This window comes from Novosphingobium subterraneum (genome assembly GCF_000807925.1).
Taxonomy (GTDB): Bacteria; Pseudomonadota; Alphaproteobacteria; order Sphingomonadales; family Sphingomonadaceae; genus Novosphingobium; species Novosphingobium subterraneum.
This window is the reverse complement of sequence record NZ_JRVC01000007.1, coordinates 111,235-166,496: the sequence shown is the minus strand read 5'-3', so window position 1 is coordinate 166,496 and position 55,262 is coordinate 111,235. Positions and strand designations below refer to the sequence as shown.

Sequence of the window (55,262 nt, the reverse complement as noted above, 5' to 3'; positions counted from 1 at the left end):
CCGGCGTCGGATCGCCGGTGTTGATCAGGACCGCGCCCCCGGTGGTGTTGCGGCCATAGAGGATGCCCTGCGGCCCGCGCGCCACTTCTACCGAACCCAGGTCGAACACGTCGAACACCAGGCCATTGTTGACGCCGATGTATACCCCATCCACGAACACGCCGACGGTCGGGTCGATCGAAGGGATCGAGCTGTTCACGCCAAGCCCGCGGATCGAGAAGTTGGCGGTCCCGCGCGAGGTGCCGACCTGATCGAGCGAGACGTTCGGCGCGCTGTAGGTCAGCGTCTGGATATCGCGCACCTGCAGCGCCTGCAGGCTCTGGGCATTGAATGCGGTGATCGCAACCGGCACGTCCTGGACGTTCTCGACGTCCTTCTTCTTCGTGGCGGTGACGATGATGTCGGCGTTAAGCACGTCAATCGCCGACTGCTCCTGATCCTGCGCCGCGTCCTGACCATAGGCCACGCCCGCACCCGTGACGACGAGCGCAAGGGCGCTGAGCCCACGGCAAATTCCTTGCGAAACCCTGCTCTTTGTAACTGGCATTCACAGCTCCCGTTTATCTTGTGGAGCAAGAATGCCCGCTGCGCAGCGGCGTTCAACCTGTTTTCAAGTGCGCAATTAATTCTTACAAAGCGCGTGGCATATTTACATCAATGTCAGCCGTGTTGATCCAGTTCGTTGCCGGTAAGCGTGACGACGTGCAGCAGGTTGGTGGCCCCGGGCGTGCCGAAGGGAACGCCGGCCAGCGCGACAAGCCTTGAGCCGGCGGTGCCGAAGCCGTGACGCAAGGCCATGCGCTTGCCCTTGGCGATCATCTCCTCGAAGCTGCCGATGTCCTTGGTGCTGACGGCGTGGGCACCCCACAGCAGGCCGACCTTGCGCGCGGTCTTCTGCGATGGCGTCAATACCAGCATCGGCACGCCAGGCCGTTCGCGGGCCACGCGCCGCGCGGTCGACCCCGACCCCGTGAAGACGATCACGCCTGCGATCGGCAGGGTGTTGGCGATGCTCGCCGCAGCCTGTGCCAGCGCGTCGGCCGTGGTCGGATCGGGCAGGGTCTCGATGAAGTGGACGCGCGCGCCATAGCCCGGATCGGCTTCGACCTGCGCAGCGATACGGTGCATGATCGTCACCGCCTCTTCCGGCCAGGCCCCTGCGGCGGTTTCGGCCGAGAGCATGACCGCGTCAGCCCCGTCATAGACCGCGTTGGCGACGTCGGACACTTCGGCGCGGGTCGGCGTCGGCGCCTCGATCATCGATTCGAGCATCTGCGTGGCGACGACCACCGGCTTGCCCTGGCGGCGCGCGCTTTCAACGATGCGCTTCTGCAGCGGCGGCACTTCTTCAGGATTCAACTCCACGCCAAGGTCGCCACGGGCAACCATGATGCCGTCGGAAAGCTCGATGATCTCTTCCAGACGCGAGATCGCGGCAGGCTTCTCGATCTTGGCCATCAGCGAACCGTAGCCGCCCATCAGGCGGCGCGCTTCGGCAACGTCCTCTGGACGCTGCACGAACGACAGGGCGATCCAGTCCGCACCATGCTCGACGGCAAACGAAAGGTCGCGGCGGTCCTTGTCGGTCAACGCCGGGACCGGCACCACGGCATCGGGCACATTGACCCCCTTGCGATCGGAGATGACCCCACCAACCTCGGCGGAACAGAGAATCTCGTTCTGGTCGGCCCGGATCACGCGCAAGCGCAGCTTGCCATCGTCGATCAGCAGGCGCTGGCCCTTCTGCAGGATGCCGAACAGTTCGGGATGCGGCAGTTGGACACGGGTCTCGTCACCCGGCTCGGGATTGCGATCAAGCGTGAAATGGCCCGAGTGGCGGATCACCGCACGGCCTTCCTTGAACTTGCCCACCCGCAGCTTCGGTCCCTGCAGATCGCACAGGATCGTGATGGGGCGGTTCACCTTCTTCTCGAGCGCCCGGATATTGGCGATCGTTTCGGCATGGGTGGCGTGCTCGCCATGGCTCATGTTGACACGGAAGGCGTCAGCGCCTGCGCGAAAGAGCTTCTCGAGCATTTCCGGCTCGCGGCTGGCGGGTCCTACCGTGGCGAGGATCTTCACTTTACGTCCGCGAGGATCGAGCTTGGCCACAGCTTGGGTACTCCTTATGAATCTGCGGGATGCGCTATGGCCCATGCCATTTCAAAACCCAAGGAAGATTACCGTGGATACGAATGCAATCGATACGCTTCCCGATTCCGTAGCGGCCGCCGCCTTCCGCCGCCTGGTAAAGCACCTCCAGCACCGCCACGATGCCCAGAACATCGACCTGATGGGCCTTTCGGGCTTCTGCCGCAATTGCCTGGCGGACTGGATCATCGAAGGCGGCTTTGCGGGCGACAAGGCCGCCGCGCGCGAAGTGATCCACGGACTCCCCGCAGCCGAATGGAAGGCCCGCTACCAGACCGAGGCAACGCCCGAGCAGCTCGCGCGGATGGAAGAAAGCCTCAAGAAGAATGCTGGGCATCGTTGATGTGAAGGAAAGGCCGTCCGGCCTTTCCTTGCGGCACCGGCCCGCTCCCCCGCCCGACCACCCAGAGGGTACCTTTGTCGGGTGGCGGGCGGGGGAGCGGGCCGGTGCCGTCAACAAAAACGCCACTAATCCCCGGACTATCCACAGGCCCGGTTTTGCCCGAATCCTGTGGCGCGTCTATCAGCCGCGCCAATTGATTCACCCGCATACCCGGAGACTTTCCCGATGGTCGAATTCGACGATGCCAAGACAGCAGACGATCGCCTGCGCCTCCTGATCGAGCGCATCGAACGCCTCGAAGAGGAAAAGAAGGGCATCGGCGACGACATCAAGGACGTCTACAACGAAGCCAAGGCCACCGGCTATGACGCCAAGATCATGCGCCAGATCGTCCGCCTGCGGAAGATGAAGCCCGACGACCGCCGTGAGATGGAAGCCGTGCTCGAAACCTACAAGAACGCTCTCGGCATCGACTGATCGCGTTTCCCGGGCAGGAGCGGAACCACCACCCTGCCCGGCCATTGGCATCCTGTAGTTTCAGCAGGATAGCCCCATGACCCAGACCGCCACCGTCCGCCCGCCGATCCACGAAGACGGGCTCCCCGGCAGCGAGGCGAGCCTCGATCCCAAGCCCGAATGGCAGCCGCGCTATCCCGGTTCGGGGCGACTGAAGGGCAAGGTGGCGATCGTGACCGGGGCGGATAGCGGCATCGGCCGCGCCGTCGCCGTCCTCTTCGCACGCGAGGGCGCGAAAGTTGCCATCGCCTATCTCAATGAGAACGAGGACGCCGCCCGCACCCGCGAACTGTGCGAAGCCGAAGGCAGCGAAGCCCTGACCTTCTCAGGCGACCTCGGCGATCCGGAAGTGGCCCATGCCCTCGTCGATCTGGTCATCGGCGACTGGGGCCGCCTCGACGTCCTCGTCAACAACGCAGGCGAACAGCACCCCGACAAGGACATCCGCGAAATCACCGCGGACCAGCTGCAACGCACCTTCCAGACCAACATCTTCTCGATGTTCTACCTCGTCCAGGCCGCGCGCGAGCACCTCAGGCCGGGCGCGGCCATCGTCAACTGCACTTCGATCACCAGCTACAAGGGTGAACCCGAACTGCTCGACTACTCAAGCACCAAAGGCGCCATCACCGCCTTCACCCGCGCCCTGTCCGAACAGCTTGTGGGCGAAGGCATCCGCGTCAATGCGGTCGCCCCCGGCCCGATCTGGACCCCGCTCAACCCTTGCGGCGGCGCGTCGAAGGAGAAGCTCGAACACTTCGGCGAGAACACGCCGATGGGCCGCCCGGGCCAGCCCAACGAGGTGGCTCCCAGCTTCCTGTTCCTCGCCTGTGAGGACTCCTCCTACATGTCGGGTCAGGTGCTGCATCCCAATGGCGGCACGGTGGTGAACGGCTAACCCCAGCTCAGCGCTACCGCCAGCACGATGGCGTTCGATGCGATGTGGTTGAGCATCGAGGCCAGCAGGCCAAGCCTCACCCGCATGTGCGCGAACATCAAGCCTGACCAGAACTGCGGCAGCACCATCGGCACGGCAGCGAGCGTGATCGTCGGGTAATTGAAAAGGTGCATTACCGCGAAAAGCGCAGTGGTGCCGTAAAGCAGCAGGGCGAAGTGTCGGGCGAACCACGGTGGAACCCCCGTGTCTCGCCGTTTCCGCCCCCAGGTCACCGCCGCAACAAGGACCGTGGCCAGCAGTATTCCCCCACCCACGAGCGGCTTGCCCCGGCCCAGCGCCACGAAAACGACCAGCCCGGCCAGGACCACGCCGATCAGGGCCAACACGCGCCGCGTCCCGCTCATCCAGCCGCGAAAGAACAGTTCCTCCAGCACCGGCGCCAGAAGCACCGCTCCGCCCCACAGCGCCAGCGGCCCCATTCCTTCGAAGGCATTCGGTGGCGATAGCGCAAAGGCCTTCTGCCACAGCGCGATCAGCGGCATCACCACCAGCCCCAGCACCCCAATCTGGAATGCTGTCAGCACAAACCAGCGGGAAAGCGCTCCATCAGCGTTCAACCCGGAAGCCGCCATCGGCACGGGGCGGCGCAGGAAGGCGATCAGTTCGGCAAGGGTCGTGCGGATCATCGCTGCCTCATGCCTGCAATTGCGCCGATGCGCCACACCGATTGCCGGAACGCGCGGCGTCGGCTAGGGGCGATGCAGATTCCAAAACCTCGCAAGAAGCACGGACCATGGCAGGCCATTCCAAATTCAAGAACATCATGCACCGCAAGGGCGCGCAGGACAAAAAGCGCTCGGCGATGTTTTCCAAGCTCAGCCGCGAAATCACCGTGGCCGCCAAGATGGGCATGCCCGATCCGGACATGAACCCGCGCCTGCGCGCCGCGGTCAACGCGGCCAAGGCCCAGTCCATGCCCAAGGACAACATCGCCCGCGCGATCGACAAGGCGTCGAAGGGCGAAGGTGATAACTACGAGGAAGTGCGCTACGAAGGCTACGGCCCGGGCGGCGTCGCGATCATCGTCGAGGCGCTGACCGACAACCGCAACCGCACCGCCACCAACATCCGCACCGCTTTCTCGAAGAACGGCGGCAACCTTGGCGCATCGGGCGCGGTGAGCCACGGCTTCGAACGCCTCGGCCTGATCGAATACCCCGGCAAGGTCGGTGACGAGGAGAAGGTCCTCGAAGCCGCGATCGAAGCCGGTGCCGAAGACGTCGAATCCGACATGGGCGATGGTGACGAGAACCCCGGCAGCCACCAGATCTGGGTCGCGGTCGAATCGCTGCACGAAGTTGCGCGCGAACTCGAAAAGACCCTGGGCGAGGCCGAAGGCGTCAAGCTGGCATGGAAGCCGAGCATGAAGACCTCGGTCGATGCCGACAACGCCGCCACCCTGCTCAAGCTGATCGACGTCCTTGAGGACGACGACGACGTCCAGACCGTCTGGGGCAACTACGACATCCCCGACGACGTCATGGAAACGCTGGGCTGATGCCACGGGCAACGGCAGCGCTTCCAGTTGCCGTTGCACTCGCGGCGCTGCTCTCCACCGGCGGGTCGGTGGCGAAACCTGCCCGCCTCGGCGCGGCTCGTCCTGCAAGCCTGTGCGCAAACGACGAACGCGTGGTCTACACCTGCCGCTTCGGCGTGAAGCTTGGCAGCGTTTGCCTGGCACGCAACTCGCTGCACTATCGCTTCGGACCACACGGCCGTCCCGAATTGCACATTGCCAGCACGCCGGACTGGAGCAACATCCACACCGGCGGCAATCGCAGCCAGGGCGGCCTCAACCAGGACTACATCCGCTTCACCAACGGGATGACGCATTACGTCGTCCACGTCGATGAAACCGGCAGCCTCAACGAGAACCCCGGCAGGCAGTCCTCGGGAATAGAAGTGCTGCAAGGCTCCTCGGGCGAAAATGCGCTCGCCAGCCTCACCTGCAGGTCGCCAGCCTCGTTCGACGGGAGCGCCTATGACGACCTTGCCAAGGCAGCACCCAAGGACTGGGATGGCGCCGAAACGCCTGGCGGACCATTCGAGGTTATCTACTGAACCATGATGCCGCTCGCCATAAAGGCCGTGCTCTCCGGCCTGCTCATCGCGCTGATCTGGGAGATTGGCCGCAAGCTGCCCACTGTCGGCGCACTGGTCGCTTCCTTGCCGCTCGTCTCGGTGCTCGGCATGGTGTTCCTGTGGAACGCCCGGCCCGATGCGGAGAACATGGCGGTCCATGCGCAAGCAACCTTCTGGTACGTCCTGCCCTCGCTGCCGATGTTCCTCGTGATCCCCGCGCTGCTGCGCCACGGCGTACCGTTCTGGGTTGCTCTGGTCGCGGGCTGCGTGCTGACGGTGCTGCTCTATCTGGCCATGATGCAGATCGGCCCCCGCTTCGGACTCAAGCTGTAAGATGATAATCCTCGGGATCGACCCCGGCCTCACCGTCACCGGCTGGGGCGTCGTCGCTAAGTCGGGCAGCCGCCTCAGCCACGTCGCCAACGGCCAGATCCGCACCGACAACAAGGCCACCATGGCTTCACGTCTGGTCGAACTGGATTCCGCGCTTGCCGCCGTGATCGACATTTACAAGCCTGATAGCGGCGCGGTCGAGGAAGTCTTCGTCAACGTCAACCCGCAGTCCACCCTCAAGCTCGGGCAAGCGCGCGGCGTTGCCATGGTCGCGGTCGCACGGGCGGGAATCCCCGTGGCCGAGTATCCCACCAAGGTCATCAAGAAGGCGCTGGTCGGCACCGGCGGTGCGGAAAAGCAGCAGATCCAGCACATGCTCAAGATCCTGCTCCCCGGCGTCCAGCTTGCGGGCGAGGACGCCTCCGACGCCTTGGCCGTGGCGATAACCCACGCCAACATGCTCGGCAGCCATCGATAGGCCGGAACGACTGCCACGATCCGGCGTATGCACCGGATGGACGCACTGAACGACAGATTGAGCGACGAAGACTGGATGGCGCGCGCGCGCGATCTCGCCATCTCCCGCAAGGGCACCGATCCCGCCAACACCCCCATCGCTGCAATCATCGTGCGCGATGGGCAACTGCTCTCGCACGGCGTCAACCGCACCGCCGAACACTGCGACGCCACCGCCCATGCCGAAGTCATGGCGATCCGCGCTGCAGGCAAGTCCTCCCGCGAAATGCGCTTTCCCGGCGCCACGCTCTATTCCACGCTCCAGCCCTGCGGCATGTGCACCATGGCCTCGATCTGGGCAGGGATATCGCGCATCGTCTATGGCGCGGGGCGTGATGACGTCCACGAGATGTACTTCGAGGACCGACACCTCTCGACCCTCGATTTCGTGGCCGATGCCTGGAAGGACGACCTGACACTGACCGGCGGCATCCTCGCCCACGACTGCGCCACGCTCTACTACCGCCCATGGGACGACGTGCCAGAGGACCAGCAAGCCAACGACTAGCGCCCCCTTCGCTAGGGGCTTAGGGCACCCCTTTCTTCTCCCCTCCCGCAGGCGGGAGGGGTTGGAGGTGGGCATTTAGCGCCAACACCCGCCGCCACTCCACGCATTTGGCGCAGGTATCCTCTGGCCACGGCAAAAAGTTCCTGCCATAGGAACAAACCATGATCGCCAAGCTGACCGGCATTCTCGATGACACCGGGCCCGATTGGGCCGTGATCGACGTGAACGGCGTCGGCTATCTCGTGCAATGCTCGGCCAAGACGCTGACCCATCTCGGCATCCGGGGGGACAAGGTCGTCGTCCACACCGAAATGCAGGTGAGCGAAACCGACCAGCGCCTGATCGGCTTCACCAGCGCCGGCGAACGCGCCTGGTTCCGCCTGCTCACCGCGGTGCAGGGCGTCGGCAGCAAGGTGGCGCTCGCCATCCTCTCGGCCCTCTCGATCGAGGAACTCCAGCGCGCCTGCGCCCACGGCGACAGCGCCATGGTCGCCCGCGCCAATGGCGTCGGCCCCAAACTCGCCAGCCGCATCGTCAACGAGCTGAAGGACAAGGCCGGTGGTTTGGCAGGCTACGCTTCGCCAGTTGGCATGGCCAGCGGAGAAGCGTTCACCTTACCGCCCGGCAACGCCAGCGCCGATGCCGTCTCCGCCCTGCAGAACCTCGGCTTCAAGCCCGCCGTGGCAAGCAGCGCCGTCGCCGCTGCGGTCAAGGAACTGGGCGAGGACGCGGGGCTGAACGAACTGGTGCGCGTGGCGCTGAAGAGGGCGGCAGGTTGAAGCGCATTCTGATCATCGGCGCAATCGTGAGCGCGTTGGCGCTGGTATGGCACTTTGGCAGTTCCGAGTTCGCCATCGACTCTTGTCTGGATAGCGGCGGAGCCTGGGATTATGCTTCGCAGAACTGCCGGCACTCATGACACGCCTCCTGGCTTTGCCATTAAACCCCCAACCCGGTATGATCCAGCCATGACCGACCTCAGCTTTTCCATCCCCTCGTCTCTCGAAAGCCGCGTCCAGCAGCGGATAGCCGATGGCGGTTATGCCGATGCCGGAGCCTATCTGCGCGATCTGATCCAGCGCGATCTCGATGAGGCGGCGGACACGGCTTGGGTCCGCCGGATGATCGAAGAGGGAGAAGCTTCGGGGTACATCGAGCGTGATGCGCGCGAAGTGCTGCGGGAAATCGCCGAAGAGCGCCGCGCCCGGCGTGCCTAGGATTGTTCTGAGCAGGGCCGCCCGCCGTGACCTGGTCGAAATCTTCGAGTATGGCGAAGCAGAGTTCGGTGCGGCTGCGGCAGATGCTTATAGCGATGCAATCGAGGAACGCTTCGACCGCCTTGTCGATCATCCGCTGATTGGCGAGGCAAAGGACAGCTGGGGCGAAGGCGTTCGCCAATTGCCATGCAACCGGCATCGCATCATCTACCGTGTCCTTGGCGATACCGTGCGGATCATTCGCATCCTGCATCACTCCCGCGATGTTCAGAAGTACCTGAAAACATGACCGATAACCCCCTCCTTTCCGCCGCCTCGCAGATCGAGGATCAGGACGCCGCGCTGCGGCCCAAGACTCTGGCCGAGTTCGTCGGGCAGGCGGCTGCCAAGGACAACCTGCAGGTCTTCATCGAAAGCGCGAAGATGCGGCGCGAGGCGATGGATCACGTGCTGTTCTTCGGGCCGCCGGGCCTTGGCAAGACGACGCTCGCCCAGATCATCGCGCGCGAACTCGGCGTCAATTTCCGCGCCACCTCCGGCCCGGTCATCGCCAAGGCGGGCGATCTGGCGGCGCTGCTGACCAATCTAGAACACGGCGACGTCCTGTTCATCGACGAGATCCACCGCTTAAACCCCGTGGTCGAGGAAGTGCTCTATCCGGCAATGGAGGACCGCGCGCTTGATCTGATGATCGGCGAAGGCCCTTCGGCCCGCTCGGTGCGGATCGACCTGCCGCCCTTTACCCTGATCGGCGCGACGACGCGGCAGGGCCTGCTGCAGACCCCCTTGCGCGACCGCTTCGGCATCCCGGTGCGCCTGCAGTTCTACTCGGTCGAGGAACTGGAGCGCGTCGTGGCGCGCGGGGCCAGCCTCATGGGCATCGGCATCGACAAGGGCGGCGCCACCGAAATCGCCCGCCGCTCGCGCGGCACCCCCCGCGTCGCCGGCCGCCTGCTGCGCCGTGTCCGCGACTTCGCGCAGGTGGCAGGCGCGGACAAGATCACGCAATCCATTGCCGACAACGCGCTGACCCGGCTCGAGGTCGACAAGATCGGCCTCGACCTGCAGGACCGCCGCTACCTGACGATGATCGCCGACATCTACAAGGGCGGGCCGGTCGGCGTCGAGACGCTCGCCGCCGGCCTGTCCGAGCCGCGCGACACGATCGAGGAAGTGATCGAACCCTATCTGATCCAGCTCGGCATGATCGCGCGCACGGCGCGGGGGCGCTGCCTCAACGACCGGGGATGGCAGCACCTTGGCCTCACTCCGCCGACCGGCTCGACACCCTCGCTTTTCGACCAGGCAGACTAGCGCCCGAGTCTGCCCTCCACGCGCGAAAGTTGCAGGAGAGTTAGGGGTGAGTTGTGGGGGAGTTGCCGTAGAGTTGGATTCAAAGCTTCATCCTCGCAGGCCATTCGGTCCCATTCTGGCACAGAGTTAACCGTCCCCCCGCTCCGGTCCCGTTTTCGGGCAGATTCAAGGCTGACAACACGGTTAACGCCATTGCCCCCGCGCGCCCCATCTGCGTTCTTCGATCGGTAAGGAAGGGTCAGCAGAGCATTAACCCGCGTCTGGTAGCCCCTTCCGCAAAGATACGAAACGGAAGCAACGATCATGTCGGTTCGGATGGCATTGGCAAAACTGGCGGCGGCTGCAGCGGGCGGGGCGATGCTCGGCGGCGGCGCCGTGCACGTTTCGGAAGCGCCCTCGAAGGGCGAGATCCACCACGTCAAGCCCGTGAAGGTCAAGACGACCAAGCCCGCCAAGCGGATCGCGAAGCGCCCGGCCAAGCGCGAAATCCACCGCGCCCGCCGGATCGTGACGACGACCACCACCAAGACTTGCGAGCCCGCGCCGCAGATGGCGATGGTGCCGGTTCCCTACATGCCACCGATGCCGCCGCAGCCGACCGGATCGAGCGGCGGCGGGGTGCCGGTGGTGATCGGCGGGGGCGGCATCGGCGGCTTCGGCGGCGGCTTCTTTGGCGGGTTCTTCGGCGGCAGCAGCGGCGGCGGTGGCAGCGTAGTCGTCTCGTCGACCAGCACCGGTTCCACCTCCACCTCGGGCGGCTCCACTTCATCGTCAACGTCGGGAGGATCGACCTCGACCAGCTCGGGCGGCATCACCAGTTCCACAACAACCGGCGGCGTCTCGACTTCGACCGGCGGCGTTTCCACCTCGACCTCGACGTCGTCCGGCAATGTCAGCACGTCGAGCGGATCGGTCAGCACCAGCTCCGGCAACGTCAGCACCAGCAGCGGCAACGTCTCAACCTCGAGCGGGAACGTCAGCACCTCGTCGGGCAACGTGAGCACCAGTTCGTCAACCTCGACGTCCTCGGGCAACGTCACCTCGAGCTCGTCGACCTCGTCGTCCACGTCCAGTTCGACCTCAAGCTCCACGTCCTCGTCGACGTCTTCCTCGACCTCGTCGTCAACCTCGTCCTCGACGTCCTCGTCCAGTTCGAACGGCGGCACGACGACGACGACCTCGTCGACCAGCAGCGGCACCGAAGTGCCCGAGCCTTCGATGGTGATCCTGTTCGGCGCGGCTGCCGCGGGCCTGGTCGCCCGCCGTCGCTACGGCAAGCCGAAGAAGGCCTGAGGCACACTATTCGGCCCGCGTCAGCGGGTTACGGGAAGGGCGGCGTCCGGGGGGAAGCCGCCCTTTTTGCTTGTCCGCTATTCTCTTGCTCTAATCGCAGCCGCCATCACCGCAATCGCCGCTTCCGGCGTCGGTCGCCCACCACATGCCGCCCGAGCTGTCGCCGGATTTCCGGCGCCGTTCCGGCGTATCTGCCTGCGGCTTGAGCGCAATAAGCGCCAGCCCCAGCACGAGCACCACGATTGCGACAAACCCCCAGAACAGTGCCGGCATAGCTCGATCCTCTCTCCCGATCGGAGAGTGCGCGCTTCGACCGGCGCCGTCAAACGGCGATTGCCTCAAACCTGAAGGATGCCGGCAGCATACCAGCCCATCGCGCCGCCGATCGCCATGATCTGCAGGAAGGCAATCGTCTTGAGCCGGCTGACGAAAGGCTGCTTGCGCGTCTTGTGCCGGAACACCCGCCGGGCCAAGAAGGCACCGGGCGTACCTCCGAGGAACGCGCCCATCAGCAGGTTTGCTTCGGACGTACGCCAGAACCCGCGCAGCGCCGCGCGCTTGTCGAACCAGAAGGCTGTGAAAGTCTGCAGGTTGACGAGCAGGAGCCAGCCAGCGGCGATCTTGAGCAGCGGCAGATCAGCCAGCGCTTCCAGCATCGATTCCATCGTGAGCCTTGGCCATCATGTCCATGAAGTTGCGCGCCGCATCATGGTCCTCAGCGTGCTTGAACGCCACGTCGAGATCGGGCGCGCTGCCAAGCATGTGCAGCAGCGACCACAGCCCGAAGCGGCGCGCGCGGTCCTTCTCCAGCCCGAAATCGACGAGCATCTTCTCGATACCCGCTTCCATCGCGGCAGGGGTAATCGCTGCAAAGTCATCGCTGCCGAAATAGCGGCGGAGCTGGTCGTCGAGTTCCATGGGGGCGCTATGTCAGAGAACGGCCAAGCCGTCACGATCGATGATCGCGGCGAATTCGGCCGATACGGTGCGATAGTCCACGAGGTCGACTTTCCATGGCCGGGCCGACTCATCGAAAGCCTCGCGCAGGAGCGCCATGACCGAGAGCAGCAACGCTTCCTTTGCCTCAAAGGAAAGATCGAGGTCGGACCAGGGCTTGGCCTTTCCGGTGGCGCGACTGCCGAAGGCGCGGACCGCAACGCGATCCGGCAGGCAGTGACGCAGGATCGTGCGCACGGCCTCGATTTCCTCGGGCGTCAACTGTAGCAGGCTGGTCACGCCCGCGCCTGCAAGCGGTCCAACAGGCCACGCGCTTCGGCGAGGAAGGCAGGTATCGCGGCAACGACCTGCACCGCCTTGGCCTCGTCATACGTGTGCGAGGTGATGTTGCGCATCTCGCGGAATGTCCGCCACTCGGGCCATTGCCCCGCGACCAGTCCCTGCTCGACACCGGTGCGGATCAGGTCCGGGAAGGTCAGCCGGTCAATCTCATCAGGATTGGCCGGCCCCGCTTCGAGCGCGCGGCGGAGCATCTTGTGGGAAAGGTCGTAGGTAAACTCGAACCGCTGGATCAGCCCATCGCGGATCTGCGCATCGCTTTCGTCGCTCCGATAGCGCTCGAATCCTTCGTCTAGGCGGGCGATGACGTCCGAGAAGGTGCAAACCGCACGACATCTTGCACTTCGTTGCCCTGCAGTTCGCGTTGCCCTATCAGGAAGCGGGTGTTCCAGCCTGTGTCTGGCGGAGAAATGTCTCTCCACGTCGTCCAGGCGCCATGTTCGGGGTCGGGGATTGAGAGGGCGTATTTGCCTACCGGTATCACTAGCGAACGTGCGAGACGATCGCCAGCGGGCGTGGCTTCCAATAGAATGTCATAAGACGCCTGCCCGCCGTCTGGAGCATCATACATAATCGCTCCTTTTGATTGACCAATCACAAGGTGCCACCTGGGAAGCCAACGTCAACGAGGGACTTTGCCGTTCCATGGGGTGAGCGGAGGTTCGCTGTCAGGCTGCCGCTTTGTGCACTCCCATGCGGTCGCCACGCCCCGCTAGCAGACCCGCAATCGAAATGTCCTCGTCCAGCCCTTCCCAGTGGATGCCGTCCCGGCTGAGAAAGAACGCTGATCTGTCAACTTCGGATGCATGGAGCAGGCGTGGGAACCACGCAATTGGCGCGCCGATTGTGCGGCCGTCGTCGAGTTCGACCCACAGGCAATGGTCGTCGAAACGGACGGACAGGGGCTCAGGCGAAATAGTCATTCCATGCCCTTTCGAGTTCTTCGCGCCGCTCTTCGATAACACGAACCAATTGCGAAAGCACGCGGGGCGGGAAGCCGCGACCATAGGCCAGGCTGACCTCAGGGCTAAGCCAGAATTTCGCCGTGTCGCGGCCCTTGGTGACGTGGATATGCGCAGGCTCGCGCGGATCACCTTCGTTTGAGAAGAAATGGAAGCGGTAACCGTTCCAGTCAAAGACTTTTGGCACCGCTTCTCACCTCTCCAGGACGTCAATCACTCCGCCGCAATCCCCGCAGCGCCGAACATGTCGACGTCCACCTCGACCGGCGCTTCGACATTCGCCGCCGACTTCGCCGTGCGGCGCTTGTCGAAGCTCGACCACACCGTGTTCCAGTCGCCCTTGGTCGCCGCCTTCGAGTATTCCGTGGCGCGGGTTTCGAAGAAGTTGGCGTGTTCGACGCCGTTGAGGAGCGGGGCGAGCCAGGGGAGCGGGTGGTCTTCGATCATGTAGATCGCCGGCAGGCCGAGCTGCGACAGGCGCCAGTCGGCGATGTAGCGGATGTAGCGCTTGATTTCCTTGGCGCTCATGCCCGGTACCGGGCCCTGTTCGAAGGCGAGGTCGATGAAGGCGTCTTCGAGGCGCACCGTCTTCTGGCAGCAGTCGATGATGTCTTCCTTCACCGCCTTGGTCAGGCAGCCGCGCTCTTTCACGAAGGCGTGGAACAGGCGGGTGATGCCTTCGCAGTGGAGCGATTCATCGCGGACCGACCACGAAACGATCTGGCCCATGCCCTTCATCTTGTTGAAGCGCGGGAAGTTCATCAGCATGGCGAAGCTGGCGAAGAGCTGCAGGCCCTCGGTGAAGCCGCCGAACATGGCCAGCGTGCGGGCGATGTCCTCGTCGTTGTCGACGCCGAAGGTCTGCAGGTAATCGTGCTTGGCCTTCAGCTCCTCGTATTCGAGGAACATGCCGTATTCGCTTTCAGGCATGCCGATGGTGTCGAGCAGGTGCGAATAGGCGGCGATGTGCACCGTCTCCATGTTGGAGAAGGCGGCGAGCATCATCTTGATCTCGGTCGGCTTGAACACGCGGCCGTATTGTTCGTGGTAGCAGTTCTGCACTTCCACGTCGGCCTGGGTGAAGAAGCGGAAGATCTGCGTGAGCAGGTTGCGCTCGTGATCCGAGATCTTCTGCGCCCAGTCGCGGCAATCCTCGCCCAGCGGCACCTCTTCGGGCATCCAGTGGATCTGCTGCTGGCGCTTCCAGAATTCGTAGGCCCAGGGATATTCGAAGGGCTTGTAGGTCGGGCGGGCTTCAAGAAGGGGCATGGCGGTGTCCTGTGCTGATTCTTTGAATGTAAGGTCTGATGCGGTCAGGCAAAAGCGCGGGCGCGGCCTTTGCGGGGGATAGTGGCGGGGTTTTCCACGCGATTGAATCGTGCCCTTTGGGGCAGGAACCCTCGACCCGGCGACAGGGGCCATCGGACTGGCGCTGCGCCCGGTTTCGAAGCGGAACGGCGGACCCGGCGCACGGTTGTGAAGGCAAGGGCGCGCGATCGGCAGCGCCCGTGAAACTTCATAGAATTCGCAGGAGAATTGCCATGGGCGAGTACGAGCCGAACGATTCCCGCAACGTCACCGGCGCCAATGCCGGCGAGCGGCAGCAGCAACAGCAGGGCGGAACCGGCCAGGCCGACCGTCAGGAAGGCATCCGCAGCCCCGGAGGTGCCGACCAGCAGACCGGCGGCGACCGCTGGAGCGGCGACTACACCGGTGGCCAGATGGGCCAGCAGTCCGAACGGCAGAACCAGGGCCCCAACAGCTCGCGTTCCGACAATTCCGGCACCGAGGGCCAACAGGTCCAGTTCGACGCGGGCCAGCGCCAGATGGGCGGGGGGCAGTCGGGCGAACAGATGGGCTACGGCAACAGCACCGAACGCACTTCGGGCATCCGAGAGCATATGGAAGTGATCGGCGCCGATGGCGTGCACATCGGCACGGTCGATGGCGTCGATGGCGACCGGATCAAGCTGACCAAGAAGGACTCCGGCGCGGGTTTCGAAGGTGGAACCCATTCCGGCCACCATCATTACCTCTCCACCGGGCTCGTCGCCGAAATCGAAGGCGACAAGGTTCGCCTTTCGGCGAACGGCGATGTGGCCTGGGGCATGCTCGAGGAAGAATAAGTCCGGAAAGGCAGCGAGGCCTTCCCGCTGTCCTGTCCCGGCGGCTCGCTGGGTGCCGGATCGCAAGAACGTCCCGCCCCCTTCGGGACCAGGTCGTGCCACGCGACCGGAGAGCGCTCCGCCGAAAGGCGGGGCGTTTTTCTTTATTTGCGGGGTGCGAAAAGCCCATCCGGGCTTTCCTAGCGGCACCGGCCCGCTCCCCCGCCCGGCTACCCACGAGAGTACCCTGAATGGGTGGCCGGGCGGGGGAGCGGGCCGGTGCCACAAGCCCCTGACGGACGTCAGGGGCGCAACCAGCGAAGACTCGCTTACTTCCAGAACCAGCCGGGCTTGAGGCTGCGGTCCTTGCGGTTCTTCCACATCGAGAAGTACATCCACAGGCCCGAGATGCTGAAGAACAGCAGCGCCAGACCGGTCATCAGCGAGATTGCGGTGCCGACAGGACCGAATTCCTCGCCCGAATGCAGGTGGTGGAACCAGCCGACCAGCGACTTCATCCCGCCCGGAGGCGCCTTGGGGCGGCACATCATGGTTTCGGGACAGACGAAACCCTGCGGAACGGGCGGAGGTCCGGCCTGCTCCCCAGCTGGCCAGAGCGCCGTCACGTGGCTGGCGACGCCGGTGAAGGCCATCCAGATCATGAAGACCCCGAAGAACACCGTGATCCAGCGGTGCCACTTGCGCATGAAACGAACCCCTTTGATAATGCGAATTGATCGCAAGATTAGACAAAGCCGCCTTAGCGGGCCTGACCGGGATCGTGCAAGCACAAGTCTTGTCGCGGATTGTCGCACAGATGCGCCAGCCGCAAAGTGTCGCGGGGTGTAACGGGGATGTTAGCAGTTCGTATTTCACCCGAGCACCGAATTGCCCACAACGAGCAAACCGACGGTCGCGACGAAAATGCCCTGCAATCGGTAGAACAGTTTAGTGCCCGAGCCGATTGGCCCCGCCACGATGCCATATCGCTTCCGCCAAAAGTCGGACTGCCATTGCGCGAACACGGCAGGCCGAAGAGTCATCGCCAAGCCGGCGATGACCCATGGAAGAGCGATGAGCAGTGTGGGCCATTTCGCTACAACGTCAGTCGTCACGGACATGGCCCGCAGGCTCCCTCACGCCATCACTGGCAGGCCAGGCATTCCTCGTAGTCGGTCTGGCCGGCCGACAGTTCGATCTTGGGGGCCTGCGCGGTGTTGTCTGCCTCGACGCCGCCGGCGAAGCCTGCGCGCTGGACCGACTTGGAGCGGAGGTAATAGAGGCTCTTGATGCCCTTCTCCCACGCCTGGAAGTGGAGCATCATGAGGTCCCACTTGTCGACATCGGCCGGGATGTAGAGGTTCAGCGACTGGGCCTGGTCGATGTAGGGCGTGCGGTCTGCCGCGAATTCGAGCAGCCAGCGCTGGTCGATCTCGAAGCTGGTCTTGTAGATCGCCTTTTCCTCAGGGCTGAGGAAATCGAGATGCTGGACCGAGCCACCCTGCTCGAGGATCGAGTTCCACACGTTGGTGGAATCCTTGCTCTTTTCGGCCAGAAGCTTCTGCAGATAGGGGTTCTTGACCACGAACGAGCCCGACAGGGTCTTGTGCGTGTAGATGTTGGCCGGGATCGGCTCGATGCAGGCAGAGGTGCCGCCGCAGATGATCGAGATCGACGCGGTCGGCGCAATCGCCATCTTGCAGGAGAAGCGCTGCATCACGCCCATTTCGGCAGCGTCCGGACATGCACCGCGTTCCTGCGCGAGCAGGATCGAAGCCTCGTCCGCCTTGGCGGCGACGTGCTTGAACATCTTGAGGTTCCACGCCTTGGCCATCGCAGATTCAAAGGCGATGCCCTTGAGCTGGAGGAAGGAGTGGAAGCCCATCACGCCCATGCCGACCGAGCGTTCGCGCATGGCCGAGTACTTGGCACGGGCCATCTCGCTGGGCGCGCGGTCGATGTAGTCCTGCAGCACGTTGTCGAGGAAGCGCAGCACGTCCTCGATGAAGCGCTTGTCGCCGTTCCACTCGTCCCAGGTTTCAAGGTTGAGCGAGGACAGGCAGCACACCGCGGTACGATCGTTGCCGAGGTGATCGCGGCCCGTCGGCAGGGTGATTTCCGAGCAGAGGTTCGAGGTCGAGACCTTCAGCCCCAGGTCGCGGTGATGCTTGGGCATCATGCGGTTCACCGTGTCGTTGAACACAATGTAGGGCTCGCCCGTGGCAAGGCGGGTTTCAACGAGCTTCTGGAACAGCGAACGCGCATCGACCGTGCTGCGAATCGAGCCGTCCTTGGGGCTGCGCAGGTGGAATTCCGTGCCATCGCGCACGGCTTCCATGAATTCGTCGGTCAGCAGCACGCCATGATGGAGGTTCAGCGCCTTGCGGTTGAAGTCACCCGAAGGTTTGCGGATCTCGAGGAACTCCTCGATTTCCGGGTGCGAAACGTCGAGATAGCAGGCCGCCGAACCGCGCCGCAGCGAACCCTGGCTGATCGCCAGCGTCAGCGAATCCATCACGCGCACGAAGGGGATGATGCCGCTGGTCTTGCCGTTGAGGCCGACGCTCTCGCCGATGCCGCGGACCTTGCCCCAATAGGTGCCGATGCCGCCGCCGCGCGAGGCGAGCCAGACGTTCTCGTTCCACGTCGCGACAATGCCTTCGAGGCTGTCATCGACCGAGTTGAGGTAGCACGAGATCGGAAGGCCGCGCCCGGTGCCGCCGTTCGACAGAACCGGCGTGGCTGGCATGAACCACAGCTTCGAGATGTAGTCGTAGAGACGCTGGGCGTGCTCCTGATCGTCGGCATAGGCATCGGCCACGCGCGCGAACAGGTCCTGATACTTCTCGCCGGGGAGCAGGTAGCGGTCGTCCAGCGTGTCCTTGCCGAAATCGGTCAGGCGCGCATCGCGGCTGTCATCCGTCACGATGGTAAAGCGGCGCGGATTGACCTTCTTGGAATCGCTGACCGGCGCGGCCGCAACGGCAGCCGCTGCGACGGTGGCGGCCATGCCTGCGACAAGTGCTTCGCTGCCTGCGTCCTTGGCGTCCATATCCATCGCCTTTGCTTCACCGGCCGCAGCCGGAGCGCCTGCAAGCGCCAGTTCGTCCTGCGCAACCACGGAGCCGTCTCCAGTTCTGAAATCCACGTTCAACCCCCGTTCGCACCCCGCAGCCAAGGCCCGGGCGATCAATCGACACTCGAATCGGGCGAGTGGCCCAATCCTACAAGAGACGGAACGAAAGTGGAACATGTTGTTCCGCAGGCGCTCGGCTCCAGAATTCCCGATCACGGCCCCGTGTGCCATGCGCGCAGGCAATGCGTTGCCATTGCGCGCAAAACACGCCCAAGCGCTCTAAACTAGGTTTAGAGGTCCCCCTGAAGCCCGACCACAACCCATAGTGCCTCAACCGGATTCAGACACAAGAGGGTAAACATCCGCAGGGAGACTCGATTCGTCGCACGTGCGATTCGCTTCGTCGCCAGAAGAGCTATTGTGCAGTGCAGCGACGCGTGGACTTTCCTGCACTTCAAGGGCGAAACGACGCCGGTCGAAATATTTTTCGGGTTGGCCACCAACTTGTGGACAAGAGAGCGTCAACCGGCACCATATGTGGTGTCCACAGGAACGGAGTGCAGGTGTGCTGAATCTGATCTCGATTGTCTTCACCGGTCTGGTGGTCGGCGTGCTGGCGCGGTTCTTCTATCCCGGCGACGTCGACATCGGCATGCTCAAGACCGTGCTGCTGGGGGTAGGCGGCGCGCTTGTCGCAGGCCTGTTCGCCAGTTGGCGCAGCGGCCGGACGTTCGGCGAAGGCGTGAACCGCGCAGGCTGCCTCGCCTCGGTCATCGGGGCGATGCTGCTCATCTTCCTTGGGCGCAATCTTTAAGCCTAAGCCCGAGGCGCAATGCGGCGATAGCTGAGCGCTTCGGCCACATGGATGCGACCCACTGTGCCCGCGCCGGCCAGATCGGCGATCGTCCGCGCCACGCGCAGCATGCGGGTATAGCCGCGCGCGGAGAGGCGCATCGCTTCGGCAGCCTGTGCGAGCAGCTTGCGCCCGGGTTCGTCCGGAGTTGCGTGGATGTCCAGCAGATCGCCGTTAAGCTCGGCGTTGCTGCGGGCGTTGGTGCCCTCGAGCCGGGCAACTTGCAGCGCCCTCGCCCGCGCCACCCGCGCGGCCACCTGGTCGGAACCTTCTGCAGGCGGCGGAAGCGCCAGATCCGCCGCGGAGACCGGATCGACCTCGACATGGAGGTCTATGCGATCAAGCAGCGGGCCTGACACCTTGGACTGATAGTCGCCGGCACAGCGGGGGGCACGGCTGCACCCAAGCGCCGGATCGCCCAGATGGCCGCAGCGGCACGGGTTCATCGCCGCGATCAGTTGCACGCGCGCCGGGAAGGTCACGTGCGCGTTGGCGCGGGCCACGGTCACCTCGCCCGTCTCCAGCGGCTGGCGCAGGGAATCGAGCACGGCGCGCTGAAACTCGGGCAGTTCGTCGAGGAACAGGACGCCGAGGTGCGCAAGGCTCACTTCGCCGGGACGCACTTTCAGCCCGCCCCCGGTCAAGGCGGCCATGGAAGCGGAATGGTGGGGAGCCCGGAACGGCCGGGCGCGGCTGATGCGACCGTCCTCGAGCGTGCCGGCCACCGACGCCACCATCGACACCTCGAGCGCCTCGGACGGGGTCAGCTCAGGCAGGATGCCGGGCAGGCACGAGGCCATCAGCGACTTGCCCGCGCCCGGCGGCCCGATCATCAGCAGGTTATGCCCGCCAGCCGCCGCAATCTCCAGCGCGCGCTTGGCGGTTTCCTGGCCCTTGACCTGCTTGAGATCGGCCAGGCGACGCGGTGGCTCGGCCACGCCCTGAGAAGGCTGGGGGAGGCGGTGCTGACCCTTCAGGTGATTGAGCAGGCCGATGAGGTCCGGTGCGGCGATCACGTCGATCCCGCTGGCCCAGCGTGCCTCGGGCCCTTGCGCGGCAGGGCAGATCAGGCCCTTCTCCTCACCACTGGCATGAAGCGCGGCGAGCAGTACGCCAGGTGACGGCAGCACGCGGCCATCCAATGCCAGCTCTCCCACTGCCACATAGTCAGCGATCTGTTCGAGATCGACCACCCCCATCGCGGCGAGCAAAGCGAGCGCGATCGGGAGATCGTAGTGCGAGCCTTCCTTGGGCAGATCAGCCGGCGACAGGTTCACCGTGATCCGTTTGGGCGGCAGTGCGAGACCGAGTGCGGAAAGCGCCGAGGAAACCCGCTCCCGGCTTTCGCCCACCGCCTTGTCGGGCAGGCCGACGAGCCGGAAGGCGGGCAAACCGGGCGCCACCTGGCACTGCACTTCGACGGCGCGCGCCTCGAGCCCGAGATAGGCGACCGTCGACACCAGCGCGACCATCGATACTGCACTCCATCCGCAATGCTACTTAGCCTAGCAGCGGTGCGGCCAGTACGGTGGCGGGATGCGGCCATTTTCGAGGCATTCGCAGCCAGTCGCGGGTCATGGTGAAGCGATCTTAACCGCGTCCCTTGGCAATTCGGCAATCCGCGCGCGCGGAAAAGGCTGACCATGCTCCGCCGCGCGCTTCTTCCCGCGATCTTCGCCATTCTCGCCTGCCAGCCGGTGCTGGCGCGCGAGGTGACGACGCGCGAGGTAACGACACGGACCTGGGTGGAGAACGGCGTCACATGGACCGAGACGACGGTCGTCGAAGTCGAGGAGCCGGGCTCCGAACGCATCGCCGGGCTGCCCCGCGCCGATGTGAAGGGCGTCGCCAGCTTCGGGCCGTTCGAGGTGCTGGACGGCAGCCGGGCCGCACTCGTCGCCGAAACCGACAGCTATTCGCCTGCCGACTTCCAGAAGATGCTGCGCGCCTTCCCCGGCATTCGCATGCTCGAAATGCCGGACTGCCCCGGCACGGTCGACGATCACGCGAATCTGCGCCTCGGCCGCATGATCCGCGCCCGCGGCATTGCCACGCGCGTGCCGGAACACGGCTCGGTCCGCTCGGGCGCGGTCGAGCTGTTCCTTGCGGGAGCGAGCCGCAGCGCTGCGCCCGATGCCGAGTTCGTGGTCCATTCCTGGATCGACGATGAGGGTCTCGAGCCGGACGATTTCAGTGCGTCCGACCCGGTCAACCGCGCGTACCTCGACTACTACCGCGAAATGGGCCTTGGGCCGGACAAGGCCTCGGCGTTCTACGCGCTGACCAACTCGGTGCCGAACGATCAGATCCTGACGCTCGGCACCGCCGATCTCGCGCAATACGCAGCGCTCGACTGACGATCAGTGCGCCGCGCCCCATGACAGGCCGGTGCCGATCTCCACGCCAAGCGGCACACTGAGCTTCACCGCAGGCTCGGCCGCCGTCGCCATGACCCGCTCGATCACCGGCCTGGCTTTCTCCACATCGCCTTCCGGCAGTTCGAAGACGAGTTCGTCGTGGACCTGCAGGAGCATCTTCACGCGGGGCAAGCCTGCTTCGGCGAGGGCCGGCATCATCCGGGCCATGGCGCGCTTGATGATGTCGGCGCTGGTGCCCTGGATCGGGGCGTTTATCGCGGCACGCTCGCTGCCCTGCCGTTCGGCCTGGTTCTTAGAGCCGATGCGCGGGAACCACGTCTTGCGGCCGAACAGCGTCTGCGAATAGCCACACTCGCGCACGCTCTCCAATGTTTCGTGGATGTAGCGCTGGATGCCGGGGAAGCGTTCGAAGTAGCGGTCGATCATGGCCTGCGCCTCGTCCGCGCTAACGCCCAGACGCCCCCCCAGGCCCCAGCGGCTGATGCCGTAGAGGATGGCGAAGTTGATCGTCTTGGCCCGTCCTCGCGTGTCACGATCGACGGTGCCGAACATTTCCATTGCGGTGCGCGCGTGGATGTCCTCTCCGGCAGCGAAGGCTTCCTTCAGCGCCGGCACATCGGCCATGTGCGCGGCAAGGCGCAGTTCGATCTGGCTGTAGTCCGCGGCCAGCAGCACATTGCCGGGCTCGGCAACGAAGGCATCGCGGATCTGGCGGCCGATCTCGGTTCGGATCGGGATGTTCTGCAGGTTGGGTTCGTTTGACGAGAGACGCCCGGTCTGCGCACCGACGAGACTGTAGCTGGTGTGCACGCGCCCGGTCTCGGGGTTGATCGCGGCCTGCAGCGCATCGGTATAGGTCGACTTGAGCTTGGACAGTTGGCGCCATTCCAGCACCAGCGTCGCCACTTCCGCCCCTTGCCCGGCCAGACCTTCGAGCACCGACTGGTCGGTGGAGTACTGCCCGGTCTTGCCCTTCTTGCCACCCTTGTAGCCGAGCTTGTCGAACAGGATCTCGCCCAGTTGCTTGGGGCTCCCGATGGTGAAGCTCTGTCCGCACTTCTCGAAGATCACGCTTTCGAGGCGCGCGATCTGGGCGGCAAACTCTGTGGAGAGGCCGGACAACCGCTCGCGGTCCACCTTGATGCCGTTACGTTCCATCATCGCGACGACCCGCACGAGCGGACGATCGACCTTCTGGTAGATTCGCATGCCCGCCTCGTCGACCAGCCGCGGCTGGAACAGGCGATGCAGGCGCCACGTGACGTCGGCGTCCTCTGCGGCATAGCGCGTGGCGTCGGCCAGCGGCACTTCGGCGAACGAGATCGCCTTCTTGCCGTTGCCGCACAGGTCCTTGAACTTCATCGTGGTGTGCAGCAGGTGCCGCTCTGCCAGTTCGTCCATGCCGTGGCCGGCAAGGCCGGTCTCGCTGCGTCCGGCATCAAGGCAGAAGCTCATCACCATGGTATCGTCGATCGGCGCGACATGGACGCCGTGGCGCGCAAGGATGTTGATGTCGTATTTGATGTTCTGGCCGACCTTCAACACCGCGTCACTTTCCAGGAGCGGCTTCAGTGCGGCCAGTGCCTCGGCGCGATCGATCTGCACCGGCCTTTCCGCAAACATGTCCGCGCCGCCATGGCCGAGCGGAATGTAGCAGGCATCGTTCGGCCCAAGCGCAAGGCTCACGCCGACCAGGCTGGCGCGCATTGCGTCAAGCGCGCTCGTTTCCGTATCGATCGCCACCACCCGCGCTTCGAACGCCCGCGCGATCCACTGCTGCAGCTCGCCCATCGACTGGATGCAGGCATAGGCGCCAAGATCGACCGCCGGCCATGACGGCAGCGACTGCCGGTTGCCCGCAGGTGCGGCCGGAGCCGCCATGTTTTCGGGCTTGGCGGGATTGAGCTGGGTCTTTGGCCCCGGGCTGCCCTTGCCGTCGTCAAGACGACGCAGCAGGCTGGTGAAACCGTGCTCCTCCAGAAACGCTGCAAGCGGATCGCGGGGGATCTGGCCGAGGGCAAAGTCCTCGATCGGAATCGGCAGCGGGCAATCTTCCTTGAGCTGCACCAGCACGCGGGAAAGGCGGGCCATCTCGGCCTGCTCGATCAGGCTCTCGCGCAGCTTGCTCGCCTTCATCGCAGGGGCCGCAGCCAGCGCGGATTCGAGATCGCCGTATTCCTGGATCAGCTTGGTGGCGGTCTTCGGGCCGATGCCGCGAATGCCGGGCACGTTGTCGACCGAATCGCCCATCAGCGCCAGGACGTCACCGACCTTTTCCGGCGGCACGCCGAACTTCTCGACTACTTCGGGAATGTCGATGCGCTGGTTCTTCATCGTGTCCAGCATGTCGATGCAGCCACCACCGGTGGCGCACTTGCCGACCAGTTGCATCAGATCCTTGTCGGAGGAAACGATCGTCACGTCCCAACCGCGCAATGTCGCTGCCCGCGCGTAGGAAGCAATCAGGTCATCGGCCTCAAGCGCGTCCTCCTCGATGCAGGCGAGGCTGAACGCACGTGTTGCATCGCGGATCAGCGGGAACTGCGGGACGAGATCTTCGGGCGGGGGCGGGCGGTTGGCCTTGTACTGGTCGTAGAGGTCGTTCCGGAACGACGTGCCGGCCTTGTCGAGAATGACAGCAAGGTGCGTCGGCCCATCCGCCTTGTGCAGGTCCTCGGCCAGTTTCCACAGCATCGTCGTATAGCCGTAGACCGCGCCAACCGGCGTTCCTTGCGGATTCGTCAGCGGCGGGAGGCGATGATAGGCGCGGAAAATATAGGCCGACCCGTCGACCAGATAGAGATGCTGCTTTTCGCTCATCGGGGGGTGTTAGCAGGGCGCGATGCCCGCGTCATCGCCTTGCTGCAGGGTGGTCGGAACTCAACCCGGCGCATGCAAGCCTCGGCTCAACGCACGGAAATCGGGCAAAAAAAAGGCGGTTCGGCCCAAACACGGGCTAAACTGTGACACAATGCATACGTCTTGTGCTTGCAACGCGATGAATTGCCGATTAATTGGGTCGCGAAGTCTACCGCTTGAGTAGGCTTTGCGGCGGGCTGCTTGCCCGGCGCTGGTCACTTCAATCCAGGGATTGTAACGCATGCGCAAGCTCATCCTCGCCGCTGTCGCCGGCACCGCCTTCGCTCTCGCTGGCTGCTCGGAAAAGCCGGCTGCTGAAGCCACCGAAACCGCTGCTGCTTCGGAAGCTGCTTCGGAAGTCGCTGCTGACGCTTCGGCTCCTGCTGCCGACGCTTCGGCTGAAGCGAGCGAAGCTGCTTCGATGTAATCCCCGCCCGCAAGGGCAGGTTACATGAGATAGAAGGGGCGTGGTCTTCGGATCGCGCCCCTTTCTCTTTGCGGTATGCCGGGCTGATGGCGCGCAAAAAACGGGGGCGGCAAGATCGCCTTGCCGCCCCTCGTTTTTGCGTTTGGTAGGTGTTTCAGGCTTAGAGCCTAGCGGCGGCGAACAAGGTCCTGCGTGCTCTTGGCCACCGGTGTGCTGTAGCCATCATATATCGTGCGCATCATGCGGGCGATCAGACCGGCGTGAGCAGTGTGACCTTCGGGCCCGGTCACAAAGAATACCACGGCAAGGTGCCTGCCATCAGGCAAACGCACGATACCAACATCGTCCGTCACTCCGAACAGCGTGCCCGTCTTGTGGGCGACGAGCGTACCCGCAGGCAGTCCGGCACGAATCCGGTTCTTGCCCGTGCTGGTCCGGGTCATGGTATCGAGCAGCACGGCTCGGCTTTCCGGACTCAAGGCATTGCCCCGATCGATGGCGGCCAGCAACGCAAGCATGGCGCGCGGCGTGCTCGAGGTGCGCACATCAATCACCCGCGCGGCGTCGACCTTGCCATCGTCGCGAACCAGCGTTGCCATTGTATGGTCGAGCCGCTGGCCGGTAATGCCCTTGGACGTGAGCCAACGATTGACCTTGTCGTAACCGCCAACCGCCTGGATCAATCCGTCGGTAGCCTCGTTGTGGCTGCGCGTGATGGAAAGCTCCATCAGGCTCTGCGCGGTCATGATCTGGCCTGAGCGAAGCGGCGCTTCGGCACTGCGCGCGCCGGTTTCGCGCACCGGCATCATCATGGGAAATTGCTGGTCGAGCCGCGCATTGCCCTTCTCGACAAGATCGAGGAACGTGGCCGCGACCGCAATCTTGGCCGTGCTGGCCATCGGGAACGGCATGTCGGCATTCACGAAAATCTGACCGCCCCCATCGAGGTCCATGGCGGCCACGCCGATGCGCCCCCGCCCCTCTGCGGCAATCGCGGCCACCTGCTGCTGGATCGCCTGATCGCGCTGATCCTGAAGCGAAACCGTAGCGCGGCTCTGCACTGCGGGGACCGTGGCGACCAGCGCAGGGGCCGCCACCATCAATGCGGCGATGATTCGTGCGGTGCGGAACTTCATGCCTTCTTGTACCCCGACCCCGGTTTATCCGTCTTTAACACAAGTATCGCGTTGTGATTCTAAGGCAAAGTGCCTTTCGGACCATCTCGGCGCATCCATCGCGCGGATGGGCGCAAGCTGCGGGAACCATTCGCGAGTGGCGATTCGCGCTGGACTTTAATCGATCGGTTAAGGATAGTGCCCCCGGATCGGCGGCAAAGCCGGACGTGGAGAGGCAATGGAAACGCTGCTCGAGGCAGTCATGGCAAGGGCGGGGCACGGCGGCAGGATTACCGGCCTGCAGCGGCTATCCGGCGGCGCAAACATGGAATCATGGGCGTTTGCCTGTGGAGATGGGCGGTTCGTGTTGCGCCGGGCGCCCTCGGCTGAATGGATCGCGGCGCGTCCGCTCGGGATGGATGGTGAAGCCGAACTGATCCGGCAGGCACACGCGTCCGGCGTGAAAGCGCCGGAAGTCGTCGCCGAACTTGCGAGCGCGGATGGCCTTGGCATCGGCTTCATCATGCGTTGCCTGCCGGGCACGGCCGATCCGGAAGTTGCACTCTCATCCTCTCCGGAGCTTGCATCCGATCTCGCAGCGGCAATGGCAGGCATTCACGCCCTTTCGCCTGAAGGCCTGCCTTTCCTTCCGATGCTGGACCCTGCGGAAGGCGTGGAGGGGCTCGCCCGCCAGTTCGAGGAAGCCGGTGGCGACCGACCGGTAATTGCGCTGGGCCTCGCCTGGCTTCGCACCAACCTGCCCTCGCCGACATCGCCCGTCGTCGTCCATGGCGATTTCCGCATCGGCAACCTCATGGTTGACGCAGGGCGCCTGTCCGGCGTGCTCGATTGGGAACTGGCCCATCTTGGCGACGGGCATGAGGACCTGGCCTATGGCTGCATGACGGTGTGGCGATTCGGAAGGCTCGACAAGCAAGGGTTCGGCCTGACCGATGTGGCTACCCTGGCCCGGGCCTATGAAGACGCCGGCGGTGAACGGTTTGATGCAGTCCGCTTCCGCTTCTGGCTGGTCTATCGAACGGTATGGTGGGCGCTTGGCTGCCTATCGATGGGCCAATCATGGCGATCCGGCACCGATCGGTCACTTGAGCGAGTCGTCGTCGCCCGCCGCTGCGCGGAACAGGAACTCGACCTGCTGCTGCTGCTCGAAAGCGAAGCACCACAGGCGGAGCGCGAGCGCTTCCTGCCTCCCGCGTCCGAGCCCGCACCCGGAAGTCGGGGCGAGCCAACGGCAACAGAAGTCCTGACCGCTGTCTCGGAATGGCTCGCCGCCACGGTCAAGGGCAAGCTCGACGGCCGTGAGCGCTGGGAGCTAGCCGTCGCCCAGAACGCGCTGGGTATCGTGCGCCGCGAACTGGCCGGGCGTGCAGATCCCGCGGACAAGGTCCTTGCCGAGAACATTCTTGCCGGGCGCCAGTCGCTTCAGACGGAAGGGCTCCTTGCCACGCTCCGCTCCCGGACGCTGTCCACGCTTTCCGCCGACATGCCCAAGTATCCCGCGCTGGCGTCCGCCCGCATCCTCTGGAGCCAAGCCTGATGGACTTCGACCTTCCCCCAGACCTCGTCGCCTACATCGCCGAACTCGATGCCTTCATCGAGGCAGAGATCAAACCGCTTGAACAGGCGGACGACAATATCCGCTTCTTCGACCACCGCCGCGAATGGGCGCGCACCGATTTCGACAACGGCGGCCTGCCGCGCCATGAATGGGAAGCGCTATTGGTCGAAGCCACCCGCCGTGCCGATGCGGCGGGGCACTGGCGCTTTTCCGCGCCGAAGAAGTACGGCGGCAAGGACGGCAAGAACCTGTGGATGGCAGTGATCCGCGAACACTTCGCGGCGAAGGGCCTGGGGCTCCACAATGACCTGCAGAACGAGCACTCGATCGTCGGCAACTTCCCGTTCGTGAACATGTTCGAGCATTTCGGCACACCGGAACAGCAAGCGGAGTTTATCGAAGGGGGCTTTGCCCGCACGCGCCGCACCGCCTTCGGCCTTACCGAACCCGATCACGGCTCCGACGCCACCCACATGGAAACCCGCGCAGTGCCGGAAACGCGCGACGGGGTATCTGGCTGGCGCATCGATGGCGAGAAGATGTGGACCACCGGCATGCACGTTGCCACCCACTGCGCCACTTTCGCACGGACGAGTAGCGATGCGGGCGATGCGCGCGGCATCACCTGCTTCCTCGTGCCCAACCCGACCGAGGGGCTGGTCATCGAAGAGTACCTGTGGACCTTCAATATGCCGACCGACCACCCGCGCGTTTCGTTCACCAACGTCTGGGTGCCGGACAGCGCGATTCTCGGCCCCGTTGGCGGAGGCCTGGCCATTGCGCAGAGCTTCGTTCACCAGAACCGCATCCGCCAGGCAGCATCATCGCTGGGCGCGGCTACCTTCTGCGTCGAGGAGTCGGTGCGCTATGCGCGGGAACGCAAGCCTTTCGGCGAGGAGCTTGCCCGCAACCAGGCGATCCAGTTCCCGCTCGTGGAGCTTGCCACGCAGTGCGAGATGCTGCGCCTTCTGATCCGCAAGACGGCCTGGGAGATGGACCGCCTCGAGGCCGAAGAGGGTGGCCACAAGCGCATCGAGCGTGAACTTTCGGACAAGGTCTCGATGTGCAATTACTGGGCGAACCGGCTGGTCTGCGAAGCCGCCGACCGTGCCATGCAGGTCCACGGGGGCATCGGCTATTCGCGCCACAAGCCGTTCGAGCACATATTCCGGCATCACCGCCGCTACCGCATCACCGAAGGCGCGGAAGAGATCCAGATGCGGAAGGTCGGCGCCTTCCTGTTCGGCTATCTCGGGCCGAGGAAGGGCCAGTTCTGACAGGCGGGGGAGCCGTCAGCAGCTCCCCCGGCCGACACTTCAGGCAAGCGCCGCCTTGAGATCGTCGACGAGGTCGGTGCGCTCCCACGGGAAGAAGTCGCCTTCGGCCTTGCGACCGAAATGGCCATAGGCTGCGGTCGGCTGGTAAATCGGCTTGTTGAGCCCCAGGTGCGTGCGGATCGCGCGCGGGGTCAGGCCCCCGAGCTTGGCAATACCCAGGATCGCCTGCTCGATCTTGTCGTCGCCGACGGTGCCCGTCTCGTGCGTGTCGACATAGAGCGACAGCGGCTTCGACACGCCGATGGCATAGGCGATCTGGATGGTGCAGCGCGTGGCAAGGCCGGCGGCAACCACGTTCTTGGCAAGGTAGCGCGTGATGTAGGCAGCCGAACGGTCAACCTTGGTCGGGTCCTTGCCCGAGAATGCGCCGCCGCCGTGGGGAGCCGCACCGCCATAGGTGTCGACGATGATCTTGCGGCCCGTCAAACCGGCATCGCCGTCAGGACCGCCGATCTCGAAGCTGCCGGTCGGGTTGATGAAGTATTCGGTTTCGCGCAGCAGCACCGGCGGGATCACGTCGGCAATCACGCTCTTCACATAGGCTTCGAGTTCGGCCTGCTTGGCCGGGTCGTTCTCGTCGTAGCCTGCCTTGTGTTGCGTCGAGACGACGATGGCGGTGGCTGCAACCGGCAGCGAGCCTTCATAGCGCAGAGTGACCTGACTCTTGGCGTCGGGTTCGAGGAACGGCGCGGCGCCGGAATGGCGATCGGCGGCCATGCGTTCGAGAATCTTGTGGCTGTAGTAGAGCGTCGCCGGCATCAGGCCCGGCGTTTCATCCGTGGCATAGCCGAACATGATGCCTTGGTCGCCCGCGCCCTCGTCCTTGTTCTCGCCAGCATCGACGCCCTGCGCGATGTGGGCCGACTGGCCATGCAGACGGTTGATGAACTCGAACTTCTCCCAGTGGAAGCCGTCCTGCGCATAGCCGATGCGCTTGACCGTCTCGCGCACGGTCCGCTCAATCTCTTCCTGCGCGCCCGGAGCCCATTCACCGTTCTCATACACGCCCTTGCAGCGGATTTCGCCGGCAAGAACGACAAGCTGCGTGGTGGTCAGGGTTTCGCAGGCGATGCGCGCTTCGGGGTCCTTTGACAGGAACAGGTCGACGATCGCGTCGCTGATCTGGTCGGAAACCTTGTCCGGATGGCCTTCGGATACGGATTCGGAAGTGAACAGGTAATCGGTGCGCATCGAGAGTCCTATGCCAAGAGGGCCTGTGCTGAGACAAGCGATATAAAGAAAGCTTTATGTCCCTGCCCGCTTAGCGTTTCCGCGTGGCACTTGCAACCAGTGCAACGAAAAGAAGCGCTACTGCCCACAAAAGGGCGAGCATGTTCCCGGTGCGCGCAAACAGTGTCGCCGCATGGGCGGGAGGGATCGCGCCGTCCAACCGGCCGGCGCGATGTTGCGGCACGAACTGACGGACGACGCCATCGGCATCCACGACCGCACTTATGCCGGTCGTGGTTGCCCGCAAGACCGGCAACCCCTCCTCTATGGCGCGCATCCGCGCCTGCGCCAGATGCTGCGGCGGCCCCCAGGCGCCGAACCAGCCATCATTGGACGGATTGAACAGGTAATCCGGCCGATGCGCGCGATCCACCACCTGTCCCGAGAAGATGATCTCGTAACAGATCTGCACCCCGGCCTTGCCATATCGGCCCAGATCGAGTGTGCGAGGCCCAGGCCCGGCGAAGAAATCAAGGCTGCCCGCAACCAGTCGCGACAGACCGAGCGGTTCGAGGAGTGAGCGCATCGGCAGGTACTCGCCATAAGGAACGAGATGCGCCTTGGCGTACGAACCCTTGATGGCCCCGTCAGAATCAAGCGCCGTCACCACATTCCAGGCGCCCGCCACCTTGCGCCCCTCGATGGCAAGATCGGTCGTTCCGGTCAGCAGCAGGCCACCTTTGCCGGCGACCTTGCCGAGCCGCTCTCGCGCCAGCACCGGGTCGCCGGCATAAGTCGTCTCGTCGTACCAGAACTGGGAATAGCCCTCGCGCAGAAAGTCCGGCACGCCGCTTTCAGGCCAGAGCAAAAGGCGGTTCTCGCCGGGCTTGCGAGTCAGAGAGAGCCTCGCCGTCTTCTGGAACTGATTCTCGAAATTGGCGGGATCGTTGAGCAGGTCCTGGCGCACATCCGGCTGGACCAGCGTAAACGGCAAGGTCCCTTCAAGCCGCTCGCCATGAAGTGGCAGAACCATGAGCACAGCCGGGCCGAGCAAGTATGCACCCGCAGCCCACCTTTGCCCCTTTCGGAAGGACCGGAGCGCAAAGAGCCACCATCCGGCCAGCAGGACGACAAGCCCGGACAGGGCGTAAGTTCCCAACCATTGTGCAGCGAGGGCGAGCCCGGGGCGCTCGAAACCGCCCAGTGTCACCATCGCCAGCGGGTTCCACGCAAACCCGGTGAAAACCCACGAGCGCAGCCATTCAGACACGATCCACGCCGCGGCAAAGGCTGGCAAGAGCATGGCCCTGCGGGTGTTTGCCAGCCACCAGCCACCCCACGTTGCCAAGGCCGGGAATACCGCGAGGTAGAGCGCAAGCAGGAATACCGCGATCCAGCCAAGCCAGGTTGGCATTTCCGCCTGATAGGTGAAAGCCGTGGCGATCCAGCCATTGCCAACGGTGAAATGCCCGACGCCGAACAGCCATCCGATGAGCAATGCCTGCCGCCAGGTCTTTACCACATGGAGGCGGTGGATCAGGAACGCGAGGGCAGCCAGCGTCAGCGGCCACAGGCCCAACGGCTGAAAACCGCAGGCAGCAAGGCCACCAGCGGCAATTGTCAGCAGGCTGTCACGCGATGGAAGGCGAGGCCGAAAGCGGGAGGAAAAGCGGGAAGCTGTCATGCCTTCCTGCTATGGGGTGCGCCGGGAGAGACCGCAAGCGGCCCATCCCGGCGTCACCAATCAACCCTCTGCAGGCTCGGTCGCTTCGGCGACCGGAGTCTTGCGCGGACGGCCGCGCTTCTTGGGTGCAGGAGCAGTGGCTTCTTCGGCAACGGGCTCGGGGGCAATGGGTTCTGGGGCCGGTGCTGCTACCGGAGCAGGCTCGGCCTCGGCCTTGGCGCTGATCGATGGCGGCAGGAACGAGGCATCCAGCGTCGCCGGTGCTTCGTCAGCCGCAGCTTTGACGCCGCGCGGACGCCGCTCGGTGCGCGGGCGAAGCCCACGTGTAGCCCGGGTCACGAACGGATTGTCGTTGGCATCGGCAATCGGCTCACCCTCGATGGCCGGAACACCTTCGCCGGGCAGAGCCTCGGCAGGTGCCACTTCCGATTCGGCATCGCGGCTGCGATTGCGCTCGAACCGGCGGGCGCCCTCACGACGCGTGCCGCGCTCTTCGGAACCGCGATCGTCGCGCTGCCGGTCTTCACGCTGCCGGTCTTCACGGGGGCGCTCTTCACGCTGGCGATCTTCACGGGGCCGATCGTCACGTTGGCGATCGTCACGGGGGCGGTCGTCACGGGGGCGGTCCTCGCGATCGCGGCGACCTTCATAGCGGTCACCACGGTCCTGGCGTTCGCCCCGATCCTGACGTTCACCACGATCTTCGCGGTCTTCACGCTCGCGCCGCGTGGAAACCGGACGGTCGAACGCGGGAAAATCACCTTCGACGCTGAATTCGTCCGCGCCTTCCTCCGCGTCCTGATCCTGCCAGCGCTCGCCGCCGTTCTGGCGGGCGCGCTGCTCTTCCTGACGGAGGCGGGTGTCGGCGATCACGCGGAAATAGTGGTCGGCAAATTGCAGATAGTATTCGGCCTGCACGCGGTCGCCATTCAGGTGGGCGTCCTGCGCGAGCTTGCGATACTTCTCCAGCATCTGGGGCGCATTGCCCCGCGCACGGCTGTCGATCCGGTTGAGCTGCTGACCACCGTTCTGGGGGCGATTGTTGTTGCCCCGGCCGCGACGGCGGTTGTTACCACGATTGTTATTCAACTCAGGCACTTCCTTAAATGGGGCGGCCTCTCGTAAAGCTTGAGCAACCCGTAATGCCGCGCAACCCTCCGCCACCGGTTCGCGTCATGCGAATCGGGGTTCCCAGCATCTGCGCTCGTCTCGGCCCCTTTGGCCGATATTCCCTGCAAATGGTGGATTTGGCCGGGACGGGAAGCCTTCGTCCGTCCCCTGCCTAAGAACACAATTAGTGATCCGCAGGTCCCTTGCCAAGAGAAATATTGGCAGAAACCGCCATTTCGACCGCCCTTTTTCGCCCTGCCAGATCGCAATGGACCCGCGCAGACATCCCGGCCCCGCGCGCGATGTCTGTAACGGCGTCGGCTTGTGTCCAGCCTATCTCGACCAAGGCAATACCCCGCGCGGTGAGGAGGGCAGGAAGCTGCGGCACCAGAATGCGGTAATCGTCCAGCCCGTCGAGGCCGGAAAACAGCGCGGATGCTGGCTCGTACTGGCGGACCGATGCATCGAGATTCGCGTGTTCCTCGACATAAGGCGGGTTCGAGAGGACCAGGTCAAACCTGCCCAGTCCCTGCGCCCAATCCGTCTGTGTCCAGTCGCCTTCGAGGATTCGCGCAGACGGCGCATGGCGTCTGGCGTTCGCTTTCGCCACCGCCGATGCTTCGGGAGAGCGCTCGATCGCGATGCCTTCGGCGTCCGGCCATAGCGACAGCGCCGCCAGCAGCAGAGCGCCCGAGCCTGTTCCGAGATCGAGAATTCGCTCGGGTGGCGCCTCGCCGGCAAACGCCTCACGTGCCGCCTCGATCAGCGTTTCGGTATCGCCGCGCGGGATCAGGACGGCGGGGCTTACGGCAAGCTCGATGCCATAGAACTCGGCAGTGCCGGTAATATAAGCAACCGGCTCATGGCCCGTCCGCCGCTCGACCAGCGCATCGAAGCCATCGGGCACCGCCGCCGCCATGTGCCGCAGCAGCAGATCGGTCCGCGAACAGCCCAGCGCATGCGCCATCAGCACTTCGGCATCGAGGCGGGCCGTGTCCGATGTGGCGGAAAGCCGGTCGGCGGCGGCGCGCAGGGCCTCGGCAACCTTCACTTGGCGCTGTTACCCATCCATCGCCGCCAGCCGCTTGGCCTGGTCCTCGGCGATCAGCGCATCGATCAGTTCGGCAAGGCCAGGGCCTTCGAGGATTTCGGGCAGGCGGTGCAGCGTCAGGTTGATGCGGTGGTCGGTCACTCGGCCTTGCGGGAAGTTGTAGGTGCGGATGCGCTCGGAGCGGTCGCCCGATCCGACCATCGCCTTGCGCGCCTCGGCCTCTTCGCCCTGGGCAGCATCGCGCTGCGCCTCGAACAGGCGGGCGCGCAGGACCTGCATCGCCTTTTCCTTGTTCTTGTGCTGGCTGCGCCCGTCCTGGCAGGTGACGACCGTGCCGGTGGGCAGGTGGGTGATGCGCACGGCGGAATCGGTGGTGTTGACGTGCTGCCCGCCTGCGCCGCTCGCCCGGTAGACGTCGATCTTGAGATCCTTGTCCTCGATGAGAATGTCCACTTCGTCCGGTTCGGGCAACACGGCGACCGTCGCGGCAGACGTGTGGATGCGGCCACCACTCTCCGTCACCGGCACGCGTTGCACCCGGTGCACGCCGCTTTCGAACTTGAGCTTGGCGAAGACCCCGCTGCCCGTGACGTTGGCGACCACTTCCTTGTAGCCGCCGAGATCATTGGCGTTGACCGAGACGACCTCGACCCGCCAGCCCTGCTCGGCGGCATATCGTTCGTACATGCGGTAGAGGTCCGCAGCGAAGAGCGCGGCCTCGTCGCCGCCGGTGCCAGCGCGTATTTCCAGCATGGCCGGGCGGCTGTCCGCCGCATCGCGCGGCAGCATGGCGAGGGCGAGGCGGTGTTCGGCCTCAGGCAATTCGGCGTTGATCCGGCGGAGCTCCTCGTCCGCCAGCTCGCGCATGTCGGGATCGTCAAGCGCGGCAAGGCTCAACAGTTCGGCGCGCATGTCCGCGATCTCGCGGGCGACACGGGCAACCGGCTCCAGTTCGGCATAGTCGCGGCTGGCGGCAATGAACTCCGGGCCTTCCAGCGTGCCCGAAGCCAGCCGCGCCTCGAGCTCGGCAAAGCGGTTGGCGATCTGGGCAAGACGGGCTTCGCTTACCGACATCCACTCCCCCCACACTTCGTCATCCCGGCCCTGGCCCGGGATCCCGCTTCTTGGTGAAGCGCCGCAAGAAGAACAGCGGGACCCCGGGTCAGGCCCGGGGTGACGGAGTAATGCATGGTCACTTGCCGCTGAAGTCGGCGACCAAGGCCGCCAGTCGCTCGTTCAAGGCAGTAAGCGCCTCATTTTCCGCGCGGAACCTCATGCTTGGTGTCCCATCGCGCATCGCGAGCGCGAGTATAGCGTTAGCTCCCATCTTGACCGCCTTGTCGAACCGCTTGCGCGCAGAGCCAGACGCCACGAGTTCTGCGGAGACACCTTCCCGGCGCAATCGCGAAGCCTGCGCAATTCCGCTGGTCAGCAGCGCGTCGTCCTCGACCACGACGATTACGTCGGCCTTGGCCTCGCCCTTCTCGCCCACCAGCATCGCCAGTCGCTCGATCCCCGCAGCCCAGCCGACAGCAGGCGTCGCTGAACCGCCCAGCGCCTCCATCAGGCCATCATAGCGGCCGCCTCCAAGGACGGTGCCCTGCGCGCCCAGGCGGTCGGTCACGAACTCGAACGCGGTGTGGCGGTAGTAGTCAAGGCCGCGCACCAGCGCCGGAGCGCGGGTCCATGCGACGCCCGCGGCATCGAGACCTGAGGTGACCTTCGCGAAGAAGTCCTGCGCCTCGGCACTAAGGAAATCGTCGATCCTCGGCGCGTCGGCGTTGAACGGCTTGTCGCGCGGGTCTTTGCTATCGAGGATGCGCAAGGGGTTGCGTTCGAGGCGGTCCTGCGAGTCCTCGGACAGCTCGCCCTTCACGGCGCGGAAGTAGTCGATCAGCGCCGTGCGCCAAGCCTCGCGGCTGGCGCCATCGCCCAGCGTGTTCAGCTGCAGCGTCACACCGTCCGCAATGCCCAGTTCCTTGAGGAGCTGGTCGGCCATGACGAGAAGTTCGACGTCCGCCTGCGGCTCGCCCGCGCCGATCACCTCGGCGTCGATCTGGTGGAACTGGCGGTAGCGGCCCTTCTGGGGGCGTTCGTAGCGGAACAGTGGCCCGTGGGTGGCGACCTTGAGCGGCGCGTACTGCTGCCAGCCATCGGTGAGGTAGGCGCGGGCGATGCCGGCGGTGAATTCGGGACGCAGCGTCAGCGATTCCCCACCGCGATCCTCGAAGCTGTACATCTCCTTGGAGACGACGTCGGTTGTCTCGCCCAGCGAGCGGCTGAAAACGGCCGTCTTTTCGAACACTGGCATTTCCACGCGGCGGAAACGGTAGAGCTTGCGCACGCGCTCGAACGTCTCGACGACGAAGGCAAAGGCCTCGGCGTCGGGGCCGAAGATGTCCTGGGTGCCACGGATGGCCTGCGGTGTCTGTGTGCTCATGGAGCGCGCGATTAGCCCGAAAGCGCGAAAACGGAAAGCGGTCAGAAAAAGGTGGGCGACAATGGTTGCGAATGTGACGGCTTCGCGCCATTAACCGGTCCATGAAGACGACGCTCGCGGCAGCCCCGCTCCTCCTCGCCCTTTCCGTATCAACTCAGGCGCTTGCGGCAAATTCTGCGCCCATGGCCGTGCCGATCCAGCAGACCGTGCCGGACGCACAGGATGTGGCCTACCCCGGCGTAATGATGCTCGATATCGACGCGAGCGACGTGGCGCGCGGTGCCTACAAGGTCACGCAGACGATCCCCGTTGCCTCGGGCGCGAAGGAAGTGATCCTGCTCTACCCGCAGTGGCTGCCCGGCAACCATGGCCCGCGCGGTCCCTTGGCCGAACTGGTCGGCGTGCAGTTCTTCGTCGATGGCAAGCCGGTAGAATGGAAGCGTGACCGGGTCGAGGTCTATGCCTTCCACGTCATGCTGCCGGCCGGCGCCAAGGAAGTCGTCGCCAAGCTGATCCACACCTCGCCGCTGCAAAGCGCCGAAGGGCGCATCACGATGACGCCCGAGATGCTCAACCTGCAGTGGGAGAAGATGAGCCTTTATCCGGCAGGCCACTACGTGCGCCGCATCCGTGTGAAGCCCACCGTAACCCTGCCGCAAGGCTGGACGCCCGCCACCGCTCTCGACGGAATGAGCATGAGCGGCAACCGCGTGACCTGGGCCGAAACCGACTACGAGACGCTGGTCGATTCGCCGATCTTCGCCGGCAAGTACTTCAAGAAGTGGGACCTCGGGCAGAACGTCACGCTCAACGTCGTGGCCGACAAGCCTGAGCAGCTCGAAGCCAAGCCGGAACACATTGCTGCCCACAGCGCCCTGGTGCAGGAAGCGAAGCTGGCATTCGGCGCCAACCACTTTGACCATTACGAGTTCCTGCTCGCCCTGTCCGACAAGATCGGCGGCATCGGCCTCGAGCATCACCGGTCAAGCGAGAACCAGCTGGAGCCGGAAGCCTTTACGGAGTGGGCCAAGCAGGAATGGGACCGCAACCTGCTGCCGCACGAATATGCACACTCGTGGTCGGGCAAGTTCCGCCGCCCGGCGCGCCTGTGGACGCCCGATTATCGTCAGCCGATGCAGGGTGACCTGCTGTGGACCTACGAAGGCCAGGACCAGTTCTGGGGGGCCGTGCTTGCCGCGCGTTCGGGCATGCAGGGCAAGGATACGGTGCTCGGCATGCTGGCAGCGTGGGCCGGCGGCTTCACACAGCAGCCGGGCCGTGACTGGCGTTCGGTCGAGGATACAGGCTTCGATCCCGTCTTCGCCTCGCGCAAGCCCAAGCCTTACTCCTCGCTCGCCCGCAATGAAGACTACTACACCGAAGGCGCGCTGGTCTGGCTCGAGATCGACCAGATCCTGCGCGAAGGCACCGGCGGCAAGAAGTCGATCGACGATTTCGCCAAGGCGTTCTTCGGCATGAATCCGGGCGACTATGGCCAGATCCCGTTCGAGGTGGACGAGATCGTGACCAAGCTGAACGCGCTCTACCCCTATGACTGGGCCAAGCTGATCGACACCCGCATCAATCAGCCGGGCCAGCCCGCGCCGCTGAACGGAATCGAGAAGGGGGGCTACAAGCTTGTCTGGAAGGAGGAGCCGAACCCCTACATGAAGGCCGCAATGGACTTCGGGAAGGGCCTGAGCCTTGCCAACTCGGTCGGCATCTCGCTTGACAAGGACGGCAAGGTTACCGGCACCCGCTGGGACAGTCCGGCGTTCAACGCCGGCATCGTGACCGGCACGCAGATCATGGCAATCAATGGCACGGCCTACAGCGCTGATGACATGAAAAAGGCGGTCACTGCGGCAAAGGGCGAAAAGGGTCAGCCCCTCGAACTGCTCGTCAAGCGCGGCAACCGGTTCGAAACGGTGAAGATCGATTACAAGGATGGCCTGCGCTACCCTTGGCTCGAACGTGTTGCACCGGGCAAGGCACCCACCGGCCTCGACCTGCTGCTGACGCCGAAGCGTCCGGGCGCGGCTGCGGCGAAGAAGAAGTAAGCCTGTGAGCCGTGGCGGCGTCACGCTGGGCAACCGGCTGGCGCCGCCGCGCTTCGTCCTGTTTCTTGTGCTGCTCCTGGCCGCTTTCTGCGGCTACTTGCAGATCCCCGGCGCAAACCAGATTGCCGACGCGGCAGCATTGAGTTTCGATCTTGCAGCAGGCGTCTTCCTGCTTTCCTTGCTGCCGCTGCTGCGGGACAGCGACGTAACGCAGATGCGCGCCCACGCCACGGCGAACGATGCCAATCGTGTGCTCGTGCTGGCGATCACCACGATCGTGACCATGGTGGTCCTTGCCGCCATTTCCGGCGAGCTGCCACGCGCCTCGGGCGGAGACCGGTTGGCCATGGTCAAGCTCGTCGGCACGCTGCTGCTGACCTGGCTGTTCGCCAACTCGGTCTATGCCCTGCACTATGCGCACCTGTTCTACACCAGCCGCGATGGCAAGGACGCCGGTGGGATCGACTTTCCGGGCACGAAGACGCCCGACTACCTGGACTTCGCCTATTTCAGCTTCACGCTCGGCATGACTTTCCAGACATCGGACACCGAGATCACCAGCAAGACGGTGCGCCGCATTGCCACGCTGCACTCCTTCGCGGCGTTCGTGTTCAACATCGGCGTGATTGCCTTCACCATAAACGCCCTAGGATAGGGGTTTCGCCATAAGTCTTGTTGCGGTGCAAAAGCGGCTTCGCTAGTGGCGGCGCATTCTCTCCACCCAATGAACAGGGCCAAAGATGCGCATCGACATGATTCCCACCGGTGACAATCCGCCGGAAAGCCTCAACGTCATCATCGAGGTTCCCGTCGGCGGCGAGCCGGTCAAGTACGAATTCGACAAGGCATCGGGCGCGTTGTTCGTCGACCGCATCCTGCACACGCCGATGCGCTATCCTGCCAATTACGGCTTCGTGCCGCACACCCTTTCACCCGATGGCGATCCGCTCGACGCACTGGTGATCGCGCGCTCGCCGTTCCTCGCCGGCTCCGTCGTCCGCGCCCGTCCAATCGCCGTACTCAACCTCGAGGACGAACATGGCGGCGACGAAAAGCTGGTTTGCGTTCCGGTCGATTCAACCTTCCCGTACTATTCGGACGTGAAGGAACGCGAAGATCTGCCCGAGATCGTCATGCAGCAGATCGAGCACTTCTTCACCCACTACAAGGACCTGGAAAAGGACAAGTGGGTACGCGTTGGCACCTGGGGTGGTGCCGATGATGCAAGGCGCATCACGATCGAAGCGATCGAACGCGCAAAGTCGGCCAAGGGCTGAGCTTTACAAGCTTGCGCAAGATGGAGGGCGAGGGGTCTGCCGACCTTGCGCCCTCTCTCTTTTCAATCGCCCGCCACGCTCATGCCGTCGATACGCAGGGTTGGCGTATCGATGCCGCGGTAAACGTCGAGGTCGTCAGCTGCAGTCAATGCAGCGAACATATCGATGAGATTCCCCGCCACCGTAAATTCTGCAATTGGCCCCGCCAGTTCGCCATTCACGATGCGGAAGCCCGAAGCCCCACGGCTGTAGTCGCCAGTTACGCCGTTGACGCCCTGCCCGATCAGTTCGGTAACATAAACGCCATCGGCAATGTCGGCCATCAGCTGGGCTGGCGTGACGGTGCCGGCTTCTAGCACGACATTGCTGGACGTCACGTGCGGCGCGCCCGAAGACCCGCGCGAGGCATGGCCGGTCGGCATTGCACCCAGCTGGCGTGCTGCGGCCGAATCCATGAGCCAGCCGGTCAGTCGCCCTGCATCGATCAGCTTGCGCGGTGCGGTGGGCAGTCCTTCGCCATCGAACGGGCGCGAGCGCATACCGCGTAGCGCCAGCGGATTGTCCGAGATGGTGATCGCACTGTCGAACAACTTCTGGCCATCGCGATCGAGCAGGAAGCTGGCGCGACGGGCAATCGAGGCTCCGCTCATTGCTCCCAGCAGATGGCCGACCAACGAATTGGCGACGCGCGGGTCGAACACGACCGGCATCGGGCCGGACTTGACCCGTCCTGGATTCAGGCGGCGTACGGCCCTCTCACCCGCTTCGCGACCGATGTCGGCAGGGCCTTTGAGGTCCGCGGCATAGCGGGTGCTGCGCCAGGAGTAGTCGCGCTGCATGTTGCCGCCTTCGCCAGCGACGACACTTGCCGAGATGCTGTGGCTGGAGGCGGCATAGGCACCGGAGAAGCCGTGGCTGGTGGCCAGTGCGAACAGCCCGCGGCCAGCGCTGGCCCCGCCGCCCTCGCTGTTGGTCACCCCGGGGATGGCGCGGGCGGCTTCTTCGGCTTCTTCAGCGAGGCGGCGAAGGTCTGCGGGGCTGGGTTCGGTCCCGTCATCAAGATCGAGGTCGGGGGCGAGACCCTGCAGCAAGAGTTCTTCGGGGGCGAGACCTGCAAACGGGTCTGCCGGAGCGAGCCTTGCCATGGCAACGGCCCGGCTGGCCAGTTCATCGAGCGCAGCGTCGCCTAGATCGGTTGAGCCGATCGAGGCCGATGCTCCGCCGACAAAGACGCGCAGGCCGATGTTCTCGGACTCGGACCGTTCCACATCCTCGAGCGCGCCAAGACGGACCGAGACCGATTCCGAAGAGTTGCCAAGGTAGACGGCATCGCCCGCATCGGCCCCGGCACGGCGCGCACGCGCGATCAGCGCTTCGCAGCGCTCCTGGGCTTCGGCGGGTGACAGCATGAACAGACCTTTTCGCAAGCGGGAAGGCTGCGGGGTCTAGCGCCCTCAACGGGCGGGGGCAATCTATAGGTCAGGAAGCCGACTTCGGTTCAGAAGAATGCGGCAAGCGCCTTGAAGACGCCAGTAATCAGGAATGGCAACAGCGCCGCAAGCGCCCAGACCCTGATCTGGTCTCGCTTGAATGCCGCGGCGAACGCCATGTCATGCGCCTGGTCGTCGCTCAGATGCTCCCAGCGGCGCTCGAAATGGCGGAACAGCGGGATGATGGCCGCAACCAGCACCACCAGCACGAAGACTGGAAGGATCGAGGCGCTCTGGTCCTGCAGCTCGTGCATGGTGACGAAGATCTGCAACGCGGTGTAGACCAGCAGCCCGTAGGCAACATTGTTGCTCATCTTCTTGCGCCAGTCGATCGCCGCGGACTTTGCCGCATGCGAATGGAGGGCCTTGTTCATGGCTCCGTTCCTTGTGCTACCCTGCTCCGAAAGCAGTAGATCATGCGGCAGGCGAACCTGCAAGATCAATTCCAATCTGGAGTGTTCCGCCGAGGCACGACTTGCGCGTTCACGTCTCGACAAGGCAGACCATGCATAAATCCTGCCAAATGCGCGGCGCGGGGTTTGCCGCATCGCGATGAGGCGTTAATGGAAGGACCAAGCGCCTGAAACTGCAGAGCCGAAGCGATGACCGTGATCGAAAAGACTGCCGCACCCGCGAATGCCGCCCCGCCGATCCCGCAGGGCGGGCTCGAAGTCGTGTCGATCGCCAAATCCTATGACAAGCGCGCGGTTCTCACCGACATCTCCCTTTCCGTTGGCAAGGGCGAGGTGCTGGGCCTGCTGGGCCCCAACGGCGCGGGAAAGACCACCTGCTTCTATTCGATCATGGGTCTCGTGCGCCCTGATTCGGGCCGCATCCTGCTCGATGGTGTCGATATCACCAAGCTGCCGATGTACCGGCGCTCAATCCTCGGCCTCGGGTACCTGCCGCAGGAAACCTCGATTTTCCGCGGCATGACTGTCGAGCAGAACATTTCAACCGTGCTCGAACTGATCGAGCCGGACAAGGCGACCCGCGACTCCGAGCTTGAACGTCTGCTCGACGAATTCGGGCTGACCCGGCTGCGCTCCAGCCCGGCCATGGCGCTTTCAGGCGGGGAGCGCAGGCGCTGCGAGATCGCCCGCGCCTTGGCGGCGCGCCCGTCGATCATCCTGCTGGACGAGCCCTTCGCCGGGATTGACCCGCTTTCGATCAGCGACATCCGCCATCTGGTAAAGGACCTCAAGGGGCGCGGTATCGGCGTCCTGATCACCGACCACAACGTGCGCGAAACACTCGATATCGTGGATCGCGCCTGTATCATCTACGGCGGGCAGGTACTTTTTGCAGGCAGCCCCGAAGCGCTTGTTGCCGACGCCAACGTCCGCAGGCTCTATCTGGGCGAGGGTTTCACCCTGTGAGACAGAGCCGCAACTGATGCGGGACTCGGGGGGAGTCTGAGAGATGGCGCTCGGGCCTCGGCTGGACATCAGGCAGACCCAGTCGCTGGTGATGACGCCGCAACTCCAGCAGGCGATCAAGCTGCTGGCGTTATCGAACCTCGAGGTGGAAACCTTCATCGGCGAGGCGCTCGAAGCCAATCCGCTGTTGGAGATTGGCGAGCCTTCTCCAACAGAACCGGTGGAGACCCTGCCCGAGGAGCTGCGGCGGACGCATCTGGAATCCTCGCCGGTTGACCAGCTGGTCTCTGAAGGTCGGGTCGAGGAAGATCGACCTCTCGACATCGACGTCTCCGCGCTCGACCGCGACCGCGACACTGGCGATGCTGGCGCATTCGAGCTTTCCTCCTCGCGCGACTTATCGGCAGGCGGCGAAGGCCCGGATATCGACGAGCATGGCCGCTTCGAGCAGACGCTGGCCGAGCATCTGCATGCACAGATTGGCGCGATCACTTCGGACCCGCAAATGCTGTTCGTCGCACGCTGGCTGATCGATCAGCTGGACGAGGCAGGCTACATCGGCATTCCACTTGGCGAAATTGCCGAAGCGCTCGGGCTTTCACTCGTCGTCGTCGAACGCGCATTGACGCTGGTGCAGACGCTCGACCCCACTGGCGTCGGCGCGCGCAACCTTGCCGAGTGCATCGCGCTGCAAGCCAAGGAGGCCGATCGCTACGATCCCTGCATGGCCCGGCTGATAGACAACCTGGACCTCGTCGCGCGCGGCGAGATCGCGCGGCTCAAGCGGTTGTGCCAGGTCGATGACGAAGATTTCGCCGACATGCTGGCCGAGTTGCGCAGCTACGATCCCCGTCCCGGCCTGCGCTTCGGTGGTGGCGCTGCAGAAGCCGTCGTGCCGGACATCCTGGTGCGCGCGACAAGGGACGGGTGGAACATCGCGCTCAACCAGGCGACCCTGCCGCGCCTGGTCGTCAACCGCAGCTACTATGTCGAGATGCGAGGGGCCTGCATCAGCAAGGACGCCAAGGCTTGGTTGGGCGACAAGCTGGCGGACGCCAACTGGCTGCTGAAAGCGCTCGACCAGCGTCAGAAGACGATCCTCAAGGTGGCATCGGAACTGGTAAAGCAACAGGACGGCTTCTTCCGGCATGGCGTTGCGCACTTGCGCCCGCTCACGCTCAAGACCGTGGCCGAAGCGATCTCGATGCATGAATCGACTGTCAGCCGCGTCACCTCGAACAAGTACCTGCATTGCGAGCGTGGCACATTCGAGCTGAAGTATTTCTTCACATCCGGCGTAGGCTCTTCGGACGGCGAAGGCGCTTCGGCCGAAGCGGTCAAGGCCGCGATCCGGCAATTGATCGATGCCGAAGATCCCAAGGCGATCCTTTCGGACGATGCCCTTGTCGATCTCTTGAAAGCCAAGGGTTTCGACCTCGCCAGGCGCACCGTGGCGAAGTATCGCGAGGCAATTGGGCTCGGCAGTTCGGTGCAACGGCGGCGCCAGAAAGCGCTGGCGGCGGTCCGCTAGGCGCTCAAGCGCCGGGACGCTCGGCCAGCATGTGCTGGATCATGCCCTGCAGGTTGGCATCATAGCGCGCGAGAACCTGATGGTCCTCTGCCGTGTCCCAGTGCGTCACCAGTTCACGGCCGTTGAACCAGTGCAGCGCATAACCCGGTGGATCGGCAATGATCAGGTTGCGCTCATCCGGGCAATCTGGATCGATCGGGCGCAGGTCCAGCGCGACTTGCGGCGCCGTCGACGGGCATGTGGCGACAATCGTGCCCTCCCATGCCGTGCTGATGGCGCGATGGATATGGCCACAGACGATACCGATGATGTTGCTTCTGCCGCGCAGGCATGCCGCCAGTCGTTCGACCCATGGTTCGGCAGGATCGGTGTTCATCCAGGGAATGCCGACCTCCACCGGGGGGTGGTGCTGGACGATCAGCGTGCGCGCCTCTGGCGCCTCGTCGAGCCGCGCTCTGAGCCAATCGGCCCGAGCCTCGCAGAAGGCTCCACCGTGGCGACCTTCCTCGAGCGTATCGAGCACGATCAGGCGTAGCGGTCCGGCTTCCACGACATATTGGAGAAAGCCACCGTCAAAGGTGATCTCGGGGAAAACCTCGCGGAAAGTGGCACGCTCATCATGGTTGCCAAGCGCATAGTGGACCGGGAATGGCAGGCCCGAGAAGGCTTCGCGCAAGCGTTCGTAGCTGGCCTTGTCGCCGCGATCGATCAGGTCACCGGTCGCCAGCAGCAAATCCGGGCGCGGCTGCATCGCGGCCAGCTCCCCCAGCACGCGGTCAAGCCGCTGCCGGTTGAATTCACCGGGCGAGTCAGGCTCGAACCCCAGGTGAATATCGGTGACCTGTGCGATCAGCATCTTCCCCCCGTTCCGGCGCGCTAGCGCAGCTTCACCGGGAAACGGGGCCTTTCAGCCACGGCCACGGTTTGCGCCACGTCCTTCTTGCGGTCCTTCTTGGGCGCCCAGGGAGCGCCCGCATCCATGTGGTAGGAGTGGCACATGGCGCAGGAGGAATCGACCGGGTCTTTCACGGATACGGATGCAAGCTTCGCTCCCTCGCCGCCGACATGGCAGGAACGGCAGCCGCCCTTCCCGTCAATCCCAGGGACGAGCAGATCGCTCGCCTTGTTCGAAGTAGCGGCATTGACGTGGCAATCGGCGCAATCGCTCTTGCTGTGCGGCTTATGGTCGAACCAGCCCTTGTGGTAATAGCGATCGTTCTGTGCGACCGGCTGGACGGCAAAGCCCCCGCTTGCCGCAGAACCGCCGCGCGTGACGGTATGGCAATCGTAGCACATGCCGCCATTTGAGAAGACTTGCGCCACCGCCTGTTCGGCGCGCGTCGGATAGAACCTCACCGCGCGGGCATAGTCGGCCGCAGTGGAACGCAGCGCAGCGTCGCCTGGCACGCGGCGAGCGAGGCCCGACAGGTTGGCCGGACGCGCCGGAGCGCCGCCACGATAGAATGCGCGCAGATCGGCGACCACCAGTTCAGGCTCGCCATGCCGCAAGGTTCGGAAGGTGCCGCCGACCTGGTCGAAGCTCAACGAATGGCAGGACTGGCAGGAATCTTCCATCACTACCGGCTTGAAGCGGGTGCCGGTGGCATCGGCCTTGTGGCAATCCTTGCACTGCAGCGCATCGCCGGCGGCAAAGCGTCCTGGCATGCGGCGCACCATCTGCGCGATGCCGTTGGTCTTCGACAGATGCTGGCCATGGGTGAATTTCAGGCCGTTGTTCTCGGTCAGCCCCGGCGTCCAGCCGGCACGCTGGAAAAGGGGCTTCCTGCCGTTCATGCCGCTGATGATCATCGGCTTGAACTGGGGATGGGCCGTTCCGAAATCGGCGGCATCGGCGATCTTCGTGTCCGGCAAGCGACCCTTCATTCCGTTGTGGCAGTCCGCGCAGAACTTCTGCTGGGTGGCCGGCATAGCACCCGCCCCCTCATGCTCAGTGTGACAATCCACACACCTGCCAGCCGGGCGATTGAAGGCACTGGCCACCGCACGCTGGATCGCGGCCATGCCGGATGGTTCGCCGCGCGCCTTCAGCAGCCGCCCCTTGTCCGCGATGTGATCGTGCGCGTCCTTGGTGTGGCAGGTCAGGCATGCGTTGTCAGTCACCGCGACAAAGGCCTGCGTGTGGCAGGCCTGGCAATCTCCACCCAGGTTCTTGTGGGCAAGGCTCAACGGCCCCGAGGACCAGGTCTGGTCGGCATGGAAGCCATCGGGCCGGCGCGCCTTCTCCTGCATCGCCAGCGGCTTGTAGGTCATGTAGCTGTAGATCGGGAAGGCGAGGAACGAAACCAGGACCAGTATGGCAAAGGTCCACGCCGACATGCGCTTGCCGGGCAGCAGGCCCTTGAGCGTGTAGACGGTGGCGATGTCCTTGTCCTCGGCCGAGTCCGAAACTGCCTCGACGCGGCGAACGGTGAAGGTTGCCGCCCCCGACTCAGGATCAACCGAAACGGCAATGCGGTGACCACCAAAGGTCAGTTCCGCGCCCGCCAGCGGATCCAGCGGACATTGCGTCGTGCTGCGGCCGTTGACCTCGAACGGCTGCGCTCCGATCGAGGCGATAATCAGGCTGCCGTCCGCGGCGCGCGTGACCTGTGCATGGCGCGGATCGACGGCAAGGTCGGGCAGGTGGATGTCGCATGCGGCATCACGGCCGATGGTGAGAACATCGCCTTCGACCGTGGACGGCCGGACGATCTCCTCGCCACTGGACTTGAGCGCGATCTGACGGACTAGAAAGCTCATCTTGCGCTCACCAGTAGAAGAAGACGCTGACGATATGGGCGGAAAGCGCCGCGATCAGCGCAAATGTCACGGGCACGTGAATGTAGAGCCATGCCTGCAGCCAGGATTTCAGCTTCAGGTGCCGTCGCATTCGACCGAGCATCGCCTCCTTGCGCGTAAGCAGGGCATCGATCTTGTCGAGCGGATCGTTGGCAATGCGCGGGCGATAGGCCCGCAGCCGCCGCAGTTCCGCTGCCGTGCTACGCGTGGCGCATCGGGGGTATTTGCCGGTGATGCGGTTCCAGAAACTGCCAGCGAACGGATCTTCATCAAGGCTCTTGCCGACGAGCGTCGCCGTTTCAGGGTCGAGCGGCTGGGCAGCATCGTGGATCTGGCGATCAAGCGAGCGCAGCGCTTCGATCATCTGCTTTTCGGTGATCGCGCCTTCTTCGTCATAGCGGTTGGCTGACAGCGCCTGCGGCAGCGTGGCATAGACCCAGATGCCGAAGATGCCCGATCCGATCACGATCAGCATCAGCGCCCAGGCCAGAGTATGGACGTTCCAGCCAAGGTGAAAGCCCGAATGGAGCGTACCGATCACTGTCAGGCACAGGCCGAGGTAGACATGGGCTGAAGTCCATCCCTTCAGGCTCCAGCGCCCCGGGGTAATTGCGCGCTTGCGCATGCCGAGCATCGTCAGCCACAAGATCAGCAGCACACCGATCGTGCCGAGCGTATAGCCCAGCCAGCTTGAACCGAAGTGCGTGCCCGGAAGCGGCACGAAGATGTAAAGGGCGATCAGAGCGACCGCCAGCAGGGCCGAAAGCTTGCCCCAGAACAGGTTCCGGTGCGTAAGAAAGCCCTCGTGCGTGGATGTGCGCTGGCGGGTGGCGCCGGTACGCTTGCGTGGTGCAACGGATGCCATCGGCTCAGACCCCCTCGTTCTCGAGCCGCGCGACGGTCAGGAATTCGTCGGGCGATACGCGGATGGCAGCGCCGGTCGGGCAGGCGCGGACGCAGCTCGGGCCGCCTTCGATCCCGGCGCACATGTCGCACTTGATCGCTTTCTTGCGGTCGAGCAGTTCGTCGACTGCGGGATCGCCAGTGTACTTGGTGTTCTTCTTCGACCACTTGTAAGGTGGCTCGCCCGGCCCCGGGCCCGAGCCGAAGAACAGCCATGACAGCAGCGAGGGCTTCTTTGGCGGCACCTTGTCCATGCGGATCACGCCGTAGGGGCAGTTACGCTGACAGTTGCCGCAGCCGATGCAGGTATCGTTGATGAACACCTCGCCATCAGGTCCGCGATGGATCGCGTTGGGCGGGCAATCCGCCATGCAATGCGGATGTTCGCAGTGGCGGCACGATGTCGGCACGTGGAGATGAGCAAAGCTCTTGCCTGCCTCGCGATCGAGGCGCGAGAGCCCGTCATGACTGTCGGCGCAGGCCTTTTCGCAGTTGTCACAGCCGACGCAGAGCCGTTCATCGATCAGCAGGACGTCGGTCGCTTCGCCCAACCCCTGACTGACGAGGAACTTGGCCTGTTCGGAATAGAGGTCGACCACGCCCGAGAAGCTGTCCTTCTTGGATTCGATGAAGGCATTCGTGGCGCGGCGCACTTCCATGTCCTTGCGCGCGCGTTCGAGCAGGGCGGGCTTGGCGGCAAGGACGCGGCTGAAGGCCTCGCCATCGATTCTGATGACCTCGCTCTTGATTGCAGCACGCACCGTTGCCGTGCGCCGCCCGCCATCGATCAGCGCCATTTCGCCTACGTAGGAACCGGCCGGCAGGTAGGACAGGAACACCGGCTTGCCGCCAACTTCCTTTTCCACGACCATTGAGCCTACACGGATGACAAAGATGTCCTTGTCTTCCTCGCCTTCCCGGATGATCGCGTCACCGGCGCGCACCTGCAGGATCTTCGAGGTCTCGACCACTTCCGCAATGTCGGCGCTCGTCAGCCCGGAACCGAACATCTGGAGGATCTGACGTTCGGTCGAGATGCGCTCTATCGCGCGCTTGGCTGTCGGCACCTGGCTTTGCAGCTTGAGCGCGGCGTTGCGGCTGATCTCAACGCAGATGGTGTCTTCCGCCGCCACAATCGTGGCGCCACGCTTGCGCCCGGAAATCAGGCCGACTTCGCCGAAGATCGTGCCGGCGGGAATCGGCACGACCTTTGTAGGATCGTTGGGGTCAAGCCGCACGTGAACCGAGCCCGAGGCAATCGCGAAGAGGGAGGACCCGGGATCGTTCTTCTCGAAGATCGTCTCGCCCTTGGCGTAGGCGCGCGCGGCCGAATCGAGCATGAATTCGCGCAGCTGCAACGTGGTCATGCCATCGAGGATCGTGACATTCGTCCGCAGGAACTCGAGCCAGTCATTGACCGAACGGTTACCCGGCAAGCCTGCAAACTTGGCTTCGAGCAGTGGCTCGTCCGCCGGTTTCAGTTCGGTATTGCCGTTGATGAACTCGACGACATCGTAGCCCTGGTTCATGCAGTGCTTGATCAGCGGATAGCCCGCCAGCGCGCCGATCACGAAAATGCCGGGCGCCGTCGATTCGAACTGTGGTGACAGAGTCGGGAAGGCGAGGCGGTCGGCACTGGCGAACTCGATGCCGCAGCCTTCCACGAAAGCGCGCGGTGGCGCCGAACCGATACGCGCGATGATGCGGTCGCAGCGGATGCGCTCCTCGCCGTCGCGGGTCGACAGGGTGATCCAGCCGGGCTCGATCGACTTGGTCTCGGTCTCGTAGCGGATCGTCAGCTTGCCTGCCGCGTCATCCTCGACCAGAGCCTTGGCATTGGGCTCCTTGGCGGTGGCGAAGCTCTCGCGGACGTTGGTCGATTTCGGACTGCGGTTGAGCACCGTGACGACGTTGCCCTGTGCCGGATCCTCGACGAGGCCACGCGCGTTCTCGATCCCGGCGTCACCGGTACCGACCACAACGATATGCTGGTCGAGCACGGCGTAGGGATCGTCCAGCTGGTAGGTCACATGCGGCAGATCGCCGCCGGGGCAGCGCATGAGGTTCGGGTTGCCCTGCGTGCCGATGGCAAGGACCACGGTTTCTGCCATGACCGTCTCGCCGTTGGTCAGCTCGATGGCATAGGGGGGTGCGAAGCGCTGGAGCTCGGTCGTGGTGGTCGACCCGTCGCGCGCTCTCGTGACAATCTTCTGTACCGAGCCGGGAATCGGGGCGCCGGTTCCCTTGATGGATTTCACCTCGGCATTGTACTTCACGTTCACGCCGAGCTCAGCGGTGCGGCGGTTCCACTTGTCGAGGATGTCTTCCTTCTTGCCCGCGTCGAACTCCTGATCCGATCGCAGGACAAGCTGCGATGGCGTGGCCATCACGTGCTTGCCTTTCTGGTACTTGTAGATCGTGTCCGAAAGGTGATCGGTCTTTTCAAGCAGCACGTGGCTCATGCCGAGCTGCGCCGCACGGCCGGCAGCACTCATGCCCGCCGGGCCCGAGCCGATGATCGCAACCTTGAAAACCTCGCCCACCGGTATGCGTCCCCCGCATCGCGAACCGACGGCGCTGTTCCCGCACCTGCCTGTTCAAAAAACCGATTTGCGACCCCTGTGGCATGACATTAGCCGATGCGCCGCGCATTGCCACCCGCAATTTGCGCATCCGGACGTGGGAGGCGGGTTGTGCGCCGGTGACGCTTGCAAGCGACCCTACCGGCACGATATGCGCCACATAACACGGACGCCGAGGATGGTGCCCGACAGGAGTGAGCGATGACCGATCCCCAGCCCGCCAGCGACCCGCGGGAGCCTGCACCGCGTGATCCGGCGCAAGGGACGTCGCGCGTCGGCCGCTATGCCCTGATTGCCGCAGGACTGATCGCGCTGGGCGCTGGCGGTGTTGCCATGCTTCGCGGCCCGGACACGCCCCCTCCTCCGGCCGTGCCACCGCCCGCCGCCCCCAGCCAGCAGCCTTCGGTGGATGACGTGATCGCCAAGCTCGAGGCAAAGCTGGCGGAGAAACCGGACGATGCCGAGGGCTGGCGGATGCTGGGCTGGTCCTATTTCCAGACCGAACGCTACGCCGAAGCTGCCACCGCGCTGAAGAAGGCGACGAAGCTCGACCCAAATCATGCCGAAACATGGTCGTTCCTGGGCGAGGCACTCGTGCTTGCCAGCAAGGAAGAGGGGCGGATGCCCCGTGACGCAAAGGCAGCGTTCGACAAGGCGATCAAGCTTGACCCGAAGGATGCCCGTGCGCGCTATTTCCAGGCGGTGGCAATGGACCTGGCCGGTCGGCATAGGCAGGCCATCAACGCCTGGTTTGCCCTGCTCGAGGATACGCCCGCTGACGCCCCGTACGCCGAAGACATTCGCGAGGTAATTCGCAATGTCGGCGAGAAGTACAAGATCGATGTCGAGAAGCGCCTTGCCGAAGCAAAGTTTGCGGCCCCTGCCAATGGCGTGATTACCGATGGTCCGCACAAGGCTGCGGCAGGAATTCCCGGCCCCACCAGCGAGCAGATGAAAGCTGCCCAGGGGATGCCCAAGGGTCAGCAGGAAGCCATGATTCGCGGCATGGTGGACGGACTGGAGGCGAAACTTCAGGCCAATCCCGGCGATGTCGACCGCTGGATCATGCTGCTGCGCAGCCGCATGCAGCTGGGCGAACCGCGGAAGGCGGCAGAGGCTTTGCAGAGGGGGCTTGCCGCCTTCCGCAACGACAGTGCGAGCTCACGCAAACTGCGTGAAGCTGCTTCGAGCCTTGGTGTAGCCGGGGCCTGATTCGGCCCTGCGAACCCGGCCATTGGGCAAAGGCGCGCGTTCGGCATTAACCTTGCGGCATGCGTTCCGGCCAAGGTGATTCGTTTCGGTACACCCGGAAATCAAGGCTTTTCGTGCCAAATCGAATCAGTGCTGCGCCGAATTGAATCACTTTTCCGAGACTTGGGCGTTAACCCGCGCGAAACCGCTTCGTCGCTTTACAACAAATTAACCTTTCATGTTCATTCCTCCTATGGTTAATGGCGGGCACCCCGAATTGAAGGCGGGTTAATTGCCTCAGGGACATGGCAATAGAGGGGCGGTTCAATGCGCGTACTGCTGATCGAGGACGAACCTACAACGGCCAAGGCGATCGAGCTCATGCTCACGACCGAGGGCTTCAATGTCTACTCTACCGACCTTGGCGAAGAAGGCCTCGATCTCGGCAAGCTGTATGATTACGACATCATCCTGCTCGACCTCAACCTGCCTGACATGCACGGTTACGACGTGCTCAAGAAGCTCCGCGTCGCCAAGGTGCAGACGCCGGTCCTGATCCTTTCGGGCATTTCGGAAATGGACAGCAAGGTCCGCTCGTTCGGCTTCGGCGCCGACGATTACGTGACCAAGCCCTTCCACCGCGAAGAGCTGATCGCCCGCATCCATGCGGTGGTGCGTCGCTCCAAGGGCCATTCGCAGTCGGTCATCCGCACCGGCAAGCTTTCGGTCAACCTCGATGCCAAGACGGTCGAGGTCGATGGTGCCCGCGTGCATCTGACCGGCAAGGAATACGCAATGCTCGAGCTGCTTTCGCTGCGCAAGGGCACCACGCTGACCAAGGAAATGTTCCTCAACCACCTTTATGGCGGCATGGACGAACCGGAACTCAAGATCATCGACGTGTTCATCTGCAAGCTCCGCAAGAAGCTGGCACATGCCTGCGGTGGCGAGAATTACATCGAAACCGTCTGGGGCCGTGGCTACGTGCTGCGCGATCCTGATGACATGAGCGCGATCGAAGCGGCCTGACCGCGTGTTTGCCATAGCCATCCCTGAGACGGCCCGCCGGAAACGGCGGGCCGTTTGGCATTCGGGCCATGCACTTGCGGGCATGGAGGGGAACCGCCGCGCGCCTCGCCCGCTGCCTTATGCGACATGCAACGAGGATGAGCAGGACATGGCCAAGGGATTGAAAGCAGGCGACAAGGTTTCGTGGAAAAGCCATGGCGGCGAAGCCCATGGCAAGGTGGTGCGCAAACTGGAGAAGCCAACCACGATCAAGGGCCACAAGGTCGCCGCGTCAAAGGACAACCCCGAGTTTCTGGTCGAGACCGAAGAGGGCAAGCGCGCGGCGCACAAGCCGGGGGCGCTCAGACGCGACTGACGGCCAAGCGAATGCCCGTCACCCGACCCGGGTGAAGTACGTCGTTTCCATCTCCGGCATGCTCTTGTCGGCCCAGACAATCGTCTCGGTCATCGACTTGCCGTCCTTGGCAACGGTGTAGACCCGCGTTGCGACCTGCCTGCCCTCCTTGCCGAGTGTCATCACCAGCGTGTTAGGTGCCGGCTGACGCAGCGATGCGGCATCGTAGATCGGAATGTTGCCGGAGATCGGTACGGCCACGCCATCGAGTTTCGCTGTTGAGCCTGCGGTCATCCGGCTGCCGTCGGGCGTGACGATTTCGACCTGCGTCGTCCACTGCCGATCGGGCGAAACCCTGAACGCGATCATGACGCTGCGAGGCCGCTCCTCGGCCGGAAGACGCGCTGTGTCGAGCGACCACTTACCGATGAGCGGCGAGGCAATTGCACCGGCCGAATGTGCAGCCGGTGCCTGCGCAACCTGTTGCGAGCCGGTGGAAACCAGCATGAGACCGGCAGCGAGGGGTATCAGAGTAATCATGGCGATCTTTCCTTTCGGCCAGAGACGCACCGCGAGTGCGGGCTGTTCATCAGCGTCTTCCAGGAAGCCGGTCGGAGATAGATCAGTTTTTCTGGGCCAGATTTCCTGTCCCGCCACCAGCCGCGCCAGTTCGCGACTGCTGCCGATCCCGGTCTTGCGCCTCGCATCGCGCAAGCGCTCGTTGATCGAGGCCTCGCTACGGTCGAGTACGGTGGCGATCGACTTTATCGTGTGCCCAGCGGTGAGCAGGCGAAGGACTTCCAACTCCTTGTCGGTAAGTTCGGCGATCGCGGGGCAGCCATGATCGGTTGCAGACATGGCTCTCTGATCACCACAGCAGGCGCGCACCGTCCATCCAATTTTCTTGTACTCGGACGCGGGAGGCTGATGATATTGACCCCTGCGGGCCGCCCTGCCAAACGCCGCCGCCATGACAGCCTACAAACCCGGCGATCCGACGACGATCAACCGCCTCTATGGCCGTGCCAAGGGCAAGCCCTTGCGGCAGGGCCAGCAGGCGCTGGTCGATGAACTGCTGCCGCAGATCTCGATGCCTGCAGCAGGTCCGATCACTGCCGAGGCTCTGTTTGGCGAGCCTCGTCCACTCCACTTCGAGATCGGCTTCGGTGGGGGCGAGCACATGGCGTTCCGCGCCGACATGCTGCCCGATCACGGCTTCATCGGTGCGGAGCCGTTCCTGAATGGCGTGGCCCAGGCGCTTACGCACGTTTCAGGGGACAACGGCGAGCATCCGCCCATCCCCAACGTGCGTATTCATCACGGCGATGCGTTGGAAGTGCTCCGGCGCATTCCGGACGGCTCGCTTTCATTTCTCTATCTTCTGCACCCCGACCCCTGGCCAAAGGCACGCCATGCCAAGCGGCGCATGATGAACGACGGACCCGTCGACATGTTCGCGGCAAAGCTCAAGCCCGGCGGGGAATTCCGATTCGGCACGGACCACGCGATCTATCTGCGCCACGCCTTGATGGTCATGCGCCGCCACAAGCACCAGTTCGAATGGCTGGCGAGCGAAGCGAAGGATTTCCAGATCCGCCCCGGCGGCTGGCCTGAAACGCGCTATGAGCACAAGGCGCGGACGGTATATGGCCATGAGGTGTGGTATTTCCGCTACCGCAGACGCGGTTAACGCTTCGTCGCAAAAAACTCTCCCTTTACGGTAGAGTATAATTTCTTGCATTTTGGTAGAGATTAATCCGGAGTAGCGGTTCGTCCCGGCCGACAACGGCAGATGGGGGACCGAATCACATGGACTTTATCGCAGGCATCGACTTTGCCGCGTTGCTGCCGTTCATCGCCGTTGGCTTCGCCGCGCAGATGGTCGATGGCGCGCTGGGCATGGCATTCGGTGTGATCTCGAATACCCTGATGGTCGGCGTGCTGGGCATTCCCCCCGCCCTGGCGTCGCAGCGGGTGCACATCGTCGAATGCTTCACCACTGCCACTTCGGGCA

60 protein-coding genes (2 of these 60 only partly in view) are annotated in these 55,262 nt (G+C 64.1%); 29 read left to right on the top strand and 31 right to left on the bottom strand.

The window, feature by feature from the left end:
• On the bottom strand, positions 1-547 hold the 5' end (the start) of the coding sequence (locus tag NJ75_RS09095) for a TonB-dependent receptor (RefSeq protein WP_039333617.1). Its footprint begins 1,781 nt before the window's first position; the window shows 547 of its 2,328 coding nt (coding positions 1-547); it begins with the start codon at positions 545-547; the stop codon falls past the left edge of the window.
• Positions 548-660: 113 nt separating this feature from the next.
• Positions 661-2,112, bottom strand: coding sequence for a pyruvate kinase (pyk, locus tag NJ75_RS09090; RefSeq protein WP_039333615.1), 1,452 nt, complete (start codon positions 2,110-2,112; stop codon positions 661-663).
• Between the two features lie 73 nt (positions 2,113-2,185).
• Between pyk and NJ75_RS09085 the strand changes: the two genes are divergently transcribed.
• The 3 genes from NJ75_RS09085 (at position 2,186) to NJ75_RS09075 (ending at position 3,908) form a co-directional block, all read left to right on the top strand.
• Complete coding sequence (locus tag NJ75_RS09085; RefSeq protein ID WP_039333613.1) at positions 2,186-2,494, top strand: DUF1244 domain-containing protein; 309 nt, start codon at positions 2,186-2,188, stop codon at positions 2,492-2,494.
• Between the two features lie 225 nt (positions 2,495-2,719).
• Positions 2,720-2,971 (top strand): DUF2312 domain-containing protein, encoded by a 252-nt coding sequence (locus NJ75_RS09080; RefSeq protein WP_039333612.1) that lies wholly within the window; start codon positions 2,720-2,722, stop codon positions 2,969-2,971.
• 76 nt (positions 2,972-3,047) lie between these two features.
• Entirely contained in the window at positions 3,048-3,908 is an 861-nt protein-coding gene (locus tag NJ75_RS09075) for an SDR family oxidoreductase (RefSeq protein ID WP_039333611.1), read from the top strand.
• Here NJ75_RS09075 and NJ75_RS09070 read toward each other — a convergent pair.
• Positions 3,905-4,594, bottom strand: a complete 690-nt coding sequence (locus NJ75_RS09070; RefSeq protein ID WP_039333609.1) for a CPBP family glutamic-type intramembrane protease — start codon at positions 4,592-4,594, stop codon at positions 3,905-3,907. The genes NJ75_RS09075 and NJ75_RS09070 overlap by 4 nt on opposite strands.
• A gap of 107 nt (positions 4,595-4,701) precedes the next feature.
• Here NJ75_RS09070 and NJ75_RS09065 point away from each other — a divergent pair, with 107 nt between their 5' ends.
• The 9 genes from NJ75_RS09065 to ruvB all read left to right on the top strand — a co-directional run bounded on the left by NJ75_RS09065 (position 4,702) and on the right by ruvB (position 9,938).
• Complete coding sequence (locus NJ75_RS09065; protein WP_039333607.1) at positions 4,702-5,466, top strand: YebC/PmpR family DNA-binding transcriptional regulator; 765 nt, start codon at positions 4,702-4,704, stop codon at positions 5,464-5,466.
• On the top strand, positions 5,466-6,029 hold the full coding sequence (locus NJ75_RS09060; protein WP_039333604.1) for a hypothetical protein: 564 nt from the start codon (positions 5,466-5,468) through the stop codon (positions 6,027-6,029). The genes NJ75_RS09065 and NJ75_RS09060 overlap by 1 nt, the downstream gene beginning before the upstream one ends.
• Positions 6,030-6,032: 3 nt before the next feature.
• Positions 6,033-6,383, top strand: a complete 351-nt coding sequence (locus tag NJ75_RS09055; protein WP_039333602.1) for a DUF3147 family protein — start codon at positions 6,033-6,035, stop codon at positions 6,381-6,383.
• A 1-nt stretch (position 6,384) separates the two neighbouring features.
• Entirely contained in the window at positions 6,385-6,861 is a 477-nt protein-coding gene (gene ruvC, locus NJ75_RS09050; protein WP_039333600.1) for a crossover junction endodeoxyribonuclease RuvC, read from the top strand.
• A 36-nt stretch (positions 6,862-6,897) separates the two neighbouring features.
• Positions 6,898-7,407, top strand: coding sequence for a nucleoside deaminase (locus tag NJ75_RS09045; protein ID WP_039333755.1), 510 nt, complete (start codon positions 6,898-6,900; stop codon positions 7,405-7,407).
• Positions 7,408-7,568: 161 nt separating this feature from the next.
• Positions 7,569-8,186 carry a Holliday junction branch migration protein RuvA gene (gene ruvA, locus NJ75_RS09040; RefSeq protein WP_039333598.1) on the top strand — a complete coding sequence of 206 codons (618 nt, stop codon included), beginning with the start codon at positions 7,569-7,571 and terminating at the stop codon, positions 8,184-8,186.
• Between the two features lie 189 nt (positions 8,187-8,375).
• Positions 8,376-8,624 carry a ribbon-helix-helix domain-containing protein gene (locus NJ75_RS09035; RefSeq protein WP_039333596.1) on the top strand — a complete coding sequence of 83 codons (249 nt, stop codon included), beginning with the start codon at positions 8,376-8,378 and terminating at the stop codon, positions 8,622-8,624.
• Positions 8,617-8,913, top strand: a complete 297-nt coding sequence (locus NJ75_RS09030; RefSeq protein ID WP_039333593.1) for a type II toxin-antitoxin system RelE/ParE family toxin — start codon at positions 8,617-8,619, stop codon at positions 8,911-8,913. The genes NJ75_RS09035 and NJ75_RS09030 overlap by 8 nt, the downstream gene beginning before the upstream one ends.
• Positions 8,910-9,938 (top strand): Holliday junction branch migration DNA helicase RuvB, encoded by a 1,029-nt coding sequence (ruvB, locus tag NJ75_RS09025; RefSeq protein ID WP_039333591.1) that lies wholly within the window; start codon positions 8,910-8,912, stop codon positions 9,936-9,938. Before NJ75_RS09030 ends, ruvB begins: the two co-directional genes overlap by 4 nt.
• 569 nt (positions 9,939-10,507) lie before the next feature.
• Here the strand turns inward: ruvB and NJ75_RS25035 are convergent.
• The gene (locus NJ75_RS25035; RefSeq protein WP_236727103.1) at positions 10,508-11,137 is read right to left on the bottom strand and encodes a hypothetical protein; all 630 of its coding nucleotides are present in this window, start codon (positions 11,135-11,137) and stop codon (positions 10,508-10,510) included.
• Positions 11,138-11,141: 4 nt separating this feature from the next.
• Between NJ75_RS25035 and NJ75_RS25030 the strand changes: the two genes are divergently transcribed.
• Positions 11,142-11,231 carry a PEP-CTERM sorting domain-containing protein gene (locus NJ75_RS25030; protein ID WP_230487715.1) on the top strand — a complete coding sequence of 30 codons (90 nt, stop codon included), beginning with the start codon at positions 11,142-11,144 and terminating at the stop codon, positions 11,229-11,231.
• A gap of 90 nt (positions 11,232-11,321) precedes the next feature.
• Here the strand turns inward: NJ75_RS25030 and NJ75_RS09015 are convergent, their stop codons facing one another.
• The 8 genes from NJ75_RS09015 to NJ75_RS08980 all read right to left on the bottom strand — a co-directional run bounded on the left by NJ75_RS09015 (position 11,322) and on the right by NJ75_RS08980 (position 14,758).
• Positions 11,322-11,504 (bottom strand): hypothetical protein, encoded by a 183-nt coding sequence (locus tag NJ75_RS09015; RefSeq protein ID WP_039333589.1) that lies wholly within the window; start codon positions 11,502-11,504, stop codon positions 11,322-11,324.
• A gap of 65 nt (positions 11,505-11,569) precedes the next feature.
• Entirely contained in the window at positions 11,570-11,896 is a 327-nt protein-coding gene (locus NJ75_RS09010) for a DUF1294 domain-containing protein (RefSeq protein ID WP_236727102.1), read from the bottom strand.
• Positions 11,868-12,149 (bottom strand): hypothetical protein, encoded by a 282-nt coding sequence (locus tag NJ75_RS09005; RefSeq protein WP_039333587.1) that lies wholly within the window; start codon positions 12,147-12,149, stop codon positions 11,868-11,870. The genes NJ75_RS09010 and NJ75_RS09005 overlap by 29 nt, the downstream gene beginning before the upstream one ends.
• Positions 12,150-12,161: 12 nt before the next feature.
• On the bottom strand, positions 12,162-12,467 hold the full coding sequence (locus NJ75_RS09000; RefSeq protein WP_039333586.1) for a nucleotidyltransferase domain-containing protein: 306 nt from the start codon (positions 12,465-12,467) through the stop codon (positions 12,162-12,164).
• The gene (locus tag NJ75_RS08995) at positions 12,464-12,949 is read right to left on the bottom strand and encodes a nucleotidyltransferase substrate binding protein (RefSeq protein ID WP_236727101.1); all 486 of its coding nucleotides are present in this window, start codon (positions 12,947-12,949) and stop codon (positions 12,464-12,466) included. Before NJ75_RS08995 ends, NJ75_RS09000 begins: the two co-directional genes overlap by 4 nt.
• Before the next feature lie 246 nt (positions 12,950-13,195).
• Positions 13,196-13,450 (bottom strand): DUF2442 domain-containing protein, encoded by a 255-nt coding sequence (locus NJ75_RS08990; protein ID WP_039333584.1) that lies wholly within the window; start codon positions 13,448-13,450, stop codon positions 13,196-13,198.
• Positions 13,434-13,676 (bottom strand): DUF4160 domain-containing protein, encoded by a 243-nt coding sequence (locus NJ75_RS08985; RefSeq protein WP_039333583.1) that lies wholly within the window; start codon positions 13,674-13,676, stop codon positions 13,434-13,436. Before NJ75_RS08985 ends, NJ75_RS08990 begins: the two co-directional genes overlap by 17 nt.
• 26 nt (positions 13,677-13,702) lie before the next feature.
• Entirely contained in the window at positions 13,703-14,758 is a 1,056-nt protein-coding gene (locus NJ75_RS08980; protein ID WP_039333582.1) for a ribonucleotide-diphosphate reductase subunit beta, read from the bottom strand.
• Between the two features lie 584 nt (positions 14,759-15,342).
• On the opposite strand from NJ75_RS08980, the gene NJ75_RS08975 reads away from it, so the two are divergent.
• A complete protein-coding gene (locus NJ75_RS08975; RefSeq protein WP_039333750.1) occupies positions 15,343-15,615 on the top strand; it encodes a DUF2171 domain-containing protein in 273 nt (90 codons plus the stop codon).
• A gap of 308 nt (positions 15,616-15,923) precedes the next feature.
• Here NJ75_RS08975 and NJ75_RS08970 read toward each other — a convergent pair whose 3' ends face one another.
• From NJ75_RS08970 to NJ75_RS08960, 3 genes are all read right to left on the bottom strand, one after another.
• The gene (locus NJ75_RS08970; RefSeq protein WP_255355056.1) at positions 15,924-16,385 is read right to left on the bottom strand and encodes a PepSY domain-containing protein; all 462 of its coding nucleotides are present in this window, start codon (positions 16,383-16,385) and stop codon (positions 15,924-15,926) included.
• Between the two features lie 81 nt (positions 16,386-16,466).
• Positions 16,467-16,715, bottom strand: coding sequence for a hypothetical protein (locus tag NJ75_RS08965; RefSeq protein ID WP_039333580.1), 249 nt, complete (start codon positions 16,713-16,715; stop codon positions 16,467-16,469).
• Between the two features lie 23 nt (positions 16,716-16,738).
• Positions 16,739-18,742, bottom strand: a complete 2,004-nt coding sequence (locus tag NJ75_RS08960; protein WP_039333748.1) for a ribonucleoside-diphosphate reductase subunit alpha — start codon at positions 18,740-18,742, stop codon at positions 16,739-16,741.
• A gap of 493 nt (positions 18,743-19,235) precedes the next feature.
• On the opposite strand from NJ75_RS08960, the gene NJ75_RS08955 reads away from it, so the two are divergent.
• Complete coding sequence (locus tag NJ75_RS08955) at positions 19,236-19,484, top strand: GlsB/YeaQ/YmgE family stress response membrane protein (protein WP_039333578.1); 249 nt, start codon at positions 19,236-19,238, stop codon at positions 19,482-19,484.
• Positions 19,485-19,486: 2 nt separating this feature from the next.
• Here NJ75_RS08955 and NJ75_RS08950 read toward each other — a convergent pair whose 3' ends face one another.
• Entirely contained in the window at positions 19,487-20,995 is a 1,509-nt protein-coding gene (locus NJ75_RS08950; RefSeq protein WP_039333576.1) for a YifB family Mg chelatase-like AAA ATPase, read from the bottom strand.
• Positions 20,996-21,166: 171 nt separating this feature from the next.
• On the opposite strand from NJ75_RS08950, the gene NJ75_RS08945 reads away from it, so the two are divergent.
• Entirely contained in the window at positions 21,167-21,880 is a 714-nt protein-coding gene (locus NJ75_RS08945; RefSeq protein WP_039333574.1) for a hypothetical protein, read from the top strand.
• A gap of 3 nt (positions 21,881-21,883) precedes the next feature.
• On the opposite strand, the gene polA is transcribed toward NJ75_RS08945, so the two are convergent.
• The gene (polA, locus tag NJ75_RS08940) at positions 21,884-24,721 is read right to left on the bottom strand and encodes a DNA polymerase I (protein WP_039333572.1); all 2,838 of its coding nucleotides are present in this window, start codon (positions 24,719-24,721) and stop codon (positions 21,884-21,886) included.
• Between the two features lie 280 nt (positions 24,722-25,001).
• Here polA and NJ75_RS08935 point away from each other — a divergent pair, with 280 nt between their 5' ends.
• Positions 25,002-25,187 (top strand): hypothetical protein, encoded by a 186-nt coding sequence (locus tag NJ75_RS08935; protein WP_039333570.1) that lies wholly within the window; start codon positions 25,002-25,004, stop codon positions 25,185-25,187.
• Between the two features lie 167 nt (positions 25,188-25,354).
• Here NJ75_RS08935 and NJ75_RS08930 read toward each other — a convergent pair whose 3' ends face one another.
• Positions 25,355-26,323, bottom strand: coding sequence for a class A beta-lactamase (locus tag NJ75_RS08930; protein ID WP_039333568.1), 969 nt, complete (start codon positions 26,321-26,323; stop codon positions 25,355-25,357).
• Positions 26,324-26,540: 217 nt separating this feature from the next.
• On the opposite strand from NJ75_RS08930, the gene NJ75_RS08925 reads away from it, so the two are divergent.
• Complete coding sequence (locus NJ75_RS08925) at positions 26,541-27,860, top strand: phosphotransferase (protein ID WP_052242242.1); 1,320 nt, start codon at positions 26,541-26,543, stop codon at positions 27,858-27,860.
• Positions 27,860-29,158, top strand: a complete 1,299-nt coding sequence (locus NJ75_RS08920) for an acyl-CoA dehydrogenase family protein (protein ID WP_039333566.1) — start codon at positions 27,860-27,862, stop codon at positions 29,156-29,158. The genes NJ75_RS08925 and NJ75_RS08920 overlap by 1 nt, the downstream gene beginning before the upstream one ends.
• A gap of 39 nt (positions 29,159-29,197) precedes the next feature.
• Here NJ75_RS08920 and metK read toward each other — a convergent pair whose 3' ends face one another.
• From metK to hisS, 6 genes are all read right to left on the bottom strand, one after another.
• Positions 29,198-30,409 (bottom strand): methionine adenosyltransferase, encoded by a 1,212-nt coding sequence (gene metK, locus NJ75_RS08915; RefSeq protein ID WP_039333563.1) that lies wholly within the window; start codon positions 30,407-30,409, stop codon positions 29,198-29,200.
• A gap of 70 nt (positions 30,410-30,479) precedes the next feature.
• Entirely contained in the window at positions 30,480-32,072 is a 1,593-nt protein-coding gene (lnt, locus tag NJ75_RS08910) for an apolipoprotein N-acyltransferase (RefSeq protein ID WP_082013332.1), read from the bottom strand.
• 60 nt (positions 32,073-32,132) lie between these two features.
• The gene (locus NJ75_RS08905; RefSeq protein WP_236727100.1) at positions 32,133-33,170 is read right to left on the bottom strand and encodes a DUF4167 domain-containing protein; all 1,038 of its coding nucleotides are present in this window, start codon (positions 33,168-33,170) and stop codon (positions 32,133-32,135) included.
• A gap of 196 nt (positions 33,171-33,366) precedes the next feature.
• Positions 33,367-34,233, bottom strand: coding sequence for a peptide chain release factor N(5)-glutamine methyltransferase (gene prmC, locus NJ75_RS08900; RefSeq protein WP_039333559.1), 867 nt, complete (start codon positions 34,231-34,233; stop codon positions 33,367-33,369).
• 9 nt (positions 34,234-34,242) lie between these two features.
• A complete protein-coding gene (gene prfA / locus NJ75_RS08895; RefSeq protein ID WP_039333558.1) occupies positions 34,243-35,307 on the bottom strand; it encodes a peptide chain release factor 1 in 1,065 nt (354 codons plus the stop codon).
• A gap of 118 nt (positions 35,308-35,425) precedes the next feature.
• Positions 35,426-36,673: a histidine--tRNA ligase gene (gene hisS, locus NJ75_RS08890; protein WP_039333555.1), complete on the bottom strand. Its 1,248-nt coding sequence runs from the start codon at positions 36,671-36,673 to the stop codon at positions 35,426-35,428.
• A gap of 101 nt (positions 36,674-36,774) precedes the next feature.
• Between hisS and NJ75_RS08885 the strand changes: the two genes are divergently transcribed.
• From NJ75_RS08885 to ppa, 3 genes are all read left to right on the top strand, one after another.
• Positions 36,775-38,733, top strand: coding sequence for a M61 family metallopeptidase (locus NJ75_RS08885; RefSeq protein WP_039333553.1), 1,959 nt, complete (start codon positions 36,775-36,777; stop codon positions 38,731-38,733).
• A 4-nt stretch (positions 38,734-38,737) separates the two neighbouring features.
• The gene (locus NJ75_RS08880) at positions 38,738-39,388 is read left to right on the top strand and encodes a DUF1345 domain-containing protein (protein ID WP_156135747.1); all 651 of its coding nucleotides are present in this window, start codon (positions 38,738-38,740) and stop codon (positions 39,386-39,388) included.
• Positions 39,389-39,473: 85 nt separating this feature from the next.
• Entirely contained in the window at positions 39,474-40,010 is a 537-nt protein-coding gene (gene ppa / locus NJ75_RS08875) for an inorganic diphosphatase (protein WP_039333549.1), read from the top strand.
• A 62-nt stretch (positions 40,011-40,072) separates the two neighbouring features.
• Here ppa and NJ75_RS08870 read toward each other — a convergent pair whose 3' ends face one another.
• Together NJ75_RS08870 and NJ75_RS08865 are read right to left on the bottom strand one after the other, a co-directional pair.
• Positions 40,073-41,419: a TldD/PmbA family protein gene (locus NJ75_RS08870; protein ID WP_039333548.1), complete on the bottom strand. Its 1,347-nt coding sequence runs from the start codon at positions 41,417-41,419 to the stop codon at positions 40,073-40,075.
• An 89-nt stretch (positions 41,420-41,508) separates the two neighbouring features.
• Entirely contained in the window at positions 41,509-41,874 is a 366-nt protein-coding gene (locus NJ75_RS08865; RefSeq protein ID WP_039333547.1) for a hypothetical protein, read from the bottom strand.
• A gap of 228 nt (positions 41,875-42,102) precedes the next feature.
• Here NJ75_RS08865 and lptB point away from each other — a divergent pair, with 228 nt between their 5' ends.
• Positions 42,103-42,879, top strand: coding sequence for an LPS export ABC transporter ATP-binding protein (gene lptB / locus NJ75_RS08860; protein ID WP_039333545.1), 777 nt, complete (start codon positions 42,103-42,105; stop codon positions 42,877-42,879).
• Positions 42,880-42,922: 43 nt separating this feature from the next.
• Positions 42,923-44,410 carry an RNA polymerase factor sigma-54 gene (gene rpoN, locus NJ75_RS08855; RefSeq protein ID WP_039333543.1) on the top strand — a complete coding sequence of 496 codons (1,488 nt, stop codon included), beginning with the start codon at positions 42,923-42,925 and terminating at the stop codon, positions 44,408-44,410.
• Between the two features lie 4 nt (positions 44,411-44,414).
• Here rpoN and NJ75_RS08850 read toward each other — a convergent pair whose 3' ends face one another.
• From NJ75_RS08850 to NJ75_RS08835, 4 genes are read right to left on the bottom strand one after another with little or no spacing between them, the layout of a single operon-like run.
• A complete protein-coding gene (locus tag NJ75_RS08850; RefSeq protein WP_039333542.1) occupies positions 44,415-45,266 on the bottom strand; it encodes a phosphodiesterase in 852 nt (283 codons plus the stop codon).
• 20 nt (positions 45,267-45,286) lie between these two features.
• The gene (locus tag NJ75_RS08845; protein ID WP_039333541.1) at positions 45,287-47,170 is read right to left on the bottom strand and encodes a cytochrome c3 family protein; all 1,884 of its coding nucleotides are present in this window, start codon (positions 47,168-47,170) and stop codon (positions 45,287-45,289) included.
• 7 nt (positions 47,171-47,177) lie between these two features.
• The gene (locus NJ75_RS08840; RefSeq protein WP_039333540.1) at positions 47,178-48,074 is read right to left on the bottom strand and encodes a hypothetical protein; all 897 of its coding nucleotides are present in this window, start codon (positions 48,072-48,074) and stop codon (positions 47,178-47,180) included.
• 4 nt (positions 48,075-48,078) lie between these two features.
• Positions 48,079-50,655: a cyclic nucleotide-binding domain-containing protein gene (locus NJ75_RS08835; protein ID WP_039333538.1), complete on the bottom strand. Its 2,577-nt coding sequence runs from the start codon at positions 50,653-50,655 to the stop codon at positions 48,079-48,081.
• A 240-nt stretch (positions 50,656-50,895) separates the two neighbouring features.
• Here NJ75_RS08835 and NJ75_RS08830 point away from each other — a divergent pair, with 240 nt between their 5' ends.
• From NJ75_RS08830 to NJ75_RS08820, 3 genes are all read left to right on the top strand, one after another.
• Positions 50,896-51,906 carry a tetratricopeptide repeat protein gene (locus NJ75_RS08830; protein ID WP_039333537.1) on the top strand — a complete coding sequence of 337 codons (1,011 nt, stop codon included), beginning with the start codon at positions 50,896-50,898 and terminating at the stop codon, positions 51,904-51,906.
• Between the two features lie 306 nt (positions 51,907-52,212).
• Positions 52,213-52,914 carry a response regulator transcription factor CtrA gene (gene ctrA, locus NJ75_RS08825; protein WP_011443965.1) on the top strand — a complete coding sequence of 234 codons (702 nt, stop codon included), beginning with the start codon at positions 52,213-52,215 and terminating at the stop codon, positions 52,912-52,914.
• Between the two features lie 82 nt (positions 52,915-52,996).
• The gene (locus NJ75_RS08820; RefSeq protein ID WP_236727099.1) at positions 52,997-53,269 is read left to right on the top strand and encodes a hypervirulence associated TUDOR domain-containing protein; all 273 of its coding nucleotides are present in this window, start codon (positions 52,997-52,999) and stop codon (positions 53,267-53,269) included.
• 18 nt (positions 53,270-53,287) lie between these two features.
• Here NJ75_RS08820 and NJ75_RS23285 read toward each other — a convergent pair whose 3' ends face one another.
• Entirely contained in the window at positions 53,288-54,106 is an 819-nt protein-coding gene (locus NJ75_RS23285) for a helix-turn-helix domain-containing protein (RefSeq protein ID WP_230487718.1), read from the bottom strand.
• Between the two features lie 112 nt (positions 54,107-54,218).
• Here NJ75_RS23285 and trmB point away from each other — a divergent pair, with 112 nt between their 5' ends.
• Positions 54,219-54,938, top strand: coding sequence for a tRNA (guanine(46)-N(7))-methyltransferase TrmB (gene trmB / locus NJ75_RS08805; protein WP_039333533.1), 720 nt, complete (start codon positions 54,219-54,221; stop codon positions 54,936-54,938).
• Between the two features lie 119 nt (positions 54,939-55,057).
• Positions 55,058-55,262, top strand: partial view of a sulfite exporter TauE/SafE family protein gene (locus NJ75_RS08800; RefSeq protein WP_039333531.1) — the 5' end (the start) only. It continues 563 nt past the right edge of the window; the window shows 205 of its 768 coding nt (coding positions 1-205); the start codon lies at positions 55,058-55,060; its stop codon lies beyond the right edge, outside the window.

Bases quoted from the DNA above. Each gene is read 5' to 3' on its own strand.
- NJ75_RS08980 (WP_039333582.1), bottom strand. From the start codon at position 14,758: ATGCCCCTTCTTGAAGCCCGCCCGACCTACAAGCCCTTCGAATATCCC.
- NJ75_RS09035 (WP_039333596.1), top strand. From the start codon at position 8,376: ATGACCGACCTCAGCTTTTCCATCCCCTCGTCTCTCGAAAGCCGCGTC.
- rpoN (WP_039333543.1), top strand. From the start codon at position 42,923: ATGGCGCTCGGGCCTCGGCTGGACATCAGGCAGACCCAGTCGCTGGTG.
- NJ75_RS08820 (WP_236727099.1), top strand. From the start codon at position 52,997: ATGGAGGGGAACCGCCGCGCGCCTCGCCCGCTGCCTTATGCGACATGC.
- hisS (WP_039333555.1), bottom strand. From the start codon at position 36,673: ATGAGCACACAGACACCGCAGGCCATCCGTGGCACCCAGGACATCTTC.
- lptB (WP_039333545.1), top strand. From the start codon at position 42,103: ATGACCGTGATCGAAAAGACTGCCGCACCCGCGAATGCCGCCCCGCCG.
- NJ75_RS08920 (WP_039333566.1), top strand. From the start codon at position 27,860: ATGGACTTCGACCTTCCCCCAGACCTCGTCGCCTACATCGCCGAACTC.
- ruvC (WP_039333600.1), top strand. From the start codon at position 6,385: ATGATAATCCTCGGGATCGACCCCGGCCTCACCGTCACCGGCTGGGGC.
- lnt (WP_082013332.1), bottom strand. From the start codon at position 32,072: ATGACAGCTTCCCGCTTTTCCTCCCGCTTTCGGCCTCGCCTTCCATCG.
- NJ75_RS09065 (WP_039333607.1), top strand. From the start codon at position 4,702: ATGGCAGGCCATTCCAAATTCAAGAACATCATGCACCGCAAGGGCGCG.
- NJ75_RS09005 (WP_039333587.1), bottom strand. From the start codon at position 12,149: ATGGAACTCGACGACCAGCTCCGCCGCTATTTCGGCAGCGATGACTTT.
- ruvB (WP_039333591.1), top strand. From the start codon at position 8,910: ATGACCGATAACCCCCTCCTTTCCGCCGCCTCGCAGATCGAGGATCAG.
- NJ75_RS08950 (WP_039333576.1), bottom strand. From the start codon at position 20,995: ATGGTCGCGCTGGTGTCGACGGTCGCCTATCTCGGGCTCGAGGCGCGC.
- prfA (WP_039333558.1), bottom strand. From the start codon at position 35,307: ATGTCGGTAAGCGAAGCCCGTCTTGCCCAGATCGCCAACCGCTTTGCC.
- NJ75_RS08935 (WP_039333570.1), top strand. From the start codon at position 25,002: ATGCGCAAGCTCATCCTCGCCGCTGTCGCCGGCACCGCCTTCGCTCTC.
- NJ75_RS08965 (WP_039333580.1), bottom strand. From the start codon at position 16,715: ATGTCCGTGACGACTGACGTTGTAGCGAAATGGCCCACACTGCTCATC.
- NJ75_RS08850 (WP_039333542.1), bottom strand. From the start codon at position 45,266: ATGCTGATCGCACAGGTCACCGATATTCACCTGGGGTTCGAGCCTGAC.
- NJ75_RS09060 (WP_039333604.1), top strand. From the start codon at position 5,466: ATGCCACGGGCAACGGCAGCGCTTCCAGTTGCCGTTGCACTCGCGGCG.
- ppa (WP_039333549.1), top strand. From the start codon at position 39,474: ATGCGCATCGACATGATTCCCACCGGTGACAATCCGCCGGAAAGCCTC.
- NJ75_RS08870 (WP_039333548.1), bottom strand. From the start codon at position 41,419: ATGCTGTCACCCGCCGAAGCCCAGGAGCGCTGCGAAGCGCTGATCGCG.
- NJ75_RS09010 (WP_236727102.1), bottom strand. From the start codon at position 11,896: ATGGAATCGATGCTGGAAGCGCTGGCTGATCTGCCGCTGCTCAAGATC.
- NJ75_RS09075 (WP_039333611.1), top strand. From the start codon at position 3,048: ATGACCCAGACCGCCACCGTCCGCCCGCCGATCCACGAAGACGGGCTC.
- NJ75_RS08865 (WP_039333547.1), bottom strand. From the start codon at position 41,874: ATGAACAAGGCCCTCCATTCGCATGCGGCAAAGTCCGCGGCGATCGAC.
- NJ75_RS08945 (WP_039333574.1), top strand. From the start codon at position 21,167: ATGCTCCGCCGCGCGCTTCTTCCCGCGATCTTCGCCATTCTCGCCTGC.
- trmB (WP_039333533.1), top strand. From the start codon at position 54,219: ATGACAGCCTACAAACCCGGCGATCCGACGACGATCAACCGCCTCTAT.
- NJ75_RS23285 (WP_230487718.1), bottom strand. From the start codon at position 54,106: ATGTCTGCAACCGATCATGGCTGCCCCGCGATCGCCGAACTTACCGAC.
- NJ75_RS09055 (WP_039333602.1), top strand. From the start codon at position 6,033: ATGATGCCGCTCGCCATAAAGGCCGTGCTCTCCGGCCTGCTCATCGCG.
- NJ75_RS08845 (WP_039333541.1), bottom strand. From the start codon at position 47,170: ATGAGCTTTCTAGTCCGTCAGATCGCGCTCAAGTCCAGTGGCGAGGAG.
- NJ75_RS08885 (WP_039333553.1), top strand. From the start codon at position 36,775: ATGAAGACGACGCTCGCGGCAGCCCCGCTCCTCCTCGCCCTTTCCGTA.
- NJ75_RS08840 (WP_039333540.1), bottom strand. From the start codon at position 48,074: ATGGCATCCGTTGCACCACGCAAGCGTACCGGCGCCACCCGCCAGCGC.
- NJ75_RS08830 (WP_039333537.1), top strand. From the start codon at position 50,896: ATGACCGATCCCCAGCCCGCCAGCGACCCGCGGGAGCCTGCACCGCGT.
- NJ75_RS08930 (WP_039333568.1), bottom strand. From the start codon at position 26,323: ATGAAGTTCCGCACCGCACGAATCATCGCCGCATTGATGGTGGCGGCC.
- NJ75_RS08990 (WP_039333584.1), bottom strand. From the start codon at position 13,450: ATGACTATTTCGCCTGAGCCCCTGTCCGTCCGTTTCGACGACCATTGC.
- ruvA (WP_039333598.1), top strand. From the start codon at position 7,569: ATGATCGCCAAGCTGACCGGCATTCTCGATGACACCGGGCCCGATTGG.
- polA (WP_039333572.1), bottom strand. From the start codon at position 24,721: ATGAGCGAAAAGCAGCATCTCTATCTGGTCGACGGGTCGGCCTATATT.
- NJ75_RS09045 (WP_039333755.1), top strand. From the start codon at position 6,898: ATGGACGCACTGAACGACAGATTGAGCGACGAAGACTGGATGGCGCGC.
- ctrA (WP_011443965.1), top strand. From the start codon at position 52,213: ATGCGCGTACTGCTGATCGAGGACGAACCTACAACGGCCAAGGCGATC.
- metK (WP_039333563.1), bottom strand. From the start codon at position 30,409: ATGCGCACCGATTACCTGTTCACTTCCGAATCCGTATCCGAAGGCCAT.
- NJ75_RS08925 (WP_052242242.1), top strand. From the start codon at position 26,541: ATGGAAACGCTGCTCGAGGCAGTCATGGCAAGGGCGGGGCACGGCGGC.
- NJ75_RS09070 (WP_039333609.1), bottom strand. From the start codon at position 4,594: ATGATCCGCACGACCCTTGCCGAACTGATCGCCTTCCTGCGCCGCCCC.
- NJ75_RS09080 (WP_039333612.1), top strand. From the start codon at position 2,720: ATGGTCGAATTCGACGATGCCAAGACAGCAGACGATCGCCTGCGCCTC.
- NJ75_RS09015 (WP_039333589.1), bottom strand. From the start codon at position 11,504: ATGCCGGCACTGTTCTGGGGGTTTGTCGCAATCGTGGTGCTCGTGCTG.
- NJ75_RS08975 (WP_039333750.1), top strand. From the start codon at position 15,343: ATGGGCTACGGCAACAGCACCGAACGCACTTCGGGCATCCGAGAGCAT.